Raw genomic sequence first — 57671 nt, 5'->3', positions numbered from 1 at the left:
CGGTATGCGCGTCCTTGACTTTCGTCTCGCGGTAGTCGCGAGAGGGAATCACGGCGACGAGACTGCCACCGGCATCAAGGACGGCTTCGGCGAACAAGGAGTCCGCCCCGGCGGCGATACAGGAGACGCCCACCAGTTCACCATCCGCCATCCCGCGCATCAACTCGACGAGGGCTGCGCGAACCAGAGGGACAGAAGCATCGGTGAGGTCCATGTGGCCGGTCACGGCGAGGATGGTCACAGCGCTCCTTGTCAGTCGGCGAGTTGCTCGCGGAGCCTAGCGCGCGCTTCCCGTACGGGTGCCGAAATACCATGCCCCACCGTGTAGGCGTACAGCTCGGCCATGCCCTCTCGCACGCGCCCGGAGTGGACGCGCTCGGCGACGTCGCAGGCTGCGTGGGTCTCGGCCACAGCCGCCGTGAGGTCGCCGGAGAGGAAATAGACCTCGGCCAGGCCGAGGCGGTCCAACGCATGTGATCTCCCGGCCTCCGGCCCTCGACGGGTGAGTGCGGTGCGGATCTGTTCCTCTGCATGCCCGGCGTGGAGCCGAGGGTCGCGCCGGGCGAGTTCCAGAAAGCGACCGCCGGTGACGCCTGCCAGTTCCGCTTCGTCGAAGTAGCCGATCCAGTACGGCTCGTCGAGACTGGCATCTGCAAGTGCGTGGCGCGCTTGTTCGGTTGCCCGGTTAAACGCCGCGGTCCTGCCCACTGCGGCCAAGGCCCATGCCTCTCGCGTGTAGAGCATCGCGCGGAGCCGCGGTCCGGCTTCATCTCGGACACCCTCCTGGGCGAAACGGACGAGTTCCAGAGCGTCCGTCGGGCGGGCCGCATAGAGCAACTGGCGAGCCATGCCCGCCAAGGTGTTGGCGCCCCAGAGACGGTCGCCTGCGGCATGGGCCGCTCGCAAGCTGAGCCGGTAGTAGTCCTGTGCTCGTCGTTGCAGCCCCTCATCCCACGCCATGCCGGCGGCCGTACCGGCAAGTTGCGCCAGCACCGCGTACAACCGCTGCTCGACGAGTGGTGCTTGGTGTTCGTGGAGGAGGACGGTCACCTCCTGCAACTGGCCGAGAACTGCCCGGCGGCGCAGTCCTCCGCCGTACTTGTGGTTCCAGGTGCGGAACGCCGTCGCTGTTTCCTCAAGTTGCTCGACGTCGCGCATCCCCAGCCGCCCGGGGCGGCTTCGGCGGGAGCCTTTCTCGCCGGGCAGCATCCAGCCTTCCAGCGAGTCGAGCAGAAGCGGTCCGGTCATTACTGTGGCCGCGATGGCTCGGGCGAGTGCGCGTCGGTCCATGGTGAGGTCGACGCGGGTGAGTTGGTCCGCCAGCTCGACTGTGGCGCCGTTCTGCCACGGGCTGTCCATGCGTGCTGTCACCTCGGGAGTCTCGGGGCGGGCCGGTTCGGCCTTCTCCGCTTCCCAGGGACGGGTGGCGAGGCCGATGAGCTCGCCGGGGATGTGCAGGCCATCGGCGATACGGCACAGCACGTCGTACGACACGACGCGCGTCTGCCCGTTCATGATGGTCGACACCTTGCCGGGGGTTAATCCGCACGCCAATGCGATGCGGTTCTGGGACAGGCCGCCGTGCTTCTTCAGCAGCCTGAACGCCTCGGCGAAGTCGTGTTCGGCCAGCGCCTGACGCATGTCGGTCCTGGTCAGGACGTCCCTTGACATCGGTGTGGCGTTCACGAGCCGCCTCCAGAGGTGTGCGGCATCCCGGCTCATGGGCCAGGACAGCGGTGTTACCGCCTCGGTAATCCCCAACGGTCATGGTGGCGAGACGGCGTAAGCGCAACGCTACTCACAGACACCGATCGCCGAAACCGAGTGGGGAAACCTCATGTCCAACCTGCCTCGCCGTGTGGGGCCTTCGCCCTTCGGGTGCGCCGCGGCGCCGACCGGGGCCTCGTCCACGCCCAGGGAGCGGGGTCGGACACATGACGCGCACTGCGCGCACCGCGCCGGACATCACTCCCACTGTCCCGGTGCCGACGCCGTCCGAACCCATCCGCGACGAGTTCGCGGTACGTGTCTCGGGCGCCGCGTCCGCGGACAGCGCTCTTGAGCGGGACGTGGACGGCCAGTGGGTGGGGCGGCTTCGTCGTATCAGCGCTGCCAAGTTGCGCGCTTGGGGCTTGGACCCGCTCATCGACGACGTTCAGTTGCTGGTGAGCGAGCTGGTCACCAATGCGCTGCGGTACGGCGAGGACGGCGAGATCGCGTTCCGCCTCGTGATCACCCTCCAGGGGGTGCTGATCGCGGTGAACGACGGGTCCGGCCGCCGCCCGCGCTTGAGCGTCGTCGACGACGAGAGCGAGACCGGCCGCGGCCTTTTCCTCGTCGCCGCGATAGCCGAGGACTGGGGAGTGAGCCCCGATGGCACGACCACGTGGTGCACGTTGCGCACCGCGCCGGCGTGCCGGTGACGGCGCGGGCACGTCCACCTTTCTTCCGCATCCACGCAGAAAGCAACTCGCAATGAACGCGAAGATCCTGTTCCCGGTCTGCGGCCGGACCGCCCGGCTCCCGGAGCATCTCGTCCAGGAGACGCTGCGCGCCGCGACGCCGCACGGGGCTGCAGACGAGGCGGACGTCGAGCGGAACTTATGGTGCCACCTCCAAATCCACGACGACGGCGACCACTTCGCCCTCGTCCTTGATCTGGCGGGCGTGGACACCGGAGCCGTCTGGGCGCGTTGGGCAGGCGGCAAGCCGGTCGAGGCGCTGGACATCAGACCGGACTGCTCGTTCGTCAACCCCGAAACACGCGAAATCTGCTGCGAGTTCGCGTTCCACTCCGGCGCCCACACCCATCAGCTCACCTATACGCCGGTGGAATTCTCGACGCCGACGAAAGCGAGCGTGTCATGACGGCAACCTCAGTGGCCCAGAGCCCAGCCATCGCCGCACCGCCCATCCAGCGGTCCGCCCCCGCCTCGCCCAGCCGCACCTGGGCCATCAGAACCACGGGCGGCTTCACGCTCACCGGATACCTGCCACCCTGGGCCGACGAGGACCCCAGCGACACGGACGTCCCGCTGGAACGGCTGTCCGTCACGCTCATCGATCTCGCGCACCGCCGGCCCTTCGCCGGGCAGCAGATGCGCGTCCACCACCCCGCACGCACCGGTGCGGACGGACAGGCCGACGGGACCGAAGAGAGCCTCTTCGACGGCCACATCACCTGCTACCCGTACAGCGAGAACCCCAAGGAACGGGCACCGTACGCCGACGTTCGGCTGGTGGAGGACTTCTGGCTGAACAACCTCACCCCCGAAGACCTCACCGACCTCGCCGCCCGGCTCCGCGCACAAGCCGACCGCCTTGAGACGGAGCTCGTTCCGATGCTCGAAGAAGCCCACAGCGACTGGTTCACCGCACATGAGGAGCCCGCTGGCACGGCGATACCGCCCCAACCGACCGGCACGTTCCGTCGCTAGCTGGCAACTCACCGTATTTCCATCGAAGGAGCTTCCTTTCATGACCGGTACGACCGTCGAACCCGACGAGGCCGTCCGCCTGCGGAACAGCGTCGTGGACACCCTCTGCGCCGAGGCGTGGATCACCACGCCCGAGGTCGAGGCGGTGATGCGCGCGGTGCCCCGGCACGCGTTCGCGCCCGAGGTGAGCGTGGAGAAGGCGTACGAGCCGTACGCGGCGGTGATCACCAAGACCGATGAGCACGGGGTGCAGCTCAGCTCCGTGTCGGCGCCGCAGATCCAGGCCCTGATGCTGGAACAGGCCCAAGTCCAGCCGGGAATGCGGGTGCTGGAGATCGGGTCGGGCGGGCTGAACGCGGCCTACCTCGCCGAACTCGTCGGTGGGGACGGTGAAGTCACCACGGTGGACATCGACCCTGTCGTGACCGACCGCGCCCGTCGGCTGCTGGATGAGCACGGATACGACCAGGTCGTGGTCGTCACGGCCGACGCCGCCGAACCGATCCCCGGCCTGGGGAAGGTCGACGTCGTGATGGTGACCGCCGGAGCCTGGGACATTCCGCCGACGTGGATCGACCAACTCACTCCCGGCGGTCGCCTGGTGGTGCCGTTGCGGATGCGCGGCCTGACCCGTTCCGTTGCCTTCACCCGCGTCGGCGACCATCTGGAGAGCGAGTCCGCGAAGATCTGCGGCTTCGTACCGATGCAGGGCTCCACCGCGCACAACGAGGAACTGCTGCTGGTCAACGGCACCCCGGAGATCGGGCTGCGGTTCGACGACGGTCTGCCGACCGACCCGAGCCTGCTCGACAACGCCGTGACGTACCCGCGGTTCGAGATGTGGACCGCGGTGACCATCGGCGTCAGCGAACTGCTGGACACCCTCCAGATGCACCTGGCCATCAGCCTTCCCGGCTTCTGCATCATGGCCGTCGACCCGGAGCTGGACTCCGGCATCGTCGCCCCGGCCAACAAGGGCTTCGCGCTGGCCGCCGTGGACGACCAGGGCCGCACCTTCGGCTACCTCACCACGCGTCGCACCGAGGACAACAAGCACGTCGAGTTCGGCGTGCACGCCCTCGGCCCCGACGCCGCCGCGTTCGCCGAGACCCTCGCCGGCCATCTGCGTGACTGGGCCGGCGAGCACCGAGGCGGCCCCGGCCCCGTCATCCGCGTCTATCCGGCCGGTACCCCCGACGAGCGGATCTCCGGCGCCCGCGTCATCGACAAGGTCCATAGCCGGATCTCGCTCTCCTGGCCCGCGCAGCGATGACTACGGACCAGGGATCCCGCACCAACCCCTTAACGGAAGGAATGGCACCGCCATGACCACCACCATCTTGGCCCCGGCCCCCGAACCGACGGCCTTCAGCGATGACTTCGACGACTTCGCCCCGCTCGACGTGAGGGTCGTCATCGCCACGCACCCGCACGGCAAGCTCATGTGCACCACCAGCGACGGCTGCGGCACCACCTGCGCGAACGGCTCCTCGGCGTGCAGTTCCTTCGTCGAGGACCCCGCCTGATCCCAGGCAACTTCCTCCATCCGGTGGGCCGGGTGCACACCCGGCCCGGCTCACCGGCCGCCCGCGCGCCCGTACAGGAAGGGAATGCCCATGGCGCCGCACCCGGCCGTCAGCTACAGATGGCAGGGGCCCGCGATGCTGCGAGCCAGCACCATCCCCAACACCGCGGACCTGCCCCGCAGCCTCAACCTGGACGACGTGGCGGCCACCCGTACGTGGCTGACGCGTCAGTGGCAGCAGGAGACGTTCCGCGACGCTCTCCGCGCGGCTACGCCCGTACTGGCGGAGGCAGTTGAAGCCGTCGTCGGCGAGCGGGAGACGCGGGCTCGGCAGGTGAGGCGTACGGCGCTGTCCACGGTCGCCTACCTGCTGCGCTGGCAGAACAGGCCCACCCCGCTCGGCCTGTTCGCCGGCACCGCCCCGATAGCCGTCGCGGACACGGCCCGCGCCGTGTGGGGTGAGAAGCACCGGGCACTGCTGCGGGCCGACGCCGAATGGGTCACCGACATCATCGCGCGCCTCCAGTCCAGTCCCGAGCTGCTGCGCCGGCTCCCGCTGACGGCCAACAACACCGCCCGTGAACGCGGCGACCGCCTCGTCGCCGCAGGGCCTCCCGCCGACGCCTTCGCCCCGCTCCTCGCCCCGATCGAGATCTCCGTGCGCAACACCCGACCCGTAGCCGCCGCGATGGCCGCCGCACGCGAGCCGATCACCTACGCCGACCTGGCCGCCCACCTGCACCAGCTCTTCCCGCAGGCCGCCACCGACCAGATCGACCAACTCCTGCGCGATCTGATCGGCCAGCAGCTCCTCATCACGAGCCTGTGGGCGCCGACGACCGTCCTGGACGCCTTCGGCCACCTGTGCGCCGAGCTGGAACGGCTCGACGCGCGCACCGTCCCCGAACTGCACGATCAGATAACTGAGTTGTACGGCATACGCGACGACATCGCCGCCCATCAGCCCTTGTCGGCCGCCATCGCGCTGGACCGCGTCATCCCGAAAATGCGCGCCCTCTCGACGGCGACACCGACACCCTTGACCATCGACACCGGCCTCGACTGCGACGTCCAGATCCCCTCCGCCGTGCTCGAAGAGGTGCAGGCCGCCGTCACTGCGTTGTACCGGATCACCTCGCAGCCGTACGGCTACGGGCACTGGCGCGACTACCACCGCCGCTTCCGCGCCCGGTACGGCTTCGGCGCGCTCGTGCCCGTCCTGGAGCTGACCTCCGACAGCGGCCTCGGCCTACCGGCCGGGTTCCTCGGCTCGGAGCGCGGCCGACCGCCCAAGCTCCTCACCGACCGGGACGAGACCCTGCTCGCGCTGCTGCAACCGGTGCTGATGGGTGGGCTCGACGAACTTGTCCTCACCGACAAGACGGTCGACGCTCTCGCGGACGCCGCCGGCACCGACCCGCACTTCGTGCCTCGCGTCGAAACCGCCTTCGAGATCCACGCCTCCTCCACCGCAGCCCTCGCGCGCGGCGCTTTCGAGGTCGAGATCACCGCGGTGCCCCGGCCGGGCAGCAGCATGGCCGGACGGTTCGCCCACCTGCTCACCCCCGACCAACAGGACGACCTGGCCACCGGCTTCCGCACCGACCCCGACGCGCTCACCGCGCAGCTCAGCTTCCCGCCCCGCAAACGCCGCGTCGAGAACGTCATCCGCACGCTCCGCCTCCTGCCCCATGTCATCGCCGTGGGTGAATGCCTTGCCGCCGACGGCGAGACGATCGGCCTCGACGACATCGCCGTCACCGCCGACGCCCGCCACTTCCACCTGATCCAGCGCTCCACCGGACGCCGCCTGGACGTGCGCGTCCTGCACGCCCTCGAAGCCGCTACCCAGACCCCGGCGCTGGCCCGGTTCCTTGCCGAGGTCGCCGGCGCCCGGTATGCCGCGTACAAGCCGTTCGACTTCGGTGCCGCCGCCCGCCTGCCGTACCTGCCCCGGGTGCGCTACCGCCGCACGATCCTCGCTCCGGCCCGCTGGCTGCTCACCGCCGAGGAGTTGCCCGGCCGCGCCGCCGAACAGGGCATGTGGGACCGGGAGTTCGACGCCTGGCGTACGCGGCTGCGCGTGCCGGCCACCGTCAGCGTGATCGAGTACGACCAGCGTCTGCCGCTGGACCTGACCCACCCGGTGCAACGCCGCCTGCTGCGCACCCAGCTCGGCCGGAACCGGCGCCTGGAGTTGCGGGAGGCGCCCGCCGCTGACGCGCACGGCTGGATCGGACGCGCTCACGAAATCTGGGTCTCTCTACGCAACACCGCGCAGATCCCGCGCACCGAGGAAAGCGACATATCGCCAGCCGTCGGAGCCGCACCGGCCCAGCTCCACCTTCCCGGCGCGGGCAGCGTGCTGTACGCCCGGCTGCACGCCCACCCCGGACGCTACGACGAGATCCTGACCCAGCAACTCCCGCTCCTGCTGGCTGTGTTGGGCGACGTCCAACCGATGTGGTGGTTCACCCGGCACCGCGAGATGGCCCGCCCGGACGCCGACCAGTACCTCGACGTCGTCCTCCACCTCGCCTCCGGCACCTACGCCACGGCGGCCGAAGCCGTGCACGACTGGGCGGACACCCTCCACAGGTCCGGTCTCGCCGCCGGTCTCACCTTGGCCGACTACCGGCCGCAGACCGGTCGGTTCGGCTACGGCGACGCGATGGACGCCGCACACCGTGTGTTCGCCGCCGACTCCGCCGCCGCCCTCGCGCAGATTCGCTTCACCGGCCAGACCGACAGCGTCACCCCACAGGCCCTCGCCGCCGCCAGCTTCCTCGACCTCATCCAGCACCTCGCGCCCTCCGAGGCCCAGGGCGCGGCCTGGCTCATCGAGCGGCTGCCGCAGACCACCGGCCGTCTGGACCGTCGCTTGCGCGACCAAGTCCTCGATCTCGCCTCGCCCGGCGGCTGGGACGCCATAGGTGCCCTGCCTGGAGGCGACGCCATCGTCCGGGCGTGGCAGGCCCGCGCCGCAGCCCTCGACGCCTACCGGCTCCACCTCGCCGGCACCGATCCGCTCCGGGCCGCCCGCTCACTGCTGCACCAGCACCACGTCCGGGCGCTGGGCGCCGACCCCACCGCCGAAGCCCTCACCCTCCGCCTCGCCCGTACAGCCGCCCTGCGCCAACAGAAGGCAGCCCGATGACCGCGACGACAACCAGCGCCTCCGACACGGTGCTTCAGGTCGTCCGCGACCTGGCCGAACCCGCGCCACCGCACCCGGACGAGCCATGGGCCGTACAGTCCCTCGCCGACGGCGCCGCCGGAACGGCCCTGCTCCACGTCGAAGCCGCCCGCCGCCACGCCCAGCCCTGGCAGGCCGCCCACCGCTGGATCGCCACCGCGGCTTCCGGACAGGTCAGCGCCGCCGACACCACCGGCCTCTTCCTCGGCGCACCGGCCATCGGTTTCCTGCTCAGCACCCCACCCGCCGAGTACGACCACCTCTACGCCCGAGCCCGGCGCACCGTGCACCAGCACGTCCTGGCGCTAACCCACCGCCGTACCGACGCAGCCCTCGCCCGCATCCGCCGCGGGGACCTTGCGGCTTTCGCCGAGTACGACCTCTTCTACGGTCTGACCGGCGTCGGCGCCTACCTGCTGCGCACCAGCCCCGAAAGCGGAGCCCTCGAACGCGTACTGCGCTACCTCGTCGCCCTGACCCGACCGCTTGCTCCAGGAGGCCGCGGCCTGCCCGGCTGGTGGGTCCGCCACGACCCGCACCGCGGCCGCTCCCCGCAATTCCCTGGCGGGCACGCCAACTTGGGAGCTGCCCACGGCATCGCCGGCCCACTCCTGCTGCTCGCCCAGGCGCTACGACGCGGCATCGAAGTCCCCGGCCACCGCGACGCCATCCGGGCCGTCTGCGACCACCTCAACACCTGGCGCCAGGACTCCGGCACCGGCCCGTGGTGGCCCGAGCACCTCTCTCGCCACGACCTCGAACGCCGCCACCTCCACCGGCCTCACGACGCCCGACCGAGCTGGTGCTACGGAACCACCGGCATCGCACGGGCAGGACAGCTCGCCGGCATCGCGCTGCGCGACACCAGCCTCCAGACGTTCTACGAAGACGCCCTCCACCGGGCCCTAAGCGACCCCGCCCAACTCGCCAACGTCACCAACACCAGCCTCTGCCACGGCTGGGCCGGCATCTACCAAACCGCCAGCCGCGCCGCCGCCGACACCCTCGACCCCCGCCTCCCCGAACTGCTCCCCACGCTCGGCCGCGCACTCCTCGACCACACGCGGCTCAGCCCCGCAGCGGCACCCGGCCTTCTGAACGGCGCCGCAGGCACCGCCCTCGCCCTGTCCACCCTCGCCACCCAACAACCCCCGGTCACCGGATGGGACGCATGCCTCCTGATCAACTGACCCAGCCCGGTCCTGCTGAACGCGCCGTGTTGGCCGTGCTCTCCGGGCGTCCGCTCACCGAAGCTGCCGCCGAGGCCCGCATGGACCCGGCGAACCTCTCCGACGCCCTCCAGGTCTTCCAACAAGCAGGCCGCGAAGCCCTCGCCCACCACGCAGCACAACACGAGTGGTGGCACGTCTACCTCCACTTCGCCGACTGGGCGCACGCAGACCACACCTTCACCACCCACGTCCTGCCGCTGCTACACGCCGCCGAGACCAATGGCACCCTCGACGGCTGGTGGTACACCCGCAAACACCCCTGCTGGCGCCTCCGCCTCAAAACCACGACCCCGATAGGCGACGACCTCGACCGCCTGGTCACCGAAGGCCACCTCCACCGCTGGTGGCCGGGCATCTACGAACCCGAAACAGCCGCCTTCGGCGGCCCCGCCACCATGACCGCCGCACACACCCTGTTCATCACCGACAGCCGCGAAATCCAACAACTGCCCTTCCGCGAGAACCTCCCCCTCGGCCCCCGCGAGCTATCCGTACTCCTGTGCACAACCCTCATGCGCGCCGCCGGCCTCGAATGGTACGAACAGGGCGACGTCTGGCACCACGTGATCACCACCGAACACCGCTCCAACACCGCGGACATACCCCGCGAAACACTCGAAGCGCGAGCCATCGAGATCCGCACCCTGCTCCAGGCCGACACCGAAGCCCTACTGAACCCCAACGGCCCCCTGGCCCCGGCCGCCGAATGGGCAGCAGCCTTCCACGACACCGGCCAAGCCCTCGCCGCCGCCGTCCAACAGGGCACCCTCGACCGCGGCCTACGCCAAATCCTCAGCTACCACGTCATCTTCCACTGGAACCGCCTCGGCCTCACCCTCCGCGCCCAAAGCACCCTCGCCTGGAGAGCCCGAACCGCAATCCTGGGCTCCTCCTCGGTCATCTGGCGGTGAGGTAGTGAGGAAGGCAGGAGTCGGAGATGTCGTGACGGTCAGCGCCGGGCGAAGGCATCGCCAACTGGCCAGTGCTCGGGCAATCCAAGCGCAGTGTGGGGAGGCTGGGCCGCTGACTGCCGTTCTACCTGCACATCGAGCAGTCGTGCGGACCCCCAAGTAGGAAGGACTGGGGCTGGCAGCGAGTTGGGGTCCGGGCTCTGCCACAGGACAGGAGGGTTCTTCGTCCAAGTCCATGGTGCTGGATTGTCGACGGTGAGTACGCCGCTGACCCGGCTATGTGTACGGACACGGGCATCAGTCCAGTAGCCATCGGGCAAGCGGCCCATGGCCGGAAGGTTCTCATGGGCGTACATGACAGAAGTCCCGTACAGTCCGGTCTCCGTGTCCTGGTCTTCGGGAAAGAAGGCCGCGTGGCCTACCGCAACGATGAACGGTAGGCCCAAGTCGCCGTATTTTCCGCCCTTCTTCTTGACCGCAGCAAGTACCCGATTCGACTGCTCGTCGAGCCACTGAGAAGGGTGGACGCCGATCGTCCCACCTGCGAAAGCACCTCGTCTGTCGGGGCTGCGAGGGATCGCCTGAAAGGTGAGGCACCAGCCGGCTTCCTGCCAGGTGCACGTGGGCAAAGGCTCCCTTCGTTCGTACCCCGCGATAACTTGGTCAGGGTCCAAGCCCTCAAGCCATCGAGCCAGTCCAGACTTCAGCCGCTTCTGTGGTGGCGTTCCCGTCCCAGCCGCGTCAAGCCTGTACGACAGGAAAAAGTTTGGGCTTGGCACTCGATCGATGGCATCGACCATCTGTGCCGGCACTGAATGACGACCTTCATCGCCGAGCCGCTGGGCTGTCCACTTCGCCTCGACAACGAATTGCTCACCGTCGGAAGTGACCAGGAAGTCGGGATTCTTGCCTCGGGTTCCCAGCCTCAGCTCGACCTCCACATTGCACCCTGAGCCGATTAGCATTTCGTGCAGGTACAACTCCCACAAGGCAGAGAAGACGTTCGCGTCGAGGTTCCGGTCCAACAGTCGGCTGCGGACGCCGGGCTGGGCATGATCCGGAAGGTGAGACCACCATTCGTTGATCACGTCCCGAACCTGATCCCAGAACGGACCAGCGATCCTCTCGAAGAATCCAGCATCGGACTCTGCCGCTCGCTTCGGCGACGCATCCGTCTGCTTCCGGTTTGTGTATACGCCCATAACCAATGATTGTAGGCCGCCCCACCGACCGCGCCCTTGGGCTCTTGGGCTCTTGGGCCGCAGCTCACACAGCGAGCGATCGGCAGCGAGCGCGGGTGAGTGCCACATAGAGCTTGCGGTGATCCTCGTTGTCCTGGTCCAGCCCGCCGAACAGGGCTCGTGTATCGCTCGCCTCGAGTCGCACGGCGACGGAGTCCCACTCTCGCCCTTTGGCCTGATGAGTAGTCAGACCGAGCACAAGATCATCGAAGGGATGGAGGAGGCGGGTACGCAACTGCCTTAGTCGTTCGATGTGCTGCGCGTGCCTGCCAGGGATCTTGACTGACGACTCGGTGGCGATGGTGGCCGTGAGGACCGCGAGGGTGCTGGGCAGATCCTCTTCGTCGGCGAGGTGCGCAAGGATCGCGTCCAGGCGGGGTTCGAGGCGAGCGCGGGCATCCTCGTCCAACCGCAGGGTGGCGGCAGCATCGGCGGCATAGGTGGCGTTCTCACCGAAAGCACTTCGCGTGAGCTGGTTGAGCAGCAGCGTGGAGGCCGCTTCTTGCGTGTTGCCGGTGGCAGAGCGAAACGCGAGGGGCAGTACGCGGGGGTGCGTATTCCACAAGGGTTTCCATTCGCGGGCCAAAACGACGTCGACGCCGTCCAGCCCAGCGCTGGGTACCGTAGTGGATTCTCTTCGCCGTAGGGCTGCGGCCAGGAGTTTTTGGCCAGGAGTACGCCAGCGGAAGGACGCCGTCAACTGGAGAGTGACCATCCCGGCGCGGTCAATGAGAACGGGTACGAGGTCGGGACGGGCGCCTCGGAAACCATACAGGGCCTGCCAGGGGTCACCGACGACGGTGACATGTAGCCCGGCTTGGGCAGCGAGTTCGACTACGGCCAGGTCGAGGCTGTTGGCGTCAAAGATCTCGTCGACGATCAGAGCGCGCGTGGTTGTGGCGAAGTAGTCGATCAGACAGTCGGATATCTCCGGGTCGACCAGAGCTTGTTCGAGGATCGCGCGAACGTTGTCGTGGGTGCATCGACCATCATTCACGGCAGCGTCGAAGTCGGACTGGGCAAGGTGGTTGCCCTTGGCGTGACGGTAGGTGTGCGCAGTAACGATCTGGCGGTCCTTGAGTTCGACGACAGGTTCCCGGGCCGTATAACAGGTCGCGTAATGGGCCTTCCACGTATCCAGGACCTCAAGTTCGGTGTGACCGCCTGGCCATTGGAGGGTCTTGGTCCGAAGGAGGTGGGCCAACAGGTCATAGACAACGGTGTCGAGGGTAACGATGCGGTGTGGCGGGTTGATCGCAGCACGGCCCCAGACCGCACGCACACGCGCGCGTAGTTCCGCAGTTGCAGAGCGAGTGAAACTGACGGCGACCACCGCGCGCGGGTCGCTGGCCAGAGCAAAGCGCTGCACGCCGAAGCGGTACGCGGACACTGTGGTCTTTCCGGAACCGGGAGCGGCTTCGATGTAGAGGCGCGGGAGGGCTGTCCCAGCGGCGATGAGCTGTTCGCGAGTCAGCCTGTCTAGGACAGCTTCAGTCACGGAGCTTGTCCCAGCCAGTGGTGCTAGGTGCCGGGCTGAACCAGGGATCAGCCTCAACGGGCGGGGGGTGGATCAAGTCATCGGAGGCATCCGGGAGGGCGCTATTGTCCTCATCCGGTTCGGGGCGTACTTCCGGCCCGATACCGGCAGGCGGTGCCGGATACAGGAAACCGAACATCGCCTGAAGGTGCTTGGGGACCACCGGGTGGTTCAATGCTTCGTTGGCGTCTGCGAGTTGCTGGGCGAGTGCGAGCGCGAACTCCGCCTTGCGTTTTGCCCCTGGGCCGGCGGCCGTGGCGGCGTTGCCGTCCTTGGCCTTGCGGGCGCTGCGAAACAGAGCATGGACTGACTCAGGATTCAGCGGGTTGGGCACGGACAGGGACAAGTCGTCCAGAGCCTGGGCGACTAGCTTCTCGTTGCCTGCGGTGATGGCTGGCTCGAGAGTGGGGTGGCTGATGAATGCCTGGGCGATGTCGGAGTTGTGCGCGCTGATCCAGGTCGGATCGCTAGGGACAGCACCAAAGTCCAGGTCGCTGTCACGTAGGACGGCGATCTTGGTGCACAGCTCAGCACCCTTGGTCGCCAGCAGCCGCACCGCCCACGCCCCGACCTTGGTGCCCATGGGCACGATACTCAGGGCTTCGACGAAGGCTTGCTTGTCCGCGTCATTTGCGGCCCAGGCGCGGGCGAACTCCCGCAGTACGGCTACCTCGGTGACGCCTTCGACCAGTACCAGACGTTCAGCGAACAGGGCGGCGGAGCGGCTGGTGTCCAGATGGAGCCTCGCCATGCGCAGCGTCTCCTCGCGCTTGGCCATCGGCAGGGTGGCGATGGAACGGCAGACCCGACGGCCGTCGGCAGTCCGGCGCAACACCACGATCTCCTCTGGACGGCAGGATGTGATGACGTCGGTGGCGTGGCTGGACAGGACGATCTGCAGTTCTGGTCTCCGAGCGGTGACGCCGCGCAAGTAACGGACCAAGGCGTGCTGAAGCTGCGGGTGAAGGTGGGCCTCAGGCTCCTCAATGACCACCGTGGCGTGAAAGGGGTCTGGCGGGAAGAACGAATCCTCTGCGGACTCGGCCTCCGCCTGTGCCTGCACGAGTTGCTCGCGGGCCTGGCGGGCAGCCTCATCTACGTCATCGGGGTCGGGCGTCGGCACGGTACCGGGGTCGGATGTGCCTGTGGCGCGCTTGGCTGGGTCAGGGATTGCGGCCAGCGTGACGGCGATATGGAGGAGGTTGACGTAGCCCAAGCCGGAAACCTCCAGTGGACGCGCCTGGCCCCGGCCCTCGATCACGGCGAGCATCAACTCCAGGACACGCGCCAGATAGGTGTCGTCGATGACCTGCCCTCGCACATAGGGCCACCGCCGACTCACTCCCGCCGACATCGCCGACAGATGGGCCCCGATACGCTCCTCAACGGCTTCGATAATGCCGTCCTTAGCCAAGCCTTCCAAGAGGTGGGACGCTCGCGCTCGCAGCGACACCAAACTGCGACGTCCGTCCAGACGCTCCTGCTGAGCGCGCAGCAACTCGATCAGGATCCGGACCTCACGCCGGCCGAGCTCGTCCAGCGGATGACGCCATGCAGGCAAATACAGGAGCTTGAATGGGTCGAGTGTGTCGAGTGGCCCCTGGCGCTGACCCACCTGCGCCTGGACACTACCCAGGCTTCGGGTCAAGGTTGTGCTCCAGCGTTGCGCAACAGTGCCCGGCGGACTGTGATGGATGGAGTGGAGCTGGTGCCCCAGGGCACCTTCAGACTGCGGGTCGGTATCAAGGGTGTACTGGACCGCAATACTGCGCTCGCTTCCACCAAGCACGGCCGCACTCGGGCGCGGCAGGCTGGGAAAACGGCTGGGATGGGACAGGTACAGGGCATCAGTGACGGTGGTCTTCCCGACACCATTCGCGCCGATCAGGACGCTAAACCGGCCGGGAAGATCGCAGACGATCTCCGACTCTGCGCTCGCGCGCAGCCCCTTGACTTCCACCCTGCTCAGATGCACGAGCACCGCCCCCACTTCGCAATCCCGCAGCTTTTCCTATCATCACTCGCACGCGGTCGCGTCGCATCTCCAAGATGAATTCCCTGAACGCCATGCAACCGGTCCGCGTCACGAGCGAACCTGGCCAACGTCCGCCCTATCCCGGTGACGAGGACGACGTCCCCGAGGCTGGCGAGAAGGTCGGCCTCGAGATCCGGCCTGTCCTCTGCGGCGGCTGGACTACCGGGCCCGCATGCGTGCAGCGCCGAACGTCACAACCGCCCGCGCCGCCATCTCATCCGTCGTCGCCGCGGCGCAAGCGGTCCACTCAGCGGTCGTGGCCCTACTTCCCACATGACGCGACCCCTCGTCCTCGGGGCTTAGCCTCATAGTCACTGCACCGGGCCGCGTCACGCAGACGAATGCGGACAATGCGGGCAGCAACATGGCTTGCGTGTCGACGACACCACACCGTTAGGAAGGCGGGAGGGCCCTCGCAACCGCGTCCTGGATGCGGTTGTGAACCTCCGAGTTGGCCGTCGCCAGTACCGTACCTGCCGAGACCACCAGCGACCACATTGCCGTCTGGGCCACGCTGGGCCGGTCAGCGACCATGGGGAGCATCGGGACCAGCCAGGCAGCCAAGAGAAGCACAGCCGCCGGAACGATCCGCGCGCCGAGCCGAAGCAGAAGGCGGGGAGGGAGCGGGGCCGGCGGGGCAGTCCTCAGTAGCGCGGCACGGTCGAAGGCGGCTACCAGCAGCATGCCGCGCACCAACGATTCAACGACCGCCGCCACATCTTCTTCCGATCGCGCTCGAACCAACTCCGTCTTCAGTAGCCGTATCCCCTCCCCTATCCGTTCTGCTTCGACGCGCAGTTCCGCGCGCAGGCGGCGATCGGCCGCATCAGTGCGTTCTGGCAGCGCCAGGCAACGAGCGACATCCACGGCGAGGCTGTCGAGCATTTGCGTCCACCTCCGGCAGGTGGACGCAGAACGCCAACCCGAGCTCTCCCGACGGATCTGATGCGCCACCTCCACCACCCCGACGACGATCCGGTCATAGGCGTGACAGCTCTCGTCCACGCAGCTCCGATAGTGGAGCCAGCACAGAATCAGAAACGGAACCTCGATGAAGAGCAGCAGCGCCAGCGCCGCCCTGGCAATCTCCGGTAGGTACCACGGCGCAACTGAACTCCCCTGCTGTACAACTACGTCGGCCCAGAAGATGGTGGTGGCGACGAGCCCGAGGGCAGTTGCGACCCTGTACCGGGCCGCCCGGTAGCGGACCACCAGCATCCGGGCCACCACGACCGTCCACATCAGCGCGACCATCGCCGCGGCGTCACGCGGGGGCCCACCAAACACGACGAGGAACGGTGGCACGGCGATCAGGACCAACCACGGGGACAGCCTCTGGTAAAAGGGGTGGCGTTCAACACCGATCCGCCGTTCGATCGCCCTGCGCACGGGCGCAAAGGCGATCCGATCTGCCGGATCCAGTCCCACCAACCGAACCAACTCACGCGCAGCCCGCATGGCGGTGATCAGATCCACCCGTCGCTGCTGCTCGGCGAGCCTGCCGCGAACCCACCCCTCAGCACCAGACCGCACAGCGATCCAACCCATCTTGTCCCCCTTTCCCACCCGGCCGGATGCGACCGCGTAGCTGATCCCCACAGTCTCGCGCCCAGCACCGACAGATCATGATCCGAGCCAATCCGGACCGCTATTGAGCAACGCCTACCTCCAGCACAGACCAGAGCCGTCGGCCACCGACTGCGGATAGACCATGTTGGGATGCAGGACCTACGGCCGAACGCGTGACGCATTCGCAGCGCCGTAGTCGTGGGCCAATCCGAAGACAGAGGTGCGAGACCCGCCAAGCTGGCTCCTCCACTTCTGCCGCAGGGGCTGATGTCCCGCACCTCAGTGCTCACCTGCGCCCCACATGCGCCCTGTGATCACCTCTGATCCGCTGAGTACGTTTCAACCTGCATCTGCCACTCCGCGAGTTTTTTGGGGGGACCAGGTTGAAGCCGGCCAAGGATGTTCTGAGAGATCTCGTTCAGCGGTCCACCGTCTCGATCGATTCGAGCGCCAAACTGGTCGGCCGCGTGGACGCCGTCGCCGAGGCTGATGACAAGGCGCGTGAGCAGGAACAGGAGGACAAGGATAAGGACGATGGCGAGGAGAAGCTTCGCCGGAAGCCAGTCCTCTCGTCGATACCGGAGAAGGAACTGGCCCGGCAAATCGATGTGACGCCTTGGGAATTGCTGCACGCTCTCGGCAGCTCCATGGCACTCTCCCGCAAGGGCGCCGGACGTGGACTTGCCGAGCACTGGGGCTGTCTCAAATACAACCAGGCCCTGACCGGCAACCTTGACGCCTTCCTCGCCCTGTCCGCCGAGGGCCGGGACACCGCGGAGTACTACAAGGCGCTCCAGTCACGTGAGCTGGGAGAAGGCTTCGGCCTCCTGCTCACCGAACGACTCCTCGGGCGCCGCTACCCGGACCACTCCGTATCGATCGTTCCCGCAGACACCGCTCTCCGCGCGGGCTGGGCTCTCACCAGCAGAGACAAAGGGCACCGTTCCGGCTACCGCTACCGTCCACAGTTCTTCGCCGAGATATGGAAGCCCGGTGAGCCGTCGCGAGTCATCCCGATCGCGTGCAAGGGCAACCACAGCAATGCCGCCGCATCCCACGACCAGCTCGTATCAGCCTCGGCTCATGTGGAAGCCGTTCACATCGGCACCTGGAACGAGACCCCTGCCCTGATCTTCAGCACCGAACTCCCCATCGAGGGTGTGCTCAGTGTGCACGCCTTACAAGCTCCTGGGAACGGCGGCTGGCTCCGCAGCAAGGCAGGCTCCCCCGACACAGCGCTGAACCACCAGGTACAAGAAGACAACATTTTCCCAGGCATCCAACCGCCGACCAAAGGTGACGAGACTCCAGATAAAGAGCCCGGTTACCACGTCCAACATGACCATTACCGATGGTTCCAGCAAGTCCTCGCCCGTACTGCCGCCGCCGGGCTGGGCGCGTTCGCCGGCGACGGGGACACAGTCGCCCAGTACCTTACGAAGCGCCAGGGCCGCGACCGCTTCACCGGCTTCGCGCATGCGGCGGTTGGCAGCGTTCGCGATGCCGACCACGAACTATTGGGCAACCAGTTCGTCGGCACGGACCACGTCTTCCGTCTGAACAGGACCCGCGTCGAGGCGTTCTCCGGGGTGGCGGAAGACCTCTTCGCCTACTTGGCGAAAGGGCAGGTCGAGCAGTACCGAACCAACGCCTATGCCCGACGGACGAGCCTGCCCCGGGTCGACTGGGATAACAACTGGGGCGGCCCGGTATCAATCCGCCGAGACGGCTCCGCGCTAGCGATTCGCCTGCTCACATAGAGGCAGATCCAGTTGCGTTCACCTCCTCCAGACGGGGTCCGATCGCTGGATGTCGAGCCTCTCAGCGGCAGGTCAAGATTCTGACGGACCGCCCCGGGCACCTGGGCGAGCAGTTGGAAAGCGGGCGCGGGCTCAGGGCGAGGCAGCGCCCTTCTCATGCATCACCTCGATCTGCTGTCACGGGGTTCAGAAAACCTCTCTTACGCGGCTGGCCCCCGCGTCAGACTGGCAGTTCATGAAGTGCAAAGCCCTCTGGAGGTGCACGTGCAGGAGAATCAGGCGGCCCTGGCGCACGAAGAAAGCATCATCTGGACTGAGGACGTCGACGACTTCGACTATGTCCGGCAATCGGTAGTGACCAACGCCGGCACGCGTAGACGGCCAGTGTCTTGGACAGGTACGGGGCGGCGAGTCGGATATGCAGTCCTCCGAGGTGACGCACCAAGTGGAGACGTGCCTGGCCATTTCACTCGTCGTGTGTTCTGGGTGAAGGAGCATGACCGCTCGGAACAACCTGACGGTACTTACAAGACAACGGCGCCCGCGGAGGCGGTCGACCCCCGCACGGTTGCTCCTGGAGTATGGGGTGAACAGACAGATCGGGCGTGGGATGCCGCAACCGGCATCTAGTCGGTCGCCTGTCTGGGCCGCCGCGTCTGGGCAGGCTGCGGGGCACAGCGGGCGGTCGGGTGTGGGGTCGACGTGCCGGCTCGGTCGGGAAGTCCAACTGTCGGACGCCGCTGCGTGCTCACGAACGGCCTCGTGGCCCGGTCGACCGACACGGAACCCCGGTCGTCGTCACCCTCACCGGCGGGAACCGCCACGGCGTCACATAGCTCCTGCCGCTGTTGGACACCGCCCCATCGATTCGAGGTGTGCGGGGACGCCCCCGCCACAAGCGGCCCCCACCCGTTCCATACGGCGTCATCCCCCCGGAGCCTGTGGCTGATGTGATTGTTCCATGGGGCCGTCAGCGTCTCCGCCGGACGGGTTCACGGGTGGACGGGTTCACGGGTGGACGGGTTCACGGCGACGGCTTTGAAGAACGTGTAGTGGAAGGTCCCGATGGCCTGTGCGGTGTGGTGCAGGTCTGTGATCCCGCGGTCCCAGTCGTCCGCGGTCATGAGCCCTGCTGCCAGCGCGTCTTCCCGGACTGATTCGACCATGGCGATGAAGGTGTTGCGAGTGAAGCCGTCGACGAGTGTGGGCCGGGTCCGGTCGGCGTACACCGTGCGAGGACGCACCGCGACGTCGTCGTAGCCGGCCTGCGACAGCAGCGGTTGCAACTGCCGGCCGATCAGCGCGTTACCGCCGGCGGCGGACTGGAGCTGGACCTGGCAGTCGATCGTGGCACGGGCGTAAGCGCTGGCCGGGTGGAAGAACGCCGATCCGTGATCCCCTTCGATCACCGTGATGGTGCCCTCGGGCCGCAGCACGCGCCGCAGTGCGGTCAGCGCCTGCTGGGGGTCTGACAGGTGCTCCAGGACGAAACAGACGAAGACATGGTCGAACTCCGCGTCAGGAAAGGGAAGATCGAACAGATCCGCGCGATACCACTCCACGTGCGCGCCCGGGGCGTGGGCCGCGACATGGGCGCGGGCCTGTGCGAGGGAAGCGTGGGAGCGGTCGACCGCGGTGATGCGCGCTCCCGGGCTGGCCTGGGCCAGGTGGATCGTCTGTGCGCCGACCCCGCAACCGATCTCCAGCACCCGGCTGTCGGCCGGATAGGCCGTGCCCGCGTGCAACAACGCCGCCAAGGTGTCAGCCTGTTCGCCGAGGCGAGCCGCCTCGCGTTCCGAGTAGCCGTGCACATAGCCGGCCGCAGTGGCCATTCCATGAGATGCCATCGCTGTGTCCATGCGTTCACCCTGCTGCCACTATGGCTCGATGAACAGGTCCAATCTGCACCCGTCCGACCAGTCCATAGTCTCCGGATCCGACTTCCTGCAACTGAACATCGACGATGTACCGATGGGCGGGCGATCCGACTGGCTGGTCCAGCAGCTTCGGCTCGCGATAGCGGACCACCGGCTGCCGGTGGGAAGCAGGCTTCCGGCCACCCGGGTTCTGGCCAGCGAGTTGCGGGTGTCCCGCGGAGTGGTGACAGAGGCGTATCAGCGGCTGACAGAAGACGGACACGCCGCGGGACGCGGGCGTAACGGAACGATCGTTGTCGCCGCTCCCGCCCTGTCACCGGAAGTCCCCCGGCCCACGCCCCGCGATCCACCGCCGCCAAGGGCCCTGTTCGCCGCCGCACCCGGTGCGGACATCTTCGACATGATGCGAGCGGCACCCGCCCGGATCGATCTGTCACCCGGCGTTCCCGACCTGGCCGCGTTTCCGCGATCAGCGTGGCTGCGCGCCGAACGCTCCGTACTCGCGAGCGTCCCGGCGTCCGACCTTGGATACGCGGACCCTCGCGGGACACCGGCACTGCGTCACGCCATCGCCAACTGGCTGGCCCGCAATCGGGCGATCAGGGCTGACCCCGACGAAATACTCATCGTCGCCGGCACTGCCCAAACACTCAGCCTGCTCGGACACGTACTGCACGACGACGGGATCCCCGCGGTAGCCGTGGAGGACCCCGGATCACTTGGGGCACGCCAGCATCTGCGCAACCAACGGTTGGACACCCCGGCGCTCCCCGTCGACTCGCAGTCGCCGAACTCGTCGGCGGCACACACCGGTTCACGCTCGATGCCGTCGGGCGAATCACTGACGTCGACACCGGTGATCCCCGCGGCGACGGGCCGGACGACAGGCGTCCGCCGCGTCCTGAGATGTCGGGATCGCGGGTGCTGCGTTCCGGTCGCGTCCGCTACACGTACGACGAACGGGGCCGCGTCGCCGCCAAGACTCGGATGCTGCTCTCCGGCGGTCGGCTGCGCTGGTCCTTCGCGTGGGACGCGGAGGACCGGCTCCGGTCGGTCACCAACCCGGACGGCAGTGTCGCCGCGTACGCCTACGACGCGCTGGGACGCCGTACGTCCAAGAAACTGGTGACGGCGGACGGCAGGACGGCCGGGGAAGTCCGGTTCGCCTGGGACGGAGAGGTCCTCGCGGAGCAGGTGCGCGTCCCGGCCGCGGCGGCGGACACCGTGATCACCGGGGCCCAGGAGGCGGTCACCACCTGGGAGTGCCTGCTGGGAGAGGCCCCGCGCGCGGTCGCGCAGGTGCACAGCAGGCGTACGGCCGAGGCGGTGGCGGACCTGCCGCAGGAAGAGGTCGACCGCCGTTTCCTCGCCGTCATCACGGACCTGGCCGGTGCGCCCACCGAACTCGTCGGCCCTGAAGGTACCGTCGTCTGGCGGCGGCGCGGTCATCCGTGGCTGCCGGAAACCGCACCGTCCCCACCGGCCGCGCCCACCGCTCCGGGAACGGCCGGTGGGGACGTGGTCGACTGTCCACTGCGCAGCCCCGGCCGGTACCACGACCCCGAGACCGGCCTCGACTACAACTACCACCGCTACTTCGACCCCGAGACCGGACGCTACCTGAGCCCGGATCCGCTCGGTCTGGCTCCGGGCCCCGACGACTACGCCGATGTCATCAACCCCACGGTGCTGGCCGACCCGCTCGGACTGTCGCCCTGTTCCTCGTTGATCAACGTGTTCCGGGGGCCGTCGCAGGGCCTTCCCGGCGGCCAGCTCGGTGCGCCCGTCAGCATCCGGCAGTTGCGCATGGCACTGGGTAAGGCGGACATGTCCGTGAGCCACTACGACATCGTGCACGTTCCCGAGATCCACACGCCGACCGGTCTCGGTTTCGGCAACAGCCCGCACCTCGCGTCCGGCACGCCCCAACTCGGCCCCCGGGGGCTGCCGTTGATCCAGATCTCGGACCTGGGCCTGCGCAGCATGGACGAGGGCGTCGCCACCGTCTTCCACGAGATCCACCATCACCAGCAGTTCCGGCTGTCGCTCAATTCGAAGCCGCTGTGGGGCGAGACGATCGCGCCCAGTCACATCTGGGGCGGCACGGAGGACGCCGCGGAGGATTACGGCCAACGTATGCTGTCGCTGTTCAAGTCCAGGACGGGTTGACGAGGAGCCAGTGGTGCGGGAATTCGATGCGGAGCAGGTCCAGCAGTTGTTGGCCGGCCCGAGATTCATCGATAAGCCCGGTGAGCGCCGCTGTCCGGCCTGCGGAGCGGTGGCCGTGCGGACGTACGTGTACCGACGGATGGGGCCGCACCGCACCGTGCGCATCACTTACATGTGGTGCGCGGCCTGTCGGCGCCACAAGGGATGGACGGGCCCCGATGCCGGGCCCGCCTTCAACGACCCGCTTCTCGAAATTCCGGAGGCCGCGCGCAGCACCCTCCTGAAGGACTTGGAGTCACTCTTCACCAGGCTCGACCTGCTCTGGGAAGCCGGGGACTTGCCCCAGGTATTCGGCGGCTGACCCGCTCTCTTCGAAGAACACCGTTCCGGCGAGGCCGTACGCGCTCTCGACGGTGACACCGCCACCGTCGAGTTCATCGCCGACGCCGCATGAGGGTTCCCCGTCTGATTTTTTTTTCCCATCCGGTTCCGGCGAGCCCGTCCGCCCACAGGACAAGAACTCGGACTTCCAGGACAGGATCACGACGCCAAGCAACCCGAGCGCTTCGCGCCGACCATCTCCCCCGACGCCTTCGTCCACCGCCGTGTCGCCGCGCTCGACATCCCCACGCTGTGGACCCCGCCGAAGTCCTCAACTGGCGCCTCCACCACCACACCCCCTGTCACGCAGGCAGACCGCGAGATGCAGTTGGAGTTCGGGGATGTTCACGAGAAATGGATCTGGCACACGTTCCGTGAGGGTGATCAGCAGCTCGTGAGTCCATCAGCAGGCGTTGGCGAACGCTGGTCAGTCAGCCCAGCCCTCGGTGTTCGAGTACGACTCGTAGGAGTATCGCGTGTTGCGGTCCCATTCCTCCCCGGTGATGCGCTTGTATGCATGGTCCGGTACGTAGAGCAGGTTCTCGGCCCAGATGAGCTTCGTGGCGTACGGCTTGAAGACCGCAGGGTCTTGAAGGACGCTCTCGAAGATCGCGCGGCCGGCCGCGACGACAGCAGCACGGGTGTAGAGGAAGGCGTCACCGGACAGGTCGTATCCGTATTCCTTGCGGTCGAGCTGGTACAGCGCCCACGACAGTTGTTCCGCGAAGCCTGTGACCAGCGACAACGGGCACTGGGCAAGACGCTCGGTCAGTGCGGGCGTAAGCAGTTCGGCCTCAGGGTCAGGTCCCGCGGGCCTACAGTCTTCGATGAGCTGCCAGAAAGCGTCTTCGTTCATACGGGCGAGCATGCCGCAGGGGTCTGACACCCGTGGCTGGCGGGTCACCGGTTTGCTGATGCGCTGACAAGGACGCGTTTGCGGAGCAGGGGGAGTTTGGCACGGCCGAACATCTGGCGTTTGATCATCTTGATGTGGTTGACGTGACCTTCGACGGGCCCGGAGTTCCAGTGGCTGGTCAGGCCCTGGGTGACGGCGTCCCAGTCTTTCTCCAGGCCGGTGGCGAAACGGTGCAGGCCGGGCACGTTTTCGGCGCGGACGGCGGTGATCCAGCCTTTGAGGTGCTGGCCGGAGCGGATGGTGAGAATCTCGGCGAACCCTCGGACGAGTCGGCTCGTAGCATCGGGTTCGGGGCCGCGAGCGAGGACTTGAGCAAGTTGCTGGCGGTCTTCGTCCCGGAGTCGGTCGGGTTGACGCATCATCCATTTGTAGGGGTCGAGCTGGCCGGGCCGTGGTTGACGTCGTCCGGCCAGGAGCTGTTCGGGGGCTTCGGCGCGGGCGGTGCGGCGGTCGGTGTTCCCGCCGATGTGCAGTTCCCGGGCGATCTCGCGGATGCCGTGCCCCTGGTCGAAGAGAGCGTGGACGGCGGTGTGGCGTTCACGGATGCGGGCTTCGATCGGTGACATCGCCTTGGCCGTGCTTGCCGGGTCGGCAGCGGAGGTACTCGCGGTGCTGTCCGGTCGGGTGGACGGTCTGAGGCAGGCGTTGTGCCGACGAACGCTGGTTTTGACAGCGGTGCCGAGGTCCTGCCAGATGTGGAATCGGTCTGCGATCTGCACTGCTTGCGGCGCGCCGGTGCGTGCGCCGTCGGCGTAGGAGCCGCCTCGGTCACCGCAGATGATCTCCACGCCGGGGTCCTTGCGCAACCAACTCGCCAGCGCCTTCGCATCCCGGCCCGGCAACAGGTCAAGAGGGCGGCCGGTCGCACAGTCGATGATCACCGTGCCGTAATGCTGTCCGCGGCGGGTCGCGAAGTCATCGACGCCCAACACTCCCGGCTCCGGCCAATGTGGGTCAGGCAGGGCCATCACCCGCCGTAACAGGGCCGTTCGGCTGACCACGCTGCCCAGCACCACGGCAAACCGGCTGCCCGCCCGGCCTGCGAGAGCGACGGCTACCGCTTCCAGAATCCGACGCGACGCCGGTGTCCGTCGGCCATACCGGACGGTCAGCCCCTCGACCTGTTCGACAAACGTGCGCCGCAGGCAGTCAGCGTTCTCGCAGTACAGCCGGCGCACGGTCAGTTCCACCAGCACCACGCTGAAGTGCGGAAACAGCACCGCTATGAGGTCATCGCACCGCACCACGGTCCCAGATGACAGGACGTCACCGTGGCGGAACGCCGTTGATCGCCCTCACGGAATGTGTGCCAGATCCCGAGAAATGACGTCAGTGCATCGGACGGCCTGCCGCTCGTGAGGGCGGCAGGCCGTGGTAGCGGGTCATGTCGGGATCAGGCAGCTTGGGCGGAGTCGAGATGGCGGGTGTCACTGAGGTTGAGGACCTGGCGGTTGTGGAAGAAGTCGTCTTCGCCCAGCGTGGTGATGCTGCCGGAGGGGGCCCGGAAGCTGGCATAGCCGGCCAACTCGATCGGCATCTTGATCCAGGACGCCACGACGAACGTCAGGGAACCGCCGTGCGTCACGATGATCTGGTGTTCGCAAGGGTTGTGCAGGATCTCGTCCATGGCCGTGTAGATGCGCTGTGCCCACGCATCCTTGGTTTCGGAACCCTCCACGCCCTCGTCGTGGTCCATTCGCTCCCCGACAGCGGGCGGTGGGACGAAGCGCCGGTCCAGCCACTCCTGCGGCTTTCCCCCCGCCTCACCGTAGGACTTCTCCCGCAGCCTGCGATCCACAAACGGCTTCACGCCGAACAGTTCGGCCACTTCCTCGGCCGTCCGCAGGGTGCGCTGCAGATCCGAGGAGAACAGCTCCACCTCGGCGCCGTCGTCCGGGACCTGGGCCCGCAGAGCCTGGGCGATGGAGACGGCGGCACGGACGCCGACGGCACGTCAGCTGCGAATCATGCCATCCGCCGACGACTCCCTCGACGTGGTGCGTCGGCTCGGGATGGGTGACGACTGGAGGCCGACCGATTTCGTAGACAGTTTTACTACGCTGCTAGTGCTGCGTTAAATTCCTGCCTGCTCTCGTATCTTCCGCTTTGAAACCATCGTGCACTTCCCACTTGACACTTGAGTGAACTACTTCCAGTGTCCACGAAAGTGGTCGGGTTCCAAACACTCGGCCCACCAGTGCGGCCGGCTTCAAACCCAAGGACTACGACGGGACGTTCGACGGCGCCAGCATCAAGGGCGGCGGGGAATCCGAAGCATGGGGTGCCCAAGCCCATCTGCTCGTCGTGTCAGCATGTACTCGATGAACTCGACATCACGGCGGTGACCTAGGCATGACTGACCAGACTCGGCCTGCGGCGTGGTCGGAGCTGACCTACCGCGTGCTGCGTTCGGCCGCGTGGTACCCGGAGCGTGCGGTACCGGTGGATCGTTGGGAGGCGGCGCTGCGCGGCGCCGGATTCACCCTGCACGAGGCGGCGGCGCGGTTCCTCGCCGAGTTCGGTGGGTTGAGGACCGACACGTGGACGCCCGGACCGGTCATGCCGCAATCACCGTTCCGGTTCGACCTGGGCGTGGTCCAGGATGAGCGCGAACGATTCGCCCGGTTCAGCGTGGAGGCGGGCACCGGGCTGTGCCCCATCGGGCTCGCCGACAGCGGCGACAGCCTGCTCGGCATGACCGCCGACGGTGCCGTGCACATCGGTACCGACCACGCGGAGCCCCTGTCGGGCGACGCGTACGCGGCGATCGAGAATCTCGTCGTGGAACGCCGCACCGCCGCACCGCTGCCGTTCGTTCCCGCCGGCGACCACCTGGTGATCCCGCACAGTCCGGAGCAGGACCATCGGACGGAGATCGGCACGCGCTGGTCGGCAGAGACCGACTGGGCCCTGCGGCGCTGCGGTTGGCGCCCGGATCGCACTGTCCCCACCACCGACTGGGAACGCCGTCTCCGTGAGGACGACGCGGATTTCGTCATGCACGACGCCGCTCGGCGGTTCCTCGGCGAATTCGGAGGTCTGGAGATCGACCAGCGGGGGCCGGGCCGAACAGCGGCCCGTTCGCCCTTCCGCCTCGACCCCCTCGCGGCCCTCCACGAATCCGAGATCTTCGACGACCTCAGCGAGCAGGCGGGAGAACGCCTCTATCCCCTCGGTGCCGTCGACGGCGGAGTCGGCTATCTGTCCATGGCACCGACCGGGGCCGTCTACCTGGGGATGGACGACGCGGGTCTGCTCGCCGGGTCCGGCGACAAGGCGCTGAACAAGCTGATCGAAGGCGTCGCCTGACCGATCGTCCGACCGTTGCGGTTCCAGTTGCGTTCACCCCCGTTCAGCACGGTCCAACCACCCGTCGTCGAGCCACTCCATCGCAGGCCGGGACACCGACGGACCCGGCTGAACACCCGGACGAACAGTTGGAAAGCGTGTTGGGGGCAACCCCTCACGAGTTCGCATCTCGTATCCTCCGCAACCGCCCACCAGGGCCGTCGTCAGCCCCGGCGCATACGCGCCGGGGCTGACGTCGTTACGGGATTGCAGTTCTCACGGCAGTTCGGCCTCGGCCACGCTTCCAGCAGTCCGTACATTCTCTGCTGCGGCTTGTGGGCCGCGGCCCGGCGCCCAACCCGGTGCAGCGCTCGCGCAGGCGAGCTAAGGGTCTCTCACCGTCGCGCCATGGACCAGATGCCAGGGCGGCTCGACGATCCATCGTTGCAGGTCGATCAGCATGAGTGTTTTACGCCAGCACGTCATTCGGGACGCATGGAACGGACCAGCGGGTCTCCGCCGCCTTGGCAAAGGGGCAAAGCCCAGCGTCTATCCGACGAAGCCCACCAGGAGGGCTACGGCGCAGAGGACGGCCGCCGTTCCGAACAGCAGCAGCGCACCCCTGATGAGGGCATACTTGGTGGCGGCGATCGTCGACACCTCGTAGATCTGGTCGACGACGGAGGCGCCCGGTGCCCGCAGCGTTCGTACGAGGCGGTCCTCCAACATTTCCTTCGGGTAGTCGACGACATCGCCGAAGTAGCTCACGAGATGAGTAGGTGCCGCTGCAGCGCGGCGGGTGCGAGGGCAGACGGCCCAGCCGAGGAGCGTCACTCCCGCCACTGCTGTGCACAGGCCCGCCCACCACAGCCAGGCGACGGCGTCGGTTACGGGCCGGTCGTACACCCGGCCGGTGAACGCCGTAGAGAAGGCCACTCCGAGTGCGACTCCCGCTCCGGCAAGAAGAAGGGACGCCTTGGCGTCGGCCTGCCGGACCTCGTCGCGGGCCTCGGCCAACAGCCGTCCCGCGTAGGCGCGGAACTCCGCGCTGTCCGATTCGGGGGCGGTCATCGCGGGTCCGGAGAAGCAGAGCCCAGAAAGGCGGGGGCCGGGTCCGGGGAGCCCGACGCGGCCGAGTCTGCGGCGGCCGTGAACTGACGGCACATCAACTCCTTTTCTCCGTCGCTCACCACACGCCGTGCGCTGGCCGAGGAACCCCCACCCGGGTGGCCAAGCAGGACGTCGGAGGCCCCAGGGACCGGCAGACTAAGCACCGCCAACGTGGCGCAGAAACGGTTGCGCGCGATGGGCGTCGCGTGGAACGTACCCACCGGGACTTCGTGCCAGGTCCCAGCCGGGAAGCGGGCGGCGCGAAGCGTGGGCATCACGTCGAGGTCCTCGCCGGTCTCGTACAACTCGTCCTTGCCCGTCGTCCCCGTCGGTCGGACCTCGTAGACACGCAGGCGCTGCGCGCCGGGCGGCGCCTCACACGGGCCCGAGTCGACGGCCCCGTACTGCGACTCTCGGTATTCGCCCGCCAGCACACGGGAGTACAGACGGAAGCAGTGCTGGTGGATGGTCGGGTGGCCGGAGAGGCCCCGACGGAGGCCGTGCGGCCAGAAGTGGACCCGGACGAGGCCCAGCGCGGGCACTTGGGCGATCTCGAAAGTCGCGAAGCCGGTGGGGTGCCAAAGCCCACGGCCCAGCCTGCCCGCCCGGATCGTGGCCACCGTGCCGACCAGCAGATCCTCGGTCGCGGCGGCGGCTTTGCCAAGAAAGTCCAGGTGCGCGGGCTCTCTTCCCCATTCGGGAATGGACGGAGTGCCAGGTACGGGTACGGATATGGGGTCACCAGCCGGGGTCGAGGTCATGACGCCTCCCCTTCCGGGGACGGCCGTTCGGTCTCCGCCACCCGCACCCGGTATACGAAGGCGTCGCCCTCGTACTCCTTGGCGGTCAGGGATGTCTCGCCCAGCGCGGTCCACCCGCCGAACGGCGACCCCGTCCCCGACTCCAATGGTTTCACCTGCTCCGCGAGCTGCCCGCTCACCGCGATCAGATGCGACCGCCGAGGAAGGGACGTAAACATGGGTGCACTCCTCTCCTTCGAGGCCGTCGCCAACCCCTGTTCCAGCCGGACTGCCTCGATCACCGCGGTGCCGTCAAAGGCGGCGGCGAAACTGCGAGTGCCGGCGATCCGGCCGTAGCTGTAGTCGCCCTGGTGGAGCACCATGCGGGTGCCAACGCGCTTCTCGGGCGAGCGTATGGAGCCGTTGAGCTGCTCGATGAGGCCCACAAGAACCTCCCAACGGGTAACGATGTTCGTGATCAGGGCGGTCGTGTTCGTGAACGCCCGCTCAGGGAAAGCGGCCACGAACCCGTCGCCCGCAAACTGAGCCTGGGTGGTCCCGAGATCGCCCAGCATGGTGTGCAACTCGTGCGCGACCCGCCTGCGGAACTCGTCCTGCGCCCGTTCCGCCGTGGTGGAAAAGGTGTGCATGTGTTCGAAGGCGTATCGCAACGCGGTCCCGTATCCGGCGAGGTCCACCACGCACAGCACCCCGCGCTCCACTCGATGGAACAGCTCCGGCTGTACGTCGAGCCCTTCCTCGCTGATGACGAGCCGACGCATCTCCTCCTGGAGGACGTGTTCGACGTTGCTCATCAGCGGCTTGCCGAGGAACCAGCGTTCGCTGCGGCCGTGCTCCTCGCCGGGACGCACCTCTGTCGCTCTCAGGTACCCGAGCAGCGGCAGGAAAACGTAGCCGCGCCGCTGCTCGGGGTCGGCTAGGTTGCGGGAACTGGAAGTGTCGACGCCCACCAGGCCGTGCCGAAGGATGTAGTAAGCCTTCACCGTGCTCGGGGAGCGCGGCGACACCTTAAGTTCCAGGAAGGGGCTGCGGCGCCGGAGCTGGATGTCCCGTAGGCCCATCTGATAGGCGAGGTGGTTGAGGTCCCGCTCGATATCGATGCGGTCCGCCGCCTCGGTGGCGAGCCGCAACAGGGATCCGGCCGTCGTGGGCGGCGAGAACTCGATCGGGACCGGGTAGGCGACGAACGGTGGTGCCCAGTAACCCTCGTCGTGCAGCGGACTGTTGTGCTGTCCGGCGAGCGGATAGCTCGGGTGGACGAGCATCAGGTGGTGGTCGTCTTGCCAGGAGACGGCGACCTCCAGCGTCGAGATGATCCACACCTGTGACGGGGTCACCGGGAGCGCCATCTTGCCCGGGCTCTCGTCAGTCAGGACCTGGTAGGTCATCTGCTCACCCTCTGTTCATCCTTCCGGCCCGCGGGGGTCAGATGCTCGACTGGATGGCGGACAGCGCGTCCACCACGTTGGACGACACCTTGCGGCCGAACGGCGTCTCGGACCGGACGAGTTCCTCCGCCAGTCGGGACGGCTCGATCCACACATGCGGAAGTTCCAGATCGAACGCGGCGACGCGGTTGAGGAAGTAGCTGAACTCATAGGCGGTGTAACTGTTCGACGTCTTGGAGAACTTGAGGGAGTAGTTCGTATAGAACGGTGTCCCGCTCCAGGTGCCGTTCAGGTCGGCGATGACGTTGTTCACCCCGGTCTGGATGGCCGATACGTAGGCGTCTTGGCGGCTGACGCGCAACTGTTCCAATGCTTTTGAGAGCGCGCGAAACGTGGATCCCTCTGTGAGGGCCAGGGCCGGGCGGGCGCCGCCGTCCGGGGCGGCGGCCAGTTCATCGCGAGTGAGGATGAGCGACGCGTAGGGGAACATCCAGGTGTCCCAGGTGCCAGCCGGGTGCGGATCCACCACGAGGATCTCCTTGGCGCTGTTGACGACCACCTGGGGGGCGGTCAGCGCGTACCGCTGAGGGACGACGGCGGCCTCCAGGCGGTCGTCGTTAAGGTCCGATTCCTGGTCCCAGGAGTAGTCGGCGTTGGTCATGGGGTCCTCGTCTCTGCTTACTGCTTGATGTCTCCGCGGTCCGCGAAGACGTTTCCGTTCTGCGGGGGACGCACTCTAGGGTCCGCGGAGGTGTTCGATCTCCCGCTGGGCGCTGGTCTGCGCCCGTGAGAGGAAGTCGTCGGTCGGTCGGAAGTCGGGGTTGCCGGTGTACCGGAACAAGGGAGTGCGAGTGCGCGCCGACGCGGAGGGCGTGACCTCGGTGAGCGGCACGGGCGATCCCGCCGGAGGCGGATGGGTCTCGGCGGTGAGCACCGAGACCCACACGGTGCCCAGGCCCTGGCAGAATGCAGCCAGGCAGCGGTGGACCCCGTCAAGGATCAGCAACCCGTTTGGATGACGCTCGACCAGCGGGCCGAGCAGCAACGTGCCGCCCGGGGGTGGGCCGGTGAGGACGGGCGGGTACGGGGCGATCCCGGCGCGGATGAACGCACGTAGCAGTGCTTGGGCCGATGCATAGGGGGCGGGTGCAACCAGCTCGATCACGCTGTTGAGCGAGCGGAGGTCGACCCGTTCGTGCGTCACCGCCACCGCCCCGAAGCGGTCACTCCAGCAGTCTGCCACCGCCTGTCGCCAGGCCCGCGCGGCCAGATCGGGGGAGAGCGGGGTCATCGGCCGCCCGCCGATGATGCCGGACGACCGGGAAGCGGCCAAGGCGAGTCTTCCAACCGCGAGTCCGCCCCGTCCACCACCGAGAGGACCACCAAGTCGCCTGCCGGGGTGCCTAGATGGCAGAGGTCCCCGGTGAACGTTCCCCGGTCGCCCTTGTGGAAGTCGCCGCGGTCACGCATGTGACTGACAAGGACTGGGAGCCGACGCGCCACCTCACCGGGCATCGCGGCTGAAACGTGTTCGGGAACGATGGCAAGCAGGGTCGGCAGATACGCGCCGTGCGCGTCCGCCACCACCCGGCCGCTGACCGTCACGCTCCGCAACAGTGTGCGGGCTGTGGTGAGGCCGGCGAGGGGCGCGTCGTCGGGGTCCTCGTAGCGGAAAAAAGGACAAAGTATGCCCGCCCCGGTGCGCAGCCGGATCCGCCAGTCCTTGCCGTGCTCTCGCAGACGGGCCTCGGAGTGGGCCCAGCCGTAGGCCCACAGGCGCCGGGTGATACGGACGGCTGCCTCTGGACCCACCTCGAACACCACGTCGTAGTCGTGCATATCCCTCACGGTGGGGTCCCCTAGCAGCAGGCGGGCCGATCCCGTGAGTCCGAGCGGTCCCGCAGGCAGCGCGTCGCCCAGGATGCGGGCGAGTTCGTCGAGATGAAACTCTGCGTAGCGGCGCAGGAAGGAGCCGGGCACCGTGTCGGTGCGGGGGTCGACGGTGGCGGACAGGTGCAGGTCGACATGGGAGAGCGGCACGATCGACTTCGCCGAGAAGGGGTGCGCATGGTCGAAGCAGGTGCCCGTCGGGAAGCGGACCAATTCCCTCTCCCGCTCGGACATCCCCCGCCCGTCCGCCACGTACGCCTTGCGGTACCGAGACCCGAACAGCGCATACCTACCCGCCGTGGACGGCACGAAGGCCAGTTCTCCGACCATGTGTCCGGGCGGGTGGCAGTGGCCGTGCACCGCCAGGATCCGGCCGTCCTTGAGTAAGACGTAATCCTGGTCCCGGATGAGCATCCTTTTCCTCTCAGCGCCGTCCGGGTGCCGTTGGGCCCGCACCCGTGGCCCACTCGCATGCCACCTGCGTCCTGGGAGCTACCGCCCCCGCAGCCTGTCGGCCGTGGTCCACAGTCCTCCCAGGATGGGCCGATACCGCACGCGTGCGCAGTAGTTGCCCGCTAGCCTTGTCATTCGGCAACAGGCAAGACCTTGGAGCGCACCGTGGAATCATTCGGCACGCGACTGCGCAAGTACCGGGGCGAGCGCCAGTGGTCCCTGTCGGATCTCGCCGCGCGGACGCACTACTCTCCGGGACACCTGAGCAAGGTGGAGAACGGCCTGCGCACGCCAACTCGGGAACTGGCAGCGAGTTGTGACGCGGCGCTGAGCGCCCGTGGCGGCCTCCTCGCGGTGCTAGGTGCGGGCCGAACCGACGACACCGCGCGAAGCGCGGGCGCCCCCGCAGGGCTGGCGTCCGCGGGGGCGCTATCCGACGAGGCCGCCCTGCCCGCACTGCCCGCCACACTGTCCGACGGTGCAGCCACCCCGGTCGTCGCGGCGCTGACAAGCGTCCTGGACGGTCTGCGGGCCACCGCGCAGAGCGCCGGTCCGGGGGCCGTACTGGAAAGTGCGGCCGCACAAGTGCGTGCCCTGCGCGGCATGGCGGCGCACGCCCACGGCGCCGAAGCCGAGCGACTGCTGTCCCTGGCCGGCCGCTACGCGGAGTTCATCGCCTGGATGTGCCAGGAGGCCGATGACGAACGGTCTGCCTTAGCCTGGGCGCGCACTACGACTTCACTCGCCCGGCACGTCGGCTCGCCCGACATGGAGGCCAACGCCGTCTTGCGGCGCTCCCTGCTCGCGCTCTACTGCGACGACGGCGCCGCCACCGTCGAACTCGCCTCCGCTGCGGCGTGCTTCACGGCGTCCCCGGCCACGCAGGTGCGGGCGTTGCTACGCCTGGCCCAGGGCCACGCCCTCAACGGTGACGACCTTCGCTGCCGCCGCGCGCTCGACGAGGCGGACAGCCTGCTCTCCGGCCCGGCCATGCGTTCGCCGGCGGGTCCGGTTCAAGGCTCGCTTCCGGGTACGGCGCCGACCGGGACCGCCCTCGCCGCCGCGTCGGGCACCATTTATGCCGGCGGTCACGCAAGCAGCCGCTACGGCACCCGGCACGTCGCGGATCCCGCCGCCATGGCGAGGGGCTGGTGCCTTCAAGTGCTCGGCCACCACGAGGAGGCACTCGGTCTGCTGGGTGCCGAGGCGCGGCGCATCCCGGCCCACGCGCACCGGGCCCGAGCTCGGTTCGAGGTCAGGGTCGCGCTCGCCGCGCTCGGTGCCAACGACGTCGACCGCGCGTGCGCCACGCTGCGCGACATTCTCACAGTCGCGCCGGGCCTCGACTCCGCCACCCTTCGCACCGATCTGCGCGGCTGTGTCCGGGCCCTGTCGCGGCACCGCCGCGATTCGACCGTGGCAGAGCTACTGCCTGAGGTCGCCCGTCAGGCGTCCCGCCGTCCGGCCGCGTGACCGCTCCCGTGCCCACCGGCATCTTCGTCAACTACCGCGTGGGCGACTGCGAAACGGAGGCGGCGCTGCTGCACCGTCTGCTGGCTGACCGGTTCGGCGACGATCAGGTGTTCTTCGCCAGCAGCTCCATCCAACTGTCCGCCGACTTCACCGAGGCTCTGCCCCAGGGCCTCGCACGCTCCTCCGTCCTGATCGCGCTGATCGGACCGGAGTGGCTGACCGTCACCAACGCCCACGGCACCCCGCGGATCCAGCTGAAGGAGGACTGGGTCCGCCGCGAGCTCGCCTACGCTTTTCTGCACAAGATCCAAGTCGTACCCGTTTTAGTCGACCGAGGGCGGCGTATCCGGATGCCCTCGGCCGCCGAACTTCCCGACGACCTGGCCAGGCTGGAACGCTGCCAGTACCTGCGGATGCACTACCAGAACCTGCGGCTAGAGCGCCTCTTCACAGAACTCGCGGTGCTGACACCGCAGACCTTCGCCCGCCGCGTCTTTCTGCCCGCCGAGGAACTTCCCCCCGAGCCCATCCCCAGCATGCTGCTGCGAGCTGAGTACGGCGTGGTGCCCTTCCACGGCAGGGAGACCGAGCAGGAGGAGTTCCGCACGTGGTGCGAGGAACCCGCGGGATCGGCTGTACGTCTGGTCACCGGCCCCGGCGGCCAAGGCAAGACCCGTCTCGCCCTGCACCTGTGCCAACAGGCGACCGACCGGGGCTGGTTGGCCGGGTTCGTCGACGAGTCCTGCGCACAGGACGACCTCACCGTGCTGGCCCGCTGCACCGCACCTCTCCTGCTGGTTCTCGACTACGCCGAGGCCCGCGCCGAGCAGTTGCTCCTCCTCGCCACCGAGTGCCTACGCCGCGACGCCGAGGCTGGGCCGGTGCGTCTACTGCTACTCAGCCGCGCGGGCGGGGAGTGGCAGCGCCCACTCGCCGAACATGCCGACGACCGGGTCGCCCTCATGTTCGGGGCCATGACGGAACGCCGGCTCGCCCCGCTCGTACCGTCCGAGGCCCAGCGACAGGCCGAGTTCATTGGCGCGGCACAGGAATTCTCGGCACACCTATCCGGCACCCGCCCTGAGACTGCCGTGGTCCCCGCCGACCTGTACGCCACCCGCTATGACCGAATCCTGGACGTGCACGCCGCCGCCATGGCCGCGCTGCTCGAACAGGACGAGTCGCTGGGCAACTCTCCTCCGGCTTCACCCGACCCGGTGGCTCGGGTGCTCGCTCACGAACGCCGTTACTGGAAAAGGCTGCTGGCGGTACACGGGCTTCCGGAAGACACCTCGCTGCACGCGGACGCGCTCGTCGCGGTCGCGACGCTCTTCGGGGCCGGCACCGAGGAGGGAGCGCTCGCCTTGCTGTCGGGCACCCCCACCTTCGAGGACGCGTCCGTGCCATTCCGGCGCCGCCATCTGCACTGGGCCTCGGCCGTCCTCCAAGGCGGCCCCGGACTGCACCCTCTGCGCCCCGACCGGCTCGGCGAAGAACACATCTCGCACGTCCTGGCTTCCCTCCCCGAGGTGGCCACCGCCCCCCTGCCGGGGCTGGATGACGGCCAGGCTCGCCGGGCGCTGACCGTCCTCGGCCGCGCCGCCGTACGTCACCCGGTGGCGGCCCGCGCCGTCGCGGCGCTGCTCGCCCACGACATCGACCGTATGCTCCCCCTGGGCATGGAGGTCGCGCCCCAGTTGGAGAACCCGCGCGTCTTCGCCCGGACACTGCTGGACAGCCTCCAGGCGCACGACGACGACCACACTGTGCGCTTGGTCCTCACCCACCTGCCCGACGAGAGTGTCGCCCTCGCGGACCTGGCAGTGCTCGCCAGCGAACTCACGCTGGACAACGCCAAACAACACGCGTCCATCAGCCCGGCGGCCACCGCCCGCCTGCTGCTGCATTACACCTACCACCTCAAGAGCAGCGGGCGCCGTCGGGAAGGCCTGCGCGCGGCCGAGGAGGCGGCGGGGCTCTTCGAACAGCTCGCGGCAGCCAGCCGCCAGGCACATCTGGCCGACCTCGGCCGCGCCCTGCACAGCCTCGCCGTCATGCTCGACGAGACGGGCGAGCGGGAGCGGGGTCTGCTCACGATCCGCCGCGCCGTCGAGGTGCGTAAGGAGCTGTGCCAACGGAGCGACGTCTACCTTGCCGAATTGGCGCTGTCGCTCGACGTCCTCGGTGCCGACCTCGCCGAAACGGGCAACCGGGCCGATGGCCTCGCGGCCGGCCGTGAGGCCGTACGAATCTTCGAAGGGCTCACCGCCGAACGCCCAGTGCTGTACGAGGCACAACTAGCGACTGCCCTCGGCAACCTGGCACTCCAATGGGAACGCTTCGGCGATTCCGGCGAGGCGTGCGCAGTCTCCGCGCGCTGCGTAAACGTATTACGCCGCCTGTCCGACCAGAACCCCGACGCGCACCTGCTCAAGTATGCCGACGCGCTCAACCATCACGCCTCCGCGCTGGTTCGGGACGGCCGGCGCACGGAGGCGCTCGACTCCGTCGCGGAGGCGGTCGAACTGTTGCGCGGCCTCGTTGAGACGGACCCGGGACTTGCCGAGGACGCTTCCAATCCGAGTGTCCGGCTGGCCTCGGCGCTCGTCAACCAATCGATCGTGCAGTCCGCGAACGGCCTGCAGGCCGAGGCGCTCGCCTCGGCGGTGGAGGCGGTGGAGGCCCACCGGCGCCTGGCCGAGGCACTGCACGGCGTGTACCGGCCACGCTTGGCCGTCGCGCTCACCACTCTGGCCGCCCGGCACGGCGCGGCCGGCAATCTCAAGGATGCGCTAGCGGCTGCCGTCGAGGCAGTCCGTATCCGCGAGTCCGACGAGGAGGGCCGCCCAGCCGACCTCGCGCACGCGTTGGGCAACCTCGCGGCGCTGCTCGCTCGGGCGAAGCAGTGGCCGAGCGCCGAGCAGACCGCTGCCGACGCCGTGGCGGTCTACCGCTCGCTCCCCGACCTCGACGAGCAGGCGCACGTCGAGGCACTCGCGAGAGCGCTTCACACCCGCGCCGCGGCGGCGAGCCACATAGAGGGGGCCACCGATCACATGATCGATGCCATCGACGCCTCCGTGAACCTGCGACGCGCGCAAGCCTCAGTACGCGGGGGTAGCCACGAAGCGAACCTCACCAGTGCCCTGTTCGCCCAGGCGGCCCTGCACGAACGGGCCGGCCTGCCCGACGCCTCGGCGATCCACGCCGAGGCGACGAAGCGCCGGGACGATGCACAAAGGGCCATGCCCTAACAAGCTCCCGCACACCTGGCACCGGTATACGGGAGCCGCGTACTCAATAACGCGCTGCGGTCAACTGTCGTCGAAACCACTGTCATCATGGGTAATGCGCCTATCGGTAGTTGCGGTTCCAGTTGCATTCGCTTCCGTTCAGTGCAGTCCAATCGTCGATGATCGGACCGATCTGCCGCAGGTCAGAACGCTGACGGACCTGCCTGAACCCCCGGCCGAACAGTTGGAAAGCGTGTTGGGGGCAACCCCTCACGAGTTCGAATCTCGTATCCTCCGCCAGTGCCTCACCGGGCAATACGTCGTTGGCCCCCGCTGCTCGCTGCGGGGGCCAACGACGTTTCCGCGTCTCCGGGGGCGCGGCGGGAACCGGGGTGGGGCGGCGGGGCGTCAGGAGAGAGGGGGGGGGTTCTTTCGGCGGGGGCGGGCCGATGCCAGGATGGCGGTTTCGCCGAGGCTGACGACGGGGGATTCGGGTGGTGGGGCGTCCGACGGATTGGGATGTGCTGGATCTGGACCGGGATCCGGTGCCGGGTGATCCGTTCGAGGTGAAGGAACTCGCCCGCAAGCTCGGGGACTTCGCCGATGACGTCGCCTCCGCGCTCAGGTCCGTCAAAGGGCTGAACGGTGACACCGTCGTCCAGGAGTGGGCGGGCCTGTCGGGTGACGCCTACCGGCAGCAGTTCGGGGACCTGCCCGGCGAGCTGGACAAGCTGGAACGCTCCTACCGCCTGGCGTCGGGTGCGTTGGACGGCTACTGGCCGAAGCTGGAGACCGCCCAGGCCGACGCCGACCGCGCCCTGGCCCAAGGCCGCACCGCACGACAGGAACTGGACTCCGCCACATCCCAACTCACCAACGCCGACGCCTGGGTGAAACGCGCCCAGGACAAGTCCAAGCAGTATCAGGACGACCCGAAGCCGAACGTCCCCCCGCCCTCCGCCGAAGAAGTCCGCGCCGCGACCCGTAACGCCACCGACGCCAACTCCGCCCACACCACCGCCTCCACCGCCGTCCACAACGCCCAGGCCAAACTCGACGCCGCCAAACAACTGGCCGCCGACTCAGCCCAGTTGAGAGACAACGCCGCCTCCACCGCCCAGCACGCCCTCCACGAAGCCTCCGACGCAGGCATCAAGAACAAACACTGGTGGGTGGGACGTCCTGTTCGCAGCACTCGACTGCATCCCCATGTTCAAAGGACTCACCACCGCCGGCGGCCTCCTCAAAATGGCCCGCGAACTCCCCACCCTCCTCAAATCCGGCAAAGCACTGGAGAACATCGCCAACAGCGTCCGCAAAGGCGCGGGGGCCCTGCGCGACATGCGCGAGAGCGCCGTCAGCATGGTGAAGCGGACCAAGTGCGGCGACCCCATCGACGTTTCGACCGGCGATATGGTCATGTCAGCCACGGACGTGGAGTTGCCCGCGGTGCTCCCCCTGATCCTGGAACGTCACCACGTGACGTCGTACCGGGGCGGGCGATGGTTCGGCTCGTCCTGGTCCTCCACGCTCGACCAGCGGCTGTGGATCGATGAGCAGAGCGTTCGGTTCACCAGCGTGGACGGCATGGTCCTGCACTACCCGATCCCCCAGACCGAGGGGTCCGTGCTCCCTGTGTACGGCCCGCGATGGCCGCTGAGCTGGGACGGCACTCCTGGCGGCACCATGACCGTCAGCCAGCCCGAGACCGGGCACACGCTGTACTTCCGCCCCGTTCACGGCAGGCTCTCCGCGGATCTGCCGATCATCGCCACCGCCGACCGCCAGGGCAACCGCATCACTGTCCGTTACGAGCAGGACTCCGCCGCACCGGTCGAGATCATCCACGACAGCGGCTACCGGATAGGCGTCGAGAGGGACGGGCAGCGGATCGTGGCCCTCCGTCTGATCAGCCACCCCGACCGGCCGACGCTGATGCGGTACACGTACAACGCGGATGGCGACCTCGTCGGTGTCGTCAACTCCAGCGACATACCGCTGGCCTTCCAGTACGACGGGCGACGCAGGATCACCGGGTGGACGGACCGAAAGGGGGCGGCGTACTCGTACACCTACGACGACTCGGGCAGGTGCGTACGCACTTGCGGCCCCGACGGCTTCCTTGACGCGACCTTCGAGTACGACGTCACGCACAACTCCGTTCACCACTCGGTTCACAACTCCGCGCACGGCAACGGGCACGACACGGAGCGCCGGGTCACCCGCGCGACGGACTCACTGGGCCACGTCACCGTCTTCGAATTCAACGGGCTTCTGCAACTGGTCCGCCAGATCGATCCGTTGGGCGGCGTGACGGTCCAGACCTGGGACCGGTACGACCACCTCCTGAGCCGGACGGACGCCCTCGGCCGACAGACCCGGTACAGCTACGACGAGCGGGGCGATCTCACCGAGGTCGTACGTCCGGACGGAACGGCCGCCGTGGCCGCGTACAACGAACTGGGTCTTCCGGTCGCGGTGACCGACCCCGACGGCGCGCGGTGGACGCAGAGTTACGACGACTGCGGCAGGCTGCTCCAGGTCACCGACCCGCTGGGCGCGACCTATGAGTACGCGTACGACGACGCCGGGCACATAGCCAGGACCACGGACCCGCTGGGTCATTCCCGCCGGTACACAACGGACCCGGCCGGACTGCCCCTGACCGTCGAGGACTCGCTGGGCGCGGTGACGACGTACACGCGCGATCCCTTCGGGAGAACCGTGACGATCACCAACCCGCTCGGCGAGACAGTCCGGTTCGGCTGGACCGTGGAACGGCTTCCGGCATGGCGGCGGTTGCCCGACGGCTCCACGGAGCGATGGACCTTCGACGGGGACGGCAATCCGATCGAGCACGTCAATCCGGCGGGTGAGACCGTACGGTTCGAGGTAAACGCGTTCGACCTGATCTCCGCGCGTATCGCTCCGGACGGTGCCAGGACCGAATTCGCCTACGACTCCGAGATGCGGATTACCCAAGTCACCAGCGCGCGTGGGCAGTCGTGGTTCTACGTCTACGACGCCGCAGGTCGCATGATCCATGAACGGGACTTCAACGGCCGTTCCCTCAGCCACCGGTACGACGCCGCTGGACAGTTGGTGGAACGCACGAACGGGGTCGGCCAGTCGGTGCGGTACGTGTTCGACCGGATGGGACGCCTCGTCGAGCGCCGTCATGACGACCGGACGGCCGCGACTTTCGCCTACGACCAAGCGGGCCGTGTCGTACACGCCACCGGGCAGGACGTGGAGCTGACCGCCACGTACGACGGGCGCGGCCGGGTACTTGCCGAGGCGTGCAACGGACGCGAGACGGTGCGGGGCCTGCCCTCCGGTGTGTCCCTCACACAGGAGTGGGACGTCAACAGCCGTCTGAGCGAGCAGACGGTAACCGCTGCGGCGGGGCCTGGCCGACGGCGTGCGTTCGCGTATCGGGGTGACGGCTATCCGACCCGGATCGACGACCCGACGTTCGGCCCGCTGGACTTCGACCTCGATCCGCTGGGCCGAATCCGTTCCGTGACCGGCACTGACTGGACCGAAAGCTACGCGTACGACAACGCGGGGAAGCCCACCCAGGCCGCGGCTCACGGCTCATCCGCGGAATTCTCCTTCGACGGCACGCTGCTGCGCCGGGCCGGGCGGCGTAGGTACGAGTACGACGGCCAGGGCCGCGTCGTCCGCCGCACGAGCAGACTCCTTTCCGGAGGGTCACGGACGTGGACCTACCTCTGGGACGCCGACGACCGGTTGACCGATGTCGTCACTCCGGACGGGCGCCGGTGGCACTACGTGTACGACCCGCTGGGCCGTCGCGTCGCGAAGCAACTCCTCGGCGAGGACGGAGCGGTCGAGGAGCAGACCGACTTCGTGTGGGACGGCACCCGGGTCGCGGAACAGAGCCGGCGCGACACCACCACGACGTGGGAGTGGCAGCCCGGCAGCCACCGGCCACTGGCCAAGCTCTCCCGCAGTGAGACCGACGAGCGGTTCTACGCGCTCGTCACCGATCTCGTCGGTACGCCCACGGAACTGATCGGAGAGGACGGCCACGCGGTCAGGCAGCCCCGGTCCAGTGTCTGGGGGGCGGTCGCCGGGGAGTCACGGGAAACGCTGTGCCCGCTACGGTTCCCCGGCCAGTACTTCGACGCCGAGACCGGCCTGCACTACAACCTCTTCCGGTACTACGAGCCGGACGTCGGCCGGTATCTGTCCCCCGACCCGCTGGGCCTGGCTCCGGCGCCCGACCACTACGCGTACATCCGCAATCCGCTGTCCTGGACCGATCCGCTCGGACTGACACCCTGCCGGGAAGCCGCGAAGGCGGCGGCACTCCGCGACGCCGGTGTTCCGCCGGGCGCGGAGCCGCTCGAAGTACGCTTGACGCCCTCCACCACACCGGGCGGCAAGCAGATCCTGGACGACACGTACCAACCGGTGATGTTCCACGAGGAGGTCCACTACTCCGAGAGCCTGGACGACTTCATCGTCTTCCAGGACCATCACACCGGCCACTCGTTCGGCGACCCCAACGGCATCGGGGACCAGCCGCCGCATGTTCACGTCCGGCCCATCGACAATCCCCGCACGGGGCAAGTGCCAGGTTGTGAGGAGCATTACTACTATGACCCGAGCCTGGGTTGACCTCCTGCGGGACAGCGGCGGGCTGACCGAGCTCTACAACCGCGTCCCTTCACTCCAGGGAGTCGGTGTGAGTTCCGTGCACTTCGACCAGGTCGGGCCGACGCTCACGCTCAGGGTGGTGCTGCCGGTCTTCCCCGACCGGCCTCGGCCCGAATGGGAAGCCGACGGCTGCGACCGGTTCGAGTGCCAAGTGCGGTTCCTGGCGATCGAGGACGTAAGGATGCGCGGCTGGCGGCTTCCGGTGACCGCCGACGTACTGATCACGTCGGCGGAGCCCGAGGAACACAACCGGATCACGGTGGAGATCCAAGGGCGCGACGCGTCGATGGAGTTGCACTTCACCAGCAACGCCTCCCTGGGAGTCGGCCACATGAACGCCTACCGCGAGGGAGCCGAGTCCCGCCACTACACCGGTCGTGTCGACGGGCTCCGCTACCGGGGCCGCCTCCCCGAACCGAGCGAGGTGGCCTTCTTTGAGCATCTCTGACCTCCAGGACCACGCTCTCGCTCTCACCGAGGCCCGCCCCATCTCCCTCCACCTGGACGAACGCGACAGGTCCGCGACCGTCACCGTCCGGCGCCCCGGCCTGCCCGACGACGCGCCGGACGGCTGGCGGGAGCGCGGGTTCAACGCCCACGAGACATCCACGACGTACCGCGACATCGACGACGTGACCATCACCGGCTGGACGCACACACCGATGACACGCTGGACCACCGCCCCCGGACCGCACCCCGGACGCGTCACAGTGACGCTCTCCGGATCGGACCAGCACGTGACCTTCTCGGCCGACCACGACGTCCGTACCGCCAGAAGAGGTTTTCTCTCCGGGGCCATCTGACACCACCCCGCCCCACACTTGCGTACGCTCACCGCACCGCCCGGACCCCTGAGATACGCCGCTGCCGACCGACGAGAGACGCCGGGTCCGCGCGCGGCTTCCCGAACACCGGCCCATCCTCCGGGGCGCCCCGCGCCCCGGAGGGTTGCAGTCCGGGTTGCGTTCACCCCCGTCCACGGACGTCCAAAGAGCGCACCGACCAGCGCTGCGCCCCAGCTCAGAACGGTGGCGACCCCCGGCGTACACCGGGACAGAGAGTTGTAAGGCGTGTTGGGGGCAACCCCTCACGAGTGCGAATCTCGTATCCTCCGCCGGTGCCTCACCGGGCACGCACGTCGGTCGGCCAGCTCTCCCTCACCCACTGGGTCAACCGGCCGCTGCGCCGCCTGATCGTCCTCAACATCGTCTGGCTCGCCTGAGCCCGGCCCGCACGAACAGCGCCCTGACCCCGGCATCGCAACCCCCGGGGTCAGGGCGTTTCACATCGTAGCCACCCACCGCCACAGAGCCGGGTAGCGTGCCGGAGACTGATCCGGACCCGGGGCGGGAGTGGCGATGCGGTTTGCACAGTTCGATGAGGACGGCCCACTGACGACGACCGAGTTGGGGGCGTTGCGGTCGTTGAACGCGGCGGTCTTGACCGCGCGGTACGAGTTGCAGTCGGCGAGCGCCCAGTGGGACCGGCTCACCAGCGGGAGCGACGTGGCCGACGTGCACGAGGCGAGCACGACGTTCCCGTTCTACGGGCAGGCCGTCCAGGAGATCGCGCACGGCGCGACCGCGTACGAGCGCCACGTGGCGCTGATTGCCTGGCGCTACACGGCCGCGGCGGTTGTGCTGGGCGTCACCGTTCTGCAGCGCGTCGTGGAAGCGAAGCCGCCCTTGACGGCCGCGACGGTTCAGGAGCTTTGCCAGGAGCCGACGTTGGGCCGGCTGCACGCGGCGCTGTCGGTGCCAGTGGCCGACCTTCTGCCGGAGCGTCAACACGAACTCGCCGGAGAGCGCACGCGCACAGCACAGCGGTGGACCCAGGTGCGCGACGGCGTGGACGACGCGATCGGCCTTGTCCTGGAGATCGCCGCGGACGTCGAGGCGGCCCACCCCCGCACCAAGGACGAAGCTGCTGGCTGCCTGCTGACCGAGCACTGTCCGCCCTACACCGACCCCGTGTACGAGGGCGTCCTGGAGCCGTTGTTCCACCTGGCGGAGGAAGTCCCGTTCGACATCAGCCGGAGCATCACCAAGGGCTGAGCCGGTCGCGGCTCAGCCCTGCGGCGGCGTTGCGCCGGGCAGATGCCCGGCGAAGTCCCACCACTGCTGGATGGTCCACACGGCGAAGCTGGAGCGGTCGGTGGACATCCGCAGCCACACCTCCTCGCCGCCGGGCATGAGAGCCACCTCCAGGTGCGGCTGCTCCCACGTCCCGAGGGGGTACATCCACTCGATGCCGTCGGGCCAGGTCCGCATCGCCACCGTCTGCACGCTCAGCGCCGCGGCGAAGGCGTCCAGCGCGGCCCGGGGGATCCGCACCTCCGCCGACTCGCGTTCGATCCCCACTGCCTGGGCCCCCTCCTGCGGCGTCGTGGAACGCCGCACCGCCGCACCACTGCCGTTCGTTCCCGCCGGCGACCACCTGGTGATCCCGCACACTCCGGAGCAGGACCATCAGGCGGAGATCGGCACCCGCTGGTCGGCAGAGACCGACTGGGCCCTGCGGCGCCGCGGTTGGCGCCCCGATCGCGCTATCCCCTCGGTGCCGTCGACGGCGGCGTCAGCTATCTGTCCATGGCACCGACCGGGGCCGTCTACCTGGGGATGGACGACGCGGGTCTGCTCGCCGGGTCCGGCGACAAGGCGCTGAACAAGCTGATCGAAGGCGTCGCCTGACCGTTCGTCCGACCGTCAGGTGGACAGCGGGTCGGGGCCGGCCCCTCGCGAGGACGAGTCCCGTATTCTCCGCAGGGCTGACGGGGCAGGACGGGAGTCCGGGCGAGGTCGGGTCGGCAAGCCAAGGAGGATCGGAATGGGGATGGACCAGGTGGCTCTCGAAGCCGCTCTCCACGACGCCGAGCAGAGGTTGCAGGCCGCTGTTCGATCAGGTGACGCGCAGGCATTGGACCTGCTGCTGGACGACCGTGTCGTCTACACAGGACCTGACGGCAGCACCATGACGAAGGAGGAGGACCTGGGAGCGCACAGGTCCCGGACCCTGGCCGTCGGGGTCTTCGACCAGCAGGAACTGCACGTGACCGTGGTGGGCTCGACCGGGATCACCCGCGTACTGGCCGGGCTTGAAGGCACCGCCGGAGGACATCCGTTCACGGCGCGCCTTCGCTACACCCGCACCTGGACACACCTCGACGGCACGTGGCGCGTCCTCGCCGCCCACGCCAGCGCCGTCCCAGACCCCGGGTAGAGACGTACGTACGGATCGGCCGGGCACGCGGTCCTGATCGGGCACCACCGCGTGGCGCCCGAGCCGACGGGGAGCGTGCGGGTTCGTACCGGGTCAGCGGCTGACTCCGTTCCAGGCCGGGAGGGCCGTGCCGCGCGTGCCAGGACGGGCGGTGAACAGACCGCCGTCGGGGCCCCCGGCGGTGATCACCAAAGTGGCGAGGTCGGGCCCGGCCAAGGCCAGGCCGGCGGGGTGGCGGACGGGTACGCGGACGGTGGCCAGGTGCCGCGCGGAGGGTGAGTAACAGCGCACCTCGCCCGCGCCCCACACCGCCAGCCACAGATTGCCGTCGCGGTCCACGCACAGGCCGTCCGGCAGCCCGTCGTGGACCGCGAGGAAGTCGCGGCGCTCGCCGGTCCGGCCGTCGGCCGCGTCGTATCCGCGCACCCGGACCAGACCGGCGCCGGTGTCCACGCTGTACATCAGCAGGCCGTCGGGCGACCAGGCCAACCCGTTGGAGCAGGTCAGGTCGGTGTCGAGGACGGCGGGCCGCCCGTCGCCGGAGAGCCGGACCAGGACGTCCTCGCCGCGACGGCCGTCGAGCGCGGTGCTTCCGACCAGGAACCGCCCCGCCGGATCGCAGCCGCCGTCGTTCAGCCGTCCCGGCGTCCCGTACGGCAGTACGCGGGCGCCGGCCCGGCGTGCCCCGTTCGGGAGGAGGACGGTGAGGCCGTACCGCCCGGCGACGAGCAGGCGGCCGTCGGTGGCGCGGGCGACCGCGCCGACCGGGCCCGGGAACCGGTGCCGCCGTACGACCTCCACCCGCCCGAGCCGCAGCCGCCCCTCGAGGACCAGACCGGCCTCGATGTCGACCCAGAGCAGCCGTTCGCCGGGGGCGTCCCAGACCGGGCCTTCGGCGAGCCGGAAACCGCCGGTCAGCGCCGGTCGGGCATCGTACGTCAGCACCGCGTCATCGGGACGGCGGCTGGCCGCCCCACCGCGGCACCTGGTACCACCGCGGCTCCTTGTGCCACCGCGCGCTCACGCATCGGCGCACACCGAGCGGTGCCGGCCGAGGCCGTCGATCTCCATCTCCATCACGTCGCCCGCGGACAGGTAGGGGAAGCGGCCGGAGAGCGCGACGCCCTCGGGCGTACCGGTGTTGAGCAGGTCTCCCGGTTCCAGGACGAGGTACTGGGACAGATGACGGATGATCTCCGCGACGCCGAAGATCATGTCGGCGGTCGAGGAGTCCTGCCGGGGTTCGCCGTTGACCCAGGAGCGCAGCCGCAGCGCCTGCGGGTCGGGGACCTCGTCCGCGGTCAGCAGCCACGGGCCGAGCGGGTTGAACGTCTCGCAGCTCTTGCCCTTCGCCCACTGGCCGCCGGGGGTCTCCAGTTGGAAGGCCCGCTCGGAGACGTCGTTGCCGACCGCGTACCCGGCGACGTACGCCAGCGGGTCGTCCTCCTCGGTGAGGTAGCGGGCGCGGCGGCCGATCACCGCGGTCAACTCCACCTCCCAGTCGGTCTTCTTCGAGCCTCGCGGGATCAGCACGGTGTCCGTCGGGCCGACGACCGTGTTGGGGCTCTTGTGGCAGAGGATCGGCTCGGTGGGCGGTTCGGCCCCCGACTCGCGGGCGTGGGCGGCGTAGTTCTGACCGATGCACAGCACCGCGCCGGGCCCGGCCACGGGCGCGCCGACCCGCAGGCCGGCGATGTCGTCCGCCGGCAGCTCGGGCAGCCGTCCGGCGGCCAGTGCCTGCCGGGCCCGCGCGATACCGTCCGCGGCGAGAAAGGCGGGGGTGATGTCGGAGGCGAGGCCGGACAGGTCGTACGTCCGGCCGTCGGCGGTGCAGAGGACGGGGCGCTCACTGCCGGGCTGTCCCAGGCGCATCAGGCGCATCGGTGGTCTCTCTTCGTGAAAGGGGGGTCGGGTACGGGATCGGACGGTCGGGGTGCCGCGGGCGCGGTCCCGGTGCCGGTGCCGGTGCCGCGGTCGGCATGACGGACTCTCGCTCGCTATTCGACGCGTTCCAGGGCCTCACGGCCCACCTGATGGAGCAGATCCCGCCCGCCGAGGTGGCGTTCGATCTCCGCTACCGTGCTGTCGCCCAGTGCCTGCCGGCCCTCGACCGTGGCAGCGGCCTGATGGGGAGTCAGAAGTACGTTGGGCAGCGTACGCAGCGGGTGCTCGACGGGCAGTGGTTCGGCGTCGTAGACGTCGAGTGCGGCGTCGAGCCGGCCGGTGCGCAGCTCGTCCAGCAGCGCGGCCTCGTCCACCAGCCACGACCGGGCGGTATTGACCAGGCCGGCGCCGTCCGGGAGCAGGGCCAGCTCCCGTCGCCCCAGCAGGTGCCGGGTCTCGGCGAGGGCGGGTGCGTGCACCACGGTGATCCGGCTGGTGGCCAGCAGTTCGTCGAGTCCGGCCACCCGGACGCCGAGCGCCGCCGCCTCGGCGGGGCCGAGGTAGGGGTCGGCCACGGTGACCTCGGCGCCGAGCGCCCGGACCAGTTCGATGTACGCCCGCCCGGTGCGGGAGGCGCCGATCACGCCGATCGGGCAGCCGAGGATCTGATGGCGCTCGGGGGCCGTCCCGGCCCGCGACCACGGGACTCCCCCGCGCAGCGCGTGGTCGAAGCGGTGGATGCGGTGCAGCAGTGCGAGGGTGAAGGCGAGCGCGACCTCGGCGACCGGGCGGGCCATCGCGGCACCGGCCTGGGTCACGCGCACGCCCCGGTCGAAGACCGCCTGGGTCGCGTACGGGCTCACCGCGCCACCGGTGTGCGCCAGCAGGCCCAACCGCGGTGCGGACGCCAGGAGTTCCGCGTCCAGTCGGGCGGTGCCCCAACCCGTGACGAGGACGTCGGCGTCGGCGAGCGCGGCGGCCAGCGCGGTCCGGTCGCCGGGCCGCTCCACCAGCACCGGGTCGGCCAGCCGGGAAAGCCGCTGCCAGGCGTCCGCGGTGAAGAGCTGCTCGCGCAGTGCGGGCGCCATCGCGACCACGGCAACCGGCCGCGCGGCCGGCCCCGGCCGCACAGCCGACCCCGGCCGCTCCGGCCGTACGACCCGCTCCGGCCGCGCGCCGTCAGCGGAGCCAGTCATCACGGTGCTCCGCCACGAACTCGTCGTCGGTCAGCCACGGGTAGGCCGCCGCCACCCGCGCGATCTCCTCGGCCTGCCGGGGCGAGAGCCGTTCGGCGGGGTCGAGGCACCAGGTGCCGGCCAGCAGGCCCTGGCGGCGGAGCACTTCGTGCACGCCGGGGACGCAGCCGCGGAAGGCGTTGCGCACGTCGAAGACCGCCGCGTTGGCCTCGCTCAACTGCGGTGCCCTGCGCAGCAGATCGGTCATCAGCCGCTGATCGCCGGCCCGTGCCGCGCGCACCTGGGCAAGCATCAGGACCGCGCTCGACGTCCACACGGCCCACTGGCCGAGCAGGCCGCCAGCGAACCAGCGCAGGTCGCCGCCGGAGGCGCGGTACGGGGTGAGCAGGTCGGTGAGGATCGCGTCGTCGTTGCCGGTGTAGAGGGCGACGTCCTGCACACGGTCGCTCGCGGCGACGGCGGCGATCACCTCGGCGGTGCGGTACCGGTCGAAGGGCGCGGCCTTGATCGCCACCACGGACGGGATGTCGGCGAACCTCCGCCAGAAGTCGGCGGACAAGTAGCGTCCCCCGACGGCCTCTTGGAGGTAGAAGCCGACGACGGGCAGCACCTCGCCGACGGCACGGGCCCGGTCCAGCAGCCCGGTCTCGTCGGCGCCGGGCACCGCGGGGCTCAACAGCACCGCGTCGTAACCGAGTTCGGCGGCGAGTTCGGCCTCGGCGACGGCCTGCGCCGTGTAGCCGCAGGCGCCCGCGATCTTCACCACCGTCCGGCCGGCCTCCTTGTCGGCGGTCTCGGCGGCGAGTTCGAGCACCGGGCGGAGCAGCCCGACGGCGGTGTCCCTGATCTCGAACTGGGTGGTGTGCACGCCGACCGCGATCCCGCCGGCGCCCGCGGCCAGGTAGTAGCGGGTCAGGGCACGTTGGCGCCGCTCGTCGAGGCGGCGCTCGGCGTCCAGGGCGAGCGGGTGGGCCGGTATGACGGTGCCGGCGGCCAGCAGGCCGAGCGGGCTCGCCGCCGTGCCCGGGGCGCCGTCCGGACCGGCGGACGGGGTGGTGGAACCGGTGGAGCCGTTCGTCTCGCCCCTGCCGTCGGCGCCGTCATGGACGGGGCCGGCCGGAGCGGTGGTGCTCGCGTGGTTGCGGGAGGACACGGTGGGTCAGAACCTTCCGTCGCGGACGTCGAACTTGGTGGGCCGGCCCGACAGCGGCAGCCCGCGCCGGATCCACTCGGCCTGCCAGCCGACCAGCGTGCGCAGCGGCACCGGCGGATACCCGAACAGGTCGTGGCAACGGCTCGCGTCGGACAGCAGTGCCGTGCCGGATTCCTGACCCGTCGTCAAGGATGCCTTTTCCAGGGCTCGTTCGGCGTGACTTCCGGCATCGGCACCGGCACCGGCGTCGGTATCCACACCGGCACCGGCACCGGCACCGGCACCGGCACCGTTTCGGCCGAACTCCTCGGCGAACAGGTGGGCCAGCCGCCGCACCGAGGCGGTCTCCGGTCCGGTGAGGTTGACGGTGAACACCTCCGGGTCGGCGTGCGGCAGCGCGCGGAGCGCCACTTCGTTGGCGTACCCCTGCCAGACGACGTTGACGTGGCCGGTCGTGAGGTCCACCGGCCGGCCGGCGTGCACGGCGGAGGCGATGTCGGCGAGCACGCCGTAACGCAGGTCGATCGCGTAGTTGAGCCGGAGCAGCGCGACCCGGGTGCCGTGTTCGGCCGCGTGGTAGCCGAAGACCCGTTCGCGGCCGAGGCAGGACATGGCGTACTCGCCGACCGGGCCGACCGGGTCGGTCTCGGCGGAGCCGGCCGCGGCGGTGTCGACCAGGGGGTAGACGTTGCCGGTGGAGAACGCGGAGATCCGCGCGTCGCGGTACCGGCGGGCGATCCGGTCAGGGAGCGCCGCGTTGACCGCCCAGGCGTGCGCGGGATTGCCGGCGGAGCCGAACTTGGCGCCGACCATGAAGACCGCGTTGCCCGCGTCGGGCAACCGCGCCGGGTCGCCGTCGAGCAGGTCGAAGGCGACCGGGCGGACGCCCTCGGCGGCGAGCGCGTCGGCCGCCGCCCGGTCCGACCAGCGGGAGACGGCGTGCACGGCGACGTCGCCGCGGCCGGCCGCGTCCAGCGCCCGGCGGGCGAGCCGGCACAGGCTGGGGCCCATCTTGCCGCCCGCGCCGAGCACGACCAGGTCGCCGTCGAGCCGGGCGATGTCGGACACCAGGGCGGGGGAAGGGGTGGCGAGCAGGTCTTCGAGCCGCTGCTCACCGGCGGGGAAGCCGGCCGGGAAGCCGGCCGGGCCGGGGCGCGCGACGGACACGGACGCGGCCGGCGGCGCGGGCTTGGACAGGGAGGCGTGAGGCATGTGCGTGGTCATCCTTTGACGGCCGAACCGGTGACGCCTTCGGTGAAGTACCGCTGGCCCGCCAGATACGCGGCGAAGATGGGGACGAAGGCGATCACCGATCCGGCGAGCACCTGGCTGAGCGGCACCTGCTGCTGTTGCAGCGAGGCGATGCCGACGGTGAGGGTGCGCATGTCGCTGCTCTGGCCCATGATCAGCGGCCACAGGAAGTCGTTCCAGTGCCACAGGAAGACGAAGGTGCCGAGGGTGGCGAGGATCGGCTTGAGCAGCGGCAGTACGACGCTGACGAAGATCCGCAGTTCGCCGCACCCGTCGAGCCGGGCCGCCTCGAACATCTCGTCGGGGAGGTCCTTGATGAACTGCCGCATCAGGAAGACGGCCTGGGCGTTGGCGAGGGTCGGGATGATCAGGCCCCAGTAGGTGTCCACGCCGCCGAGCTTCGCCATCATGATGAAGGTCGGGATCATGGTGACGTGGTAGGGGACCATGACCATGGACAGGAACGACCAGAACATCACCTCCCTGCCGCGGAACCGCTTCTTGGCGAAGGCGTATCCGGCCAGCGCGGCGAGCACCAGCACCCCGACCACCGACACCAGTGAGTAGACGAGGGTGTTGAGCGCCCAGCGCGGCACGTTCTGCGCGTCGAGCACCGTGCCGTACGAGGAACCGCTGAGGTGCCACGGCAGGAGACTGCCCGGGAGCGACACCGCGGCACCGGGCTTCAGCGACAGCACGAGCATCGCGTAGAAGGGGAAGACCGTCACCACGGACGCCACCGCGAGCAGCACACCGCGGGCGACCCGCCCGCCCCGGCTGGGTTGCAGCGCCCTGGGTACGGTGTCGCGCTCGCGGGGTCCGCGGGAGCGGGCGGAACGGCGCGGCCACGAGCCGGTCTCGGCCCGGCCGGTGCGGGTGGCGGCGCGGGTGGCGGCCCGGCCGGTGCGGGTGGCGGCGGAAACGGGCCCGCCGGGACCGGAGTCGGGGCTTCCGCCCGCCTCGGCGGCATCGGCGGCATCGGCGGTCAGGTTCGCCATGGTCACTTCTCCTTTCCGAGCACCAGCCGCTGCACCAGCGCCACGACCACGGTCATCACGAAGAGCACGCAGCCGAGCGCGCTCGCGTAACCGAGGTCGCTGTATTTGAAGCCCGCGTCGTAGAGCTGGTACACGAGGCTGTAGCTGGCGTTGGCCGGGCCGCCGCCGGTCATCACGTAGATGGCGTCGAAGATCTGGAAGCTGTTGGTGGTCTCGATCACCAACAGGAAGTAGAAGGCCGGCTTGAGCTGCGGGGCGACGATGTAGCGGAACCGCTGGACGGGTCCCGCGCCGTCCATCAGCGCGGCCTCCTCCAACTCCCTCGGTACGTCCTGGAGCCGGGCGAGCAGGATGAGCATGCCGTATCCGCAGCGCGACCAGATCCCGACCAGGGCGATCGCGGGCAGCACCAGGGCGGAGTCGGTGAGCCACGACTGGTCCGGCAGGCCGAGCATGCCCATCAGCCCGGACCAGGGGCCCTTGGTGGAGAAGATCCAGATGAAGACGGTGGACGCCAGGATGAGGCTGGTGACCACCGGCAGGAAGAAGATCGACCGGAAGAGCCGCGAGCCGCGGAAGGCCCGCCGGGTGAGCAGTGCCAGCCCGAGCGAGGCCAGGATGGTGAACGGCACCGCCAGCAGGCTGTAGACGACGGTGACCCGCAGCGAGGACCAGAACAGCGGGTCGTGCATCATCCGCCGGAAGTTCTCAAGACCGGTGAAGTGGGTGGTGTCGCCGATGGTGTAGTCGGTGAAGCCGAGCAGCAGCCCGGCGATGCCCGGCCCGAACCTGAAGACCAGGAAGAGCAGGAAACAGGGCAGCACGAACAGCAGCCCGATCCGGGCCTCCCGGCGCGCGTGCGGTCCGCGTCGGTTCTTCTGCGGGCGGGTGGTACGTTCCGCGACTGCGGCCACGGGACCTCCTTCGGGGAGCTATGGGTGCTGCCGGACCTCACCGGCCGGTGCGGGCGGCCCACGGGGTACGGACGGTCGGCGCGTACCGGCGGTCGGCGCGTATCTGCGGTCAGCGCGTACCGTTGGTCAGCGCGTATCTGCGGTCAGCGCTTGCGGGCGATCAGTTGGTCGGCGGCCTTCGCCGCGTCGTCGAGCGCCTTCTGCGGGGTGGTCTTGCCGAGCAGCGCGGCCTGGATCTGCGGTGCGAGCAGGCCCATCACCTCGCGTGCCGACTTGTCGAGCGGGCCGACGTCGGTACTGCCGAGCACCTGCTCGGTGGCTTCCTGGAGCTTGTCTCCGGGGTAGAGCGGCGACGCGTCGGTGCGCGCCGAGAAGTACCCGCCCGGCTGTTGCAGACCGGCGGTGTTCTTCGGCTGCGAAATGTACGAGACCCACTTGCCGGCCAACTGCTGGTTGGCGCCCTTGAAGACCGCGAGCGTGCCGACGGTGCCGTACGCCACGGACTTGGCGCTGCTCAGCGCCGGGCCGACATGGATGTTCTCCTTGCCCCAGAACGGCTCGACCTCGGCGGCGGCGTTCTGCCAGGTGCAGGCGACCTTGTTCTTGGCGAGGTCGGTCTGCTCGATCTGCGGGGTGGTGGTGACCAGGTCCTTCGGCGTCCAGCCGTTGTCCACGAAGGTCTTCAGCCAGGTGAGCGCCTTGACACCGGCCGCGCTGTTGAAGGTGGCCTTGGTGCCGTCGGAGGAGAAGACGTCGCCGCCGGCCTGCCACAGCAGGGGGTAGAACGTCATGTTGAGGGTGGCGGTGGTGTCACCGCTGTAGCTGGTCGCGTAGAAGCCCTTGGCCTTCAACGTGGGCGCGAGCGCGGCGAGCTGGTCCCAGGTGGTCGGGTAGGAGGTCTCGCCGATCGCGTCAAAGACCTTCTTGTCGCACAGCAGCGGGTAGCTGGACATCAGCACAGGTGCGGCGAGCTGCTGGCCGTCCACGGTGACCGCCTTCAGCGCGGCCGGGCGGTAGGCCGCCTTGTCCGCCGCCGGCACCCACTTGTCGGCCGGGATCAGGTTGCGCTGGTAGCCGGCGAGCTGGTCGGGGATCAGATACGCCACGTCGGGGCCCTTGCCCGCGGCGAGCGCGGTGGCCAGCGCGGTGTCCCGGTTGGCCCACGGGTAGGTGGAGACCTTCACGGTCACACCGGGGTTCTCCTTCTCGAACCCCTTGACCATGCCGTCCCAGTAGGCGTCGTTGGCCTTCGGGTCGTTGATCACGGGGTACACCCAGGTGTTGATCGTCTTCTTCGAGCTGGACCCGGAACCGCTGTCGGAGCCGCAGCCCGTGACAGCGGTGGCGGCAAGGACGGCGGTGACGGCGAGGGCGACGGTGTGACGGCGTCTCACGGTGGTTCTCACTTTCCGGAAGGCGGAGCGTGGCGGTGGGTGGTCGTGCGGGCGGTGGGTGGTCGTACAAGCGGGGTGCGGGGTGCGGGGTACGGCCGGTGCGCACCCGGTGTGCGGCCGGTCAGCGCAGCGGTACGGTCTCGACCGTGCCGTGGTGCCGGGACCGTTCGGCGGCGAAGGCCGCGAGGTGGCTGCCGAGGGACTCGACCGGGCCGGAGCGGATGTGGGAGCGGTCGCCGGTGGCGAGCGCGGTGACGAAGGACTCGGCCAGGACCCGGTCGCCGCCGCCGTGGCCGTCGGCGGCGTTGGAGCCGCTGGCGCCGACGTCGAGCACCCGGGTGGTGTCGTCGCGGAAGTCGTGCACGGTGACCCGCTCGCCGTCGCCGCGCAGCCAGCCGTGGCTGCCGAAGATCCGGGTCTGGCGGTGGGTCTGCTCGGTGAAGGCGGTCATGGTGAAGACGGCGGTGGCTCCGCCGGACAGCCGCATGGCGACCACCTGGTTGTCGACCACGTCGTTGTCCGCGCGGTACACGCACCGGCCGTACGGGCCGGTGCGCAGCGCCTCGGTGAGGACCTGTTCGTCCTGCGGGCCGTCGGCGTCCGCGGTCACGTGGTCGATCGGCCAGGCGCCGCCGGTGGTGCGCAGCGCCGGGTAGTACAACTTGGGCCCGGAATAAGGGCAGTCCGACTCGACCGGGCAGTCCAGGCAGTTGTCGGCGGCGCCCGCCGGGGCGTTCTCCGGGCGGAAGTGGGCGAGCGAGCCGAAGCTCGCCACGGTCTCGATCCGGCGGCCGGTGACGTACGCGATCCAGTCCAGGTCGTGGCTGGACTTGGCGAGGATCATCGGCGAGGAGTGGTCCTCGCGGCGCCAGGGGCCGCGGACGTAGCTGTGCGCGTAGTGCCACCAGCCGACCGGCTCCAGGTGGTCGAGTCCGGTGACGGTGCCGAGGACCCCGCTGTCCACCACGCTCTTCACCAGGTCGGTATAGGGGGTGTAGCGCATCACGTGGCAGACGGCGAAGGGCACGCCGGCCGCTTCGACGCCCTCGACGATGGCGCGGCACTCGGCCTCCGTCGGGGCGAGCGGCTTCTCGGTGAGCACGGCGTACCCGGCCCGCGCCAGGGCGAGCACCGGTTCGGCGTGCGCGCGGTCCTGGGTGGCCACGATCACGCCGTCGGCCAGCGGACCGCCGTTCGCCTCGGTCGCGGCGAGCAGTTCCCGCCAGTCCCCGTACCCGGTCGCCGACGGTACGAGGGCGCGTGCCTCCGGCCGCGGGTCGGCGACGGCGACGATCCGGGCGCGCTCGGGGTGGTCGCGAATCCACCCGGCGTAGGTCAGCCCGCGGTTGCCGGCGCCCACGAGGGCGATCCGCACCGGGCGCCCCACGATCGGGGCGTCGGCGACGCTGGTCTGGTCAGTGGCCATGGTCTCTCTCTCACGGTGGGCGCGAAGGGTCGGCGGGGTGGGTCGGCGGGGGGGTCGGCGGGGGGGTCGGCGGTCGAACGTTGACCGACCGGCGGTGGGAGCCGGACCGGCCGGGCTCGTGAGGGCCCGGCCGGCGCTCTCAGATCAGCAGGTTCCCCGCGGTGTGCCGCACCCGGTCGCCCTCGGCGGGCATCCGGGTACGGGTCACCCCGTCCTCGGTACAGCCGGTGTGCAGCAGGTGGCTGTCGCCGGTGAAGGCGGCCGGGGCAAGGTCGAGCCGGCCGCCGGTGAACGAGGAGCCGCCCGCGCGGTAGTGGTTGACGCCGTCGCCGATCAACAGGTGTGCGGTGCCGCTGCCTTGGGCGACGGAGTCCAGGCCGTCGAGCTGCCAGCGCACCGTACGGGCGGTGCCGCCGCGGGAGAGGAAGGCCGCCGAGCTGTTGCCGCCGCCGAAGCGCGCACCGCCGCCGATCCACAGCCGCTGGTCCTTGTCGGACTTCAGCACCAGGCCGGTGTCGGTGAAGCTGCCGCCGTGCACGGAGATGTCGGCGTGCGCGACGGTGCTGGGGTCGGCGCCCGCGGCGGCTCCGGTGAAAGCGCAGTGGTCCAGGACGAGCGCGCCGCTGCCGTTGAACTGTGCGCCGTCCAGGCCCTTCAGGGCGACCCGCAGCAGGTGCACGTCGGAGCTGACGGCGGCCGAGGTGATCTCGGACGCCTTGCCCTGCGTGAACGCCGAGTCGGCGATGACGGTGGGGCGTCGCGACCGACGGGAGGACTGGGCGATCACCAGCGGACCCGAGGCGACGCAACCGCGCAGTTGGGCGCCGTCGGCGTTGACCCAGATCATGCCCGAATTCGGCTGGGCGTTGCCGATGACCAGCATGTCCTCCAGCGTCAGGTCGGTGACGTTGGTCCTGGCCACGAACCAGGAGCAGGCGTGCTTGCGTACGGTGATCCGCTTGGCCGCGCCGCCCCAGGCCGCACCGGAGTTGGCGAAGGTCATCAGGCCGGAGTTGCCGGTGTAGGTGAGATCGTGCTCGAACTGGCCGTGGGTGACGAAGGGGCCCTGGTCGTCGCCGTCGCCGTGGCAGTTGGTGACGTAGCCGTAGGCGGACGCCGTCCAGTCGTTGAGGTGGCGGGCGTTGGCGACGTGGCAGTCCTCGACATGGCCGTACAGGCAGTAGATCTGCTGGGTGAGGTAGCCGGCGCCGCCGTAGGTGACCGAGGCCGGGTTCTTCAACTGGCACTCGGAGGTGCGGAAGTACGTGCACCAGCGGCGGATGATCACCGGCCAGAAGGTGCCGGTGGCGTCGATGCCCGACACGTCGCAGGAGACGGCGTACTCGTAGGCGACGGGGTGCGAGCCGGTGACGGTGTCGTTGTCCGCGACGCCCGGTACGCCTTCGAAGACCATGTCGCGTACGTGGGCGCGCTCGACGGGCTCGACACGGGTCCAGGTGAAGGTGCGACCGGCGGCCAGGTCCCAGCCGATCTTGTAGTTGACCCGGATGTGCGTGCCGTCCACGATCTCGGTGACCTGGACGAGCTTTTGCACCTCCTTCTCGTACAGCCCGGTGCCGGTGGCCGCGTCGATCTCCACGGCCCACCACTGGCCGACGGTGAAGGACCCGCTGTCGGGCACTTCGAAGATGTCGGCGAGGTCGGGCATCGCCGCGGACAGCGAGGACTTGACGGTGGTGCCGGTCACGGTGCCGCGGAAGTACAGGACGGCGCCGAAGGGGTTGTTCACGGCGTTCTTCTCGATGCCGACGGTGGTGACCCGGTGGCCGCCGAAGTCCAGCTCGATCCGGGAGCGGGAGAAGGTGTGGCGCTTGGTGAAGTTGAGGTCGGTGTGCGCTTCGACCCGGTGTACGGCCGGGTCGCCGACCATGGCGTCCAGTGCGTCGTCGGCCGGGGCGGAGCCGTCGAAGAGGCCGAACTGGCGGAAGTCCAGCACCCCGTCGTGGACCATGCGCCAGCGGCCCTTGCCGGTGTGGCCGGCCGGGCGCAGCACGGTGCCGCCGTTGGGGGCGGTGGTCGCGGCGGCGTCCCAGCGGACGACCAGGCCGCCGCCGTCGCCGGGCGCGCGGTAGCCGGCCACGAGCGCGACCGTACCGTTCGCGAGCGGCCCGGGGGCGAGCGCGAGCAGCCGGGCGACGGTGTCGGCG

General features: G+C 69.1%; 49 protein-coding genes and 1 pseudogene (1 of these 50 running past the window's edge). 23 read left to right on the top strand and 27 right to left on the bottom strand.

The features are described from left to right. Together BGM09_RS09755 and BGM09_RS09750 are read right to left on the bottom strand one after the other, a co-directional pair. On the bottom strand, positions 1–241 hold the 5' portion of the coding sequence (locus BGM09_RS09755; protein WP_188281083.1) for a hypothetical protein. 251 nt of this gene lie to the left of the window's left edge; 241 of the gene's 492 nt are visible here — the first part of the coding sequence; the start codon lies at positions 239–241; its stop codon lies off the left edge, out of view. Positions 242–252: 11 nt separating this feature from the next. Then, complete coding sequence (locus tag BGM09_RS09750; RefSeq protein ID WP_411158285.1) at positions 253–1686, bottom strand: helix-turn-helix domain-containing protein; 1434 nt, start codon at positions 1684–1686, stop codon at positions 253–255. 248 nt (positions 1687–1934) lie between these two features. On the opposite strand from BGM09_RS09750, the gene BGM09_RS09745 reads away from it, so the two are divergent. The 8 genes from BGM09_RS09745 (at position 1935) to BGM09_RS09710 (ending at position 10301) form a co-directional block, all read left to right on the top strand. Beyond that, a complete protein-coding gene (locus BGM09_RS09745; RefSeq protein WP_188281081.1) occupies positions 1935–2423 on the top strand; it encodes an ATP-binding protein in 489 nt (162 codons plus the stop codon). A gap of 52 nt (positions 2424–2475) precedes the next feature. After that, complete coding sequence (locus BGM09_RS09740) at positions 2476–2868, top strand: hypothetical protein (RefSeq protein ID WP_188281080.1); 393 nt, start codon at positions 2476–2478, stop codon at positions 2866–2868. After that, the gene (locus BGM09_RS09735; RefSeq protein ID WP_188281079.1) at positions 2865–3437 is read left to right on the top strand and encodes a DUF6907 domain-containing protein; all 573 of its coding nucleotides are present in this window, start codon (positions 2865–2867) and stop codon (positions 3435–3437) included. Before BGM09_RS09740 ends, BGM09_RS09735 begins: the two co-directional genes overlap by 4 nt. Positions 3438–3477: 40 nt before the next feature. After that, on the top strand, positions 3478–4710 hold the full coding sequence (gene fxlM, locus BGM09_RS09730; protein ID WP_188281078.1) for a methyltransferase, FxLD system: 1233 nt from the start codon (positions 3478–3480) through the stop codon (positions 4708–4710). A gap of 52 nt (positions 4711–4762) precedes the next feature. After that, positions 4763–4963, top strand: coding sequence for an FxLD family lanthipeptide (locus tag BGM09_RS09725; RefSeq protein WP_188281077.1), 201 nt, complete (start codon positions 4763–4765; stop codon positions 4961–4963). 90 nt (positions 4964–5053) lie between these two features. After that, positions 5054–8119, top strand: a complete 3066-nt coding sequence (locus BGM09_RS09720; RefSeq protein WP_188281076.1) for a lantibiotic dehydratase — start codon at positions 5054–5056, stop codon at positions 8117–8119. Next, complete coding sequence (locus BGM09_RS09715) at positions 8116–9348, top strand: lanthionine synthetase C family protein (protein ID WP_188281075.1); 1233 nt, start codon at positions 8116–8118, stop codon at positions 9346–9348. The genes BGM09_RS09720 and BGM09_RS09715 overlap by 4 nt, the downstream gene beginning before the upstream one ends. Next, the gene (locus BGM09_RS09710; protein ID WP_188281074.1) at positions 9330–10301 is read left to right on the top strand and encodes a thiopeptide-type bacteriocin biosynthesis protein; all 972 of its coding nucleotides are present in this window, start codon (positions 9330–9332) and stop codon (positions 10299–10301) included. The genes BGM09_RS09715 and BGM09_RS09710 overlap by 19 nt, the downstream gene beginning before the upstream one ends. 38 nt (positions 10302–10339) lie before the next feature. Here the strand turns inward: BGM09_RS09710 and BGM09_RS09705 are convergent, their stop codons facing one another. The 4 genes from BGM09_RS09705 to BGM09_RS09690 all read right to left on the bottom strand — a co-directional run bounded on the left by BGM09_RS09705 (position 10340) and on the right by BGM09_RS09690 (position 16590). Continuing rightward, positions 10340–11503, bottom strand: a complete 1164-nt coding sequence (locus BGM09_RS09705; RefSeq protein ID WP_223186577.1) for a hypothetical protein — start codon at positions 11501–11503, stop codon at positions 10340–10342. A gap of 64 nt (positions 11504–11567) precedes the next feature. Continuing rightward, a complete protein-coding gene (locus BGM09_RS09700) occupies positions 11568–13040 on the bottom strand; it encodes a UvrD-helicase domain-containing protein (protein ID WP_188281073.1) in 1473 nt (490 codons plus the stop codon). Beyond that, complete coding sequence (locus BGM09_RS38800; RefSeq protein ID WP_188281072.1) at positions 13033–15060, bottom strand: ATP-dependent nuclease; 2028 nt, start codon at positions 15058–15060, stop codon at positions 13033–13035. Before BGM09_RS38800 ends, BGM09_RS09700 begins: the two co-directional genes overlap by 8 nt. Before the next feature lie 447 nt (positions 15061–15507). Further along, the gene (locus BGM09_RS09690) at positions 15508–16590 is read right to left on the bottom strand and encodes a hypothetical protein (RefSeq protein ID WP_188281071.1); all 1083 of its coding nucleotides are present in this window, start codon (positions 16588–16590) and stop codon (positions 15508–15510) included. 476 nt (positions 16591–17066) lie between these two features. Between BGM09_RS09690 and BGM09_RS09685 the strand changes: the two genes are divergently transcribed. After that, positions 17067–18443: a hypothetical protein gene (locus BGM09_RS09685; protein ID WP_188281070.1), complete on the top strand. Its 1377-nt coding sequence runs from the start codon at positions 17067–17069 to the stop codon at positions 18441–18443. A gap of 156 nt (positions 18444–18599) precedes the next feature. Beyond that, positions 18600–19073, top strand: coding sequence for a DUF6009 family protein (locus tag BGM09_RS37535; protein ID WP_223186575.1), 474 nt, complete (start codon positions 18600–18602; stop codon positions 19071–19073). A 362-nt stretch (positions 19074–19435) separates the two neighbouring features. Here the strand turns inward: BGM09_RS37535 and BGM09_RS09680 are convergent, their stop codons facing one another. Continuing rightward, on the bottom strand, positions 19436–20302 hold the full coding sequence (locus tag BGM09_RS09680) for a methyltransferase domain-containing protein (RefSeq protein WP_223186574.1): 867 nt from the start codon (positions 20300–20302) through the stop codon (positions 19436–19438). A gap of 28 nt (positions 20303–20330) precedes the next feature. Here BGM09_RS09680 and BGM09_RS37530 point away from each other — a divergent pair. The 3 genes and pseudogenes from BGM09_RS37530 to BGM09_RS09670 all read left to right on the top strand — a co-directional run. Further along, a pseudogene (locus tag BGM09_RS37530) lies at positions 20331–21105 on the top strand (aminotransferase class I/II-fold pyridoxal phosphate-dependent enzyme); the annotation flags it as partial. Positions 21106–21241: 136 nt separating this feature from the next. Next, entirely contained in the window at positions 21242–22489 is a 1248-nt protein-coding gene (locus BGM09_RS09675) for an RHS repeat domain-containing protein (protein ID WP_188281069.1), read from the top strand. A gap of 13 nt (positions 22490–22502) precedes the next feature. After that, positions 22503–22850 (top strand): hypothetical protein, encoded by a 348-nt coding sequence (locus BGM09_RS09670; RefSeq protein WP_188281068.1) that lies wholly within the window; start codon positions 22503–22505, stop codon positions 22848–22850. A 447-nt stretch (positions 22851–23297) separates the two neighbouring features. Here the strand turns inward: BGM09_RS09670 and BGM09_RS09665 are convergent, their stop codons facing one another. The 3 genes from BGM09_RS09665 to BGM09_RS09655 form a co-directional block, all read right to left on the bottom strand. Beyond that, positions 23298–23726, bottom strand: coding sequence for a DUF4240 domain-containing protein (locus BGM09_RS09665; RefSeq protein WP_188281067.1), 429 nt, complete (start codon positions 23724–23726; stop codon positions 23298–23300). 44 nt (positions 23727–23770) lie between these two features. Beyond that, positions 23771–25006 (bottom strand): ISL3 family transposase, encoded by a 1236-nt coding sequence (locus tag BGM09_RS09660; RefSeq protein ID WP_317452616.1) that lies wholly within the window; start codon positions 25004–25006, stop codon positions 23771–23773. 173 nt (positions 25007–25179) lie between these two features. Next, on the bottom strand, positions 25180–25698 hold the full coding sequence (locus BGM09_RS09655; RefSeq protein WP_223186589.1) for a histidine phosphatase family protein: 519 nt from the start codon (positions 25696–25698) through the stop codon (positions 25180–25182). A gap of 440 nt (positions 25699–26138) precedes the next feature. Here BGM09_RS09655 and BGM09_RS09650 point away from each other — a divergent pair, with 440 nt between their 5' ends. Then, the gene (locus BGM09_RS09650; RefSeq protein ID WP_188281066.1) at positions 26139–27095 is read left to right on the top strand and encodes an SUKH-3 domain-containing protein; all 957 of its coding nucleotides are present in this window, start codon (positions 26139–26141) and stop codon (positions 27093–27095) included. Positions 27096–27623: 528 nt separating this feature from the next. On the opposite strand, the gene BGM09_RS09645 is transcribed toward BGM09_RS09650, so the two are convergent. The 6 genes from BGM09_RS09645 to BGM09_RS09620 form a co-directional block, all read right to left on the bottom strand. Beyond that, a complete protein-coding gene (locus tag BGM09_RS09645) occupies positions 27624–28145 on the bottom strand; it encodes a Pycsar system effector family protein (RefSeq protein ID WP_188281065.1) in 522 nt (173 codons plus the stop codon). After that, positions 28142–28945: a hypothetical protein gene (locus BGM09_RS09640; RefSeq protein ID WP_188281064.1), complete on the bottom strand. Its 804-nt coding sequence runs from the start codon at positions 28943–28945 to the stop codon at positions 28142–28144. Before BGM09_RS09640 ends, BGM09_RS09645 begins: the two co-directional genes overlap by 4 nt. Beyond that, positions 28942–30333 carry a hypothetical protein gene (locus BGM09_RS09635; RefSeq protein ID WP_188281063.1) on the bottom strand — a complete coding sequence of 464 codons (1392 nt, stop codon included), beginning with the start codon at positions 30331–30333 and terminating at the stop codon, positions 28942–28944. Before BGM09_RS09635 ends, BGM09_RS09640 begins: the two co-directional genes overlap by 4 nt. A 37-nt stretch (positions 30334–30370) precedes the next feature. Then, positions 30371–30994 carry a hypothetical protein gene (locus tag BGM09_RS09630; protein WP_188281062.1) on the bottom strand — a complete coding sequence of 208 codons (624 nt, stop codon included), beginning with the start codon at positions 30992–30994 and terminating at the stop codon, positions 30371–30373. A gap of 75 nt (positions 30995–31069) precedes the next feature. Continuing rightward, entirely contained in the window at positions 31070–31624 is a 555-nt protein-coding gene (locus tag BGM09_RS09625) for a hypothetical protein (RefSeq protein WP_188281061.1), read from the bottom strand. Beyond that, entirely contained in the window at positions 31621–32637 is a 1017-nt protein-coding gene (locus BGM09_RS09620; protein WP_188281060.1) for a hypothetical protein, read from the bottom strand. The genes BGM09_RS09625 and BGM09_RS09620 overlap by 4 nt, the downstream gene beginning before the upstream one ends. A 204-nt stretch (positions 32638–32841) precedes the next feature. Here BGM09_RS09620 and BGM09_RS09615 point away from each other — a divergent pair, with 204 nt between their 5' ends. From BGM09_RS09615 to BGM09_RS09590, 7 genes are all read left to right on the top strand, one after another. Beyond that, a complete protein-coding gene (locus tag BGM09_RS09615; protein WP_188281059.1) occupies positions 32842–34149 on the top strand; it encodes a helix-turn-helix domain-containing protein in 1308 nt (435 codons plus the stop codon). Between the two features lie 8 nt (positions 34150–34157). Next, complete coding sequence (locus tag BGM09_RS09610) at positions 34158–37403, top strand: TIR domain-containing protein (protein WP_188281058.1); 3246 nt, start codon at positions 34158–34160, stop codon at positions 37401–37403. A gap of 500 nt (positions 37404–37903) precedes the next feature. Then, a complete protein-coding gene (locus BGM09_RS37525) occupies positions 37904–38938 on the top strand; it encodes a putative T7SS-secreted protein (protein WP_223186572.1) in 1035 nt (344 codons plus the stop codon). Next, positions 38823–42029, top strand: coding sequence for an RHS repeat-associated core domain-containing protein (locus BGM09_RS09605; protein ID WP_223186587.1), 3207 nt, complete (start codon positions 38823–38825; stop codon positions 42027–42029). Before BGM09_RS37525 ends, BGM09_RS09605 begins: the two co-directional genes overlap by 116 nt. Further along, on the top strand, positions 42010–42516 hold the full coding sequence (locus tag BGM09_RS09600) for an Imm50 family immunity protein (RefSeq protein ID WP_188281056.1): 507 nt from the start codon (positions 42010–42012) through the stop codon (positions 42514–42516). Before BGM09_RS09605 ends, BGM09_RS09600 begins: the two co-directional genes overlap by 20 nt. Then, on the top strand, positions 42503–42871 hold the full coding sequence (locus BGM09_RS09595; RefSeq protein ID WP_188281055.1) for a hypothetical protein: 369 nt from the start codon (positions 42503–42505) through the stop codon (positions 42869–42871). Before BGM09_RS09600 ends, BGM09_RS09595 begins: the two co-directional genes overlap by 14 nt. A gap of 555 nt (positions 42872–43426) precedes the next feature. After that, positions 43427–44122: a hypothetical protein gene (locus BGM09_RS09590; RefSeq protein ID WP_188281054.1), complete on the top strand. Its 696-nt coding sequence runs from the start codon at positions 43427–43429 to the stop codon at positions 44120–44122. A gap of 12 nt (positions 44123–44134) precedes the next feature. On the opposite strand, the gene BGM09_RS09585 is transcribed toward BGM09_RS09590, so the two are convergent. After that, complete coding sequence (locus BGM09_RS09585; RefSeq protein ID WP_317452615.1) at positions 44135–44428, bottom strand: hypothetical protein; 294 nt, start codon at positions 44426–44428, stop codon at positions 44135–44137. A 168-nt stretch (positions 44429–44596) separates the two neighbouring features. On the opposite strand from BGM09_RS09585, the gene BGM09_RS09580 reads away from it, so the two are divergent. Further along, positions 44597–44758, top strand: coding sequence for a hypothetical protein (locus BGM09_RS09580; protein ID WP_188281052.1), 162 nt, complete (start codon positions 44597–44599; stop codon positions 44756–44758). 136 nt (positions 44759–44894) lie between these two features. Further along, positions 44895–45287, top strand: coding sequence for a nuclear transport factor 2 family protein (locus BGM09_RS09575; protein WP_223186571.1), 393 nt, complete (start codon positions 44895–44897; stop codon positions 45285–45287). Between the two features lie 93 nt (positions 45288–45380). On the opposite strand, the gene BGM09_RS09570 is transcribed toward BGM09_RS09575, so the two are convergent. The 10 genes from BGM09_RS09570 to BGM09_RS09525 all read right to left on the bottom strand — a co-directional run. Then, the gene (locus tag BGM09_RS09570) at positions 45381–46232 is read right to left on the bottom strand and encodes an SMP-30/gluconolactonase/LRE family protein (RefSeq protein WP_188281051.1); all 852 of its coding nucleotides are present in this window, start codon (positions 46230–46232) and stop codon (positions 45381–45383) included. Between the two features lie 75 nt (positions 46233–46307). Further along, on the bottom strand, positions 46308–47168 hold the full coding sequence (locus BGM09_RS09565) for a fumarylacetoacetate hydrolase family protein (RefSeq protein ID WP_188281050.1): 861 nt from the start codon (positions 47166–47168) through the stop codon (positions 46308–46310). A 116-nt stretch (positions 47169–47284) separates the two neighbouring features. Continuing rightward, the gene (locus BGM09_RS09560) at positions 47285–48259 is read right to left on the bottom strand and encodes a hydroxyacid dehydrogenase (RefSeq protein ID WP_317452620.1); all 975 of its coding nucleotides are present in this window, start codon (positions 48257–48259) and stop codon (positions 47285–47287) included. A 91-nt stretch (positions 48260–48350) separates the two neighbouring features. After that, a complete protein-coding gene (locus BGM09_RS09555; protein WP_223186584.1) occupies positions 48351–49367 on the bottom strand; it encodes a dihydrodipicolinate synthase family protein in 1017 nt (338 codons plus the stop codon). 159 nt (positions 49368–49526) lie between these two features. Then, positions 49527–50732, bottom strand: a complete 1206-nt coding sequence (locus BGM09_RS09550; protein ID WP_223186570.1) for an NAD-dependent epimerase/dehydratase family protein — start codon at positions 50730–50732, stop codon at positions 49527–49529. An 8-nt stretch (positions 50733–50740) separates the two neighbouring features. Further along, positions 50741–51769, bottom strand: coding sequence for a carbohydrate ABC transporter permease (locus BGM09_RS09545; protein WP_223186569.1), 1029 nt, complete (start codon positions 51767–51769; stop codon positions 50741–50743). Positions 51770–51771: 2 nt separating this feature from the next. Continuing rightward, complete coding sequence (locus BGM09_RS09540; protein ID WP_188281048.1) at positions 51772–52683, bottom strand: carbohydrate ABC transporter permease; 912 nt, start codon at positions 52681–52683, stop codon at positions 51772–51774. A 143-nt stretch (positions 52684–52826) separates the two neighbouring features. Further along, a complete protein-coding gene (locus tag BGM09_RS09535) occupies positions 52827–54077 on the bottom strand; it encodes an extracellular solute-binding protein (protein ID WP_188281047.1) in 1251 nt (416 codons plus the stop codon). A 121-nt stretch (positions 54078–54198) separates the two neighbouring features. Further along, a complete protein-coding gene (locus BGM09_RS09530) occupies positions 54199–55503 on the bottom strand; it encodes a Gfo/Idh/MocA family protein (protein ID WP_188281046.1) in 1305 nt (434 codons plus the stop codon). Between the two features lie 139 nt (positions 55504–55642). Next, positions 55643–57671, bottom strand: a 2029-nt coding sequence (locus tag BGM09_RS09525; RefSeq protein ID WP_411158284.1) for a peptidase C14, incomplete at its 5' end; no start/stop codon positions are given.

Source organism: Streptomyces sp. CBMA29 (genome assembly GCF_014596445.1).
Taxonomy (GTDB): domain Bacteria; phylum Actinomycetota; class Actinomycetes; order Streptomycetales; family Streptomycetaceae; genus Actinacidiphila.
This window is presented reverse-complemented; position numbering and strand designations above follow the sequence as displayed.

Excerpts from the sequence above, each read along its gene's own strand:
- BGM09_RS09745 (WP_188281081.1), top strand. The coding sequence starts at position 1,935 with ATGACGCGCACTGCGCGCACCGCGCCGGACATCACTCCCACTGTCCCG.
- BGM09_RS09740 (WP_188281080.1), top strand. The coding sequence starts at position 2,476 with ATGAACGCGAAGATCCTGTTCCCGGTCTGCGGCCGGACCGCCCGGCTC.
- BGM09_RS09735 (WP_188281079.1), top strand. The coding sequence starts at position 2,865 with ATGACGGCAACCTCAGTGGCCCAGAGCCCAGCCATCGCCGCACCGCCC.
- fxlM (WP_188281078.1), top strand. The coding sequence starts at position 3,478 with ATGACCGGTACGACCGTCGAACCCGACGAGGCCGTCCGCCTGCGGAAC.
- BGM09_RS09725 (WP_188281077.1), top strand. The coding sequence starts at position 4,763 with ATGACCACCACCATCTTGGCCCCGGCCCCCGAACCGACGGCCTTCAGC.
- BGM09_RS09720 (WP_188281076.1), top strand. The coding sequence starts at position 5,054 with ATGGCGCCGCACCCGGCCGTCAGCTACAGATGGCAGGGGCCCGCGATG.
- BGM09_RS09715 (WP_188281075.1), top strand. The coding sequence starts at position 8,116 with ATGACCGCGACGACAACCAGCGCCTCCGACACGGTGCTTCAGGTCGTC.
- BGM09_RS09710 (WP_188281074.1), top strand. The coding sequence starts at position 9,330 with ATGCCTCCTGATCAACTGACCCAGCCCGGTCCTGCTGAACGCGCCGTG.
- BGM09_RS09705 (WP_223186577.1), bottom strand. The coding sequence starts at position 11,503 with ATGGGCGTATACACAAACCGGAAGCAGACGGATGCGTCGCCGAAGCGA.
- BGM09_RS37535 (WP_223186575.1), top strand. The coding sequence starts at position 18,600 with ATGCATCACCTCGATCTGCTGTCACGGGGTTCAGAAAACCTCTCTTAC.
- BGM09_RS09680 (WP_223186574.1), bottom strand. The coding sequence starts at position 20,302 with ATGGACACAGCGATGGCATCTCATGGAATGGCCACTGCGGCCGGCTAT.
- BGM09_RS09665 (WP_188281067.1), bottom strand. The coding sequence starts at position 23,726 with ATGAACGAAGACGCTTTCTGGCAGCTCATCGAAGACTGTAGGCCCGCG.
- BGM09_RS09650 (WP_188281066.1), top strand. The coding sequence starts at position 26,139 with ATGACTGACCAGACTCGGCCTGCGGCGTGGTCGGAGCTGACCTACCGC.
- BGM09_RS09645 (WP_188281065.1), bottom strand. The coding sequence starts at position 28,145 with ATGACCGCCCCCGAATCGGACAGCGCGGAGTTCCGCGCCTACGCGGGA.
- BGM09_RS09640 (WP_188281064.1), bottom strand. The coding sequence starts at position 28,945 with ATGACCTCGACCCCGGCTGGTGACCCCATATCCGTACCCGTACCTGGC.
- BGM09_RS09635 (WP_188281063.1), bottom strand. The coding sequence starts at position 30,333 with ATGACCTACCAGGTCCTGACTGACGAGAGCCCGGGCAAGATGGCGCTC.
- BGM09_RS09630 (WP_188281062.1), bottom strand. The coding sequence starts at position 30,994 with ATGACCAACGCCGACTACTCCTGGGACCAGGAATCGGACCTTAACGAC.
- BGM09_RS09625 (WP_188281061.1), bottom strand. The coding sequence starts at position 31,624 with ATGACCCCGCTCTCCCCCGATCTGGCCGCGCGGGCCTGGCGACAGGCG.
- BGM09_RS09620 (WP_188281060.1), bottom strand. The coding sequence starts at position 32,637 with ATGCTCATCCGGGACCAGGATTACGTCTTACTCAAGGACGGCCGGATC.
- BGM09_RS09600 (WP_188281056.1), top strand. The coding sequence starts at position 42,010 with ATGACCCGAGCCTGGGTTGACCTCCTGCGGGACAGCGGCGGGCTGACC.
- BGM09_RS09590 (WP_188281054.1), top strand. The coding sequence starts at position 43,427 with ATGCGGTTTGCACAGTTCGATGAGGACGGCCCACTGACGACGACCGAG.
- BGM09_RS09575 (WP_223186571.1), top strand. The coding sequence starts at position 44,895 with ATGGGGATGGACCAGGTGGCTCTCGAAGCCGCTCTCCACGACGCCGAG.
- BGM09_RS09565 (WP_188281050.1), bottom strand. The coding sequence starts at position 47,168 with ATGCGCCTGATGCGCCTGGGACAGCCCGGCAGTGAGCGCCCCGTCCTC.
- BGM09_RS09560 (WP_317452620.1), bottom strand. The coding sequence starts at position 48,259 with ATGGCGCCCGCACTGCGCGAGCAGCTCTTCACCGCGGACGCCTGGCAG.
- BGM09_RS09550 (WP_223186570.1), bottom strand. The coding sequence starts at position 50,732 with ATGCCTCACGCCTCCCTGTCCAAGCCCGCGCCGCCGGCCGCGTCCGTG.
- BGM09_RS09545 (WP_223186569.1), bottom strand. The coding sequence starts at position 51,769 with ATGGCGAACCTGACCGCCGATGCCGCCGATGCCGCCGAGGCGGGCGGA.
- BGM09_RS09530 (WP_188281046.1), bottom strand. The coding sequence starts at position 55,503 with ATGGCCACTGACCAGACCAGCGTCGCCGACGCCCCGATCGTGGGGCGC.